Genomic DNA, 57,671 nt, shown 5'->3' with positions numbered 1-57,671 from the left:
GTACACGGCGGCGCCCTGGCCGTCGAACCGGCAGCGGAACTCCGGGCCTTCCGCGGCCCGCAACGTCACGCCGGTGCCGCCGGGACCCTGGGCCTGCCGGCGCACGCCGAGGCCCACATGACCGGGGGCGAGGGGCGCGTCCGGCTCCTGTTGGGTTCGGAGGGCCGGCAGCGGACGGTCTTCAGCGACACCGTGGCCGGCGGCGACGAGCTCCGGATTTTCATCGACGCCTCGATTGTGGAGGCCTACCACCACGGTTCCGTGCCCACCACCGTGCGCGCCTACCCGGCAGCCGGCGAGGTGTGGCAGCTTGAGCTGCCGCACGGGGCGTCGGCGGATGTCTGGGAACTCCGGCACGCCGGCCGGGCGTAGCACCCCTGCCGGCATGGCGGGCTGCCGGTGCGGGCCGCCGGTAGAGTGGCAAAATGACCAGCAACCCCGCCCCGCGCTCCCCGGATCTCCCCTTGAGTCCCACACGCACCGGTGCCGGGCAGCTCCCGGAGCTGGACGAGCTCCTGGCCGGCGCCCATGTGGTGAGCCTGCCGATGCGGGTGAAGTTCCGCGGCATCCTGCAGCGCGAGGCCCTGCTCCTGCGCGGGCCGCTGGGCTGGGGCGAATTCTGCCCCTTCCCCGAATACGGTGATGCGGAAGCGTCCCGCTGGCTCGCCTCCGCCATCGAGGCCGGCTGGCAGGGATTCCCGGAGCCGCTGCGGAGCAGCATCCCGGTCAACGCCACGGTCCCCGCGGTCACGGCCGACGCGGTGCCGGGCATCCTGGCCCGGTTCGGCCGGGTGGATGCCGTCAAGGTCAAGGTCGCCGAGCCCGGCCAGAGCCTGGCCGAAGACGTGGCCCGCGTCGCCGCGGTCCGGGAATCGTTGCCGGAGGCCGCCATCCGGGTGGACGCGAACGGCGGCTGGGACATCCCCGCGGCGGTTGAGGCGCTGACCCGGCTCTCCGCCGTCGGGCTGGAGTATGCGGAACAGCCGGTGCCCGACATCGCCGGCCTGGCTGAAGTTCGGCGCCGGCTGCGGACGGCCGGAATCCCGCTCCTCATCGCCGCGGACGAGAGCGTCCGGAAGGAAGAGGACCCGCTCAAGGTGGCACGGGCCGGCGCCGCGGACCTGATCGTGGTGAAGGTGGCGCCGCTCGGGGGAGTGCGCCGCGCCCTGGACATAGTGGCGCAGGCCGGGCTCCCCGCCGTCGTCAGTTCGGCGCTGGACACGTCGGTGGGAATCCGCGCGGGACTGGCGCTCGCGGCAGCCCTGCCGGAACTGCCGTACGCCTGCGGGCTCGGGACCGTGTCCTTGCTGGCCGCCGATGTCACCCGGGACCCGCTGGTGCCCGACGACGGCGCCATCCGGCTCCGTGACGTCGCCGCGGCGCCGGAGCTGCTGGCGGAGTACGCCGGAGCGCCGGAGCGCCGGGACTGGTGGCTGGAACGGCTGGGCCGGGTCCACGCCGTCCTGGCATCGAAACGCCCCTGAGGAGTGCCTTCAACGATCCGCCGGCCGGTGCGCCGGAACATCGCACGTTCACCGGGCCTTCATCTGGGAGACGTCTCTCGGTAGCTCGTGGCTGGCAGGGTGGCCGGGACCGCATCTCACTCCCATGGAAGGTCTCTCCGTGTCTGTCACGTCCGGGCGCAAGCCCACCCTGCTCCCCATGCTCGGCCTCACCAAAGGCAAACGCAGCGCCGTCACGTGCGCGCTGAAGTGCGATAACGCCTGCTCGGGCGAGGTCTGCAACACCAGCTCCAACGGCTACTTCCGTGACATCGCCTCTGCCACGATGTCCCGCCGCGCCGCCCTGGGCTTCGGCGCCGCCGGTGCGCTCGCCGTCGCCCTCGGCGGTTCCGTAGGAACAGCACAACCCGCTGCGGCCGACGGCGGACCGGGACTCGCGGCCGCCGCCAGGAACGGCTTCCGCCGGTCCAAGCTCGCCTTCACGGCCATCGCACCGGTGGACGCCGCCGTCGACGCCTTCACCGTGCCGCAGGGCTTCGGCTGGCAACCGGTCATCCGCTGGGGTGACCCGATCTTCCGCGACGCCCCGGACTTCGACCTCAACAACCAGACGGCCGCGGCGCAGGCACGGCAGTTCGGCTACAACAACGACTACACGGACATCCTCGAAGTTCCCGGCAGCAAAGGCCGCCGCGCCGTGCTCTTCGCCAACCATGAATACACCAACGAGGCAATCATGTTCCCGGCCGCGATGCCCGCCGCCGAGGTCCGCGCCGTCGCCGCCGCCGCGCACGGACTCTCCGTCGTGGAGCTGGAACGCGGGAACAAGAACAAGCCCTGGAGCTACGTCCAGGGAGCCAGGCTCAACCGCCGCTACCTCAACGACACCGCCTACGAACTGACGGGCCCCGTTGCCGGCTCCGCCCTGGTCCGGACCGCAGCCGACCCCACCGGGCGCAGCATCCGCGGAACGCTGGGGAACTGCTCCGGCGGCACCACCCCCTGGGGCACAGTCCTCTCCGGCGAGGAGAACTTCAACGGCTACTTCGTCACGCCCGGGACGTCCGCCGCGGAGAAGCGCTACGGACTCACCAACAAGCCCACCGCGCGGCAGTGGGAACTCGATGACCCGCGCTTCAACACCAACAACCCCGGGTACCAGAACGAGGCCAACCGGTTCGGCTGGATCGTGGAAGTGGACCCCTTCGATCCCACCTCCACGCCTCGCAAGCACTCCGCGCTCGGCCGCTTCAAGCACGAAGGTGCCAACGTGATCGTCGCAAAGTCCGGCCATGTGGTGGCCTACATGGGCGACGACGAGCGCTTCGACTACCTGTACAAGTTCGTCTCGGCCGGGCAGTACCGTGAGGGTGACCGGGCGAACAACATGACCCTGCTGTCCGAAGGTGACCTCTACGTCGCCAGGTTCACCGGCAGCTCATCGCCGGCCGAGATCGACGGGAAGGGGACCGTCCCCTCGGATGGGTCCTTCGACGGCACCGGCGAATGGCTGCCCCTCGTCGTCGGCGGGACATCGAAGGTGCCCGGCATGTCCGTCGAAGAGGTGCTCGTCTACACCCGGCTGGCTGCGGACAAGGTAGGACCCACCAAGATGGACCGCTGCGAGGATGTTGAGCCGAGCCTGCACACCGGCAAGGTCTACGTCGCCTGCACCAACAACTCGGACCGCGGCAACACCGGCAAGGAGGGCGCCACGGAGGTCAACCCGCGCAACGCCAACCGCGACGGCCACATCGTCGAAATCACCGAGGCCGGCGACCAGACCTCCACCCGGTTCAACTGGAACCTGCTGATGGTGTGCGGTGATCCCGCGCAGGGGGCCTTCACCTACTTCTCCGGCTTCCCCGCGGACCAGGTCTCACCCATCTCCTGCCCGGACAACCTGGCGTTCGACTCGGTCGGCAACCTCTGGATCTCCACCGACGGCGCCCCGTCGGGCATCGGCAAGGCCGACGGGCTGTTCAAGGTCACCCTGGACGGTGCCGAGCGCGGCCGGGTGGAGCAGTTCCTCGCCGTACCGCGCGACGCCGAAACCTGCGGACCCATCGTCCACGACGAGGAACGCACGGTGTTCGTCTCCGTGCAGCACCCTGGGGAGGACGGTTCCTTCGACGCGCAGCTGTCCTTCTTCCCGGACTACGTGGCGGCCGGCACGGCGCCGAAACGGGGCCAGGTGCGCGCCCCGCGGCCGTCCGTGGTGCAGGTGTTCCGCACCGGCGCCTAGCCGGACCCGGTCCGCCCGCCCCTCGTCCGGCGTCGGTCCGCCGGCCCTCCGCCCCTCCGCCCCCGCCTCCGCCTGGCCGCCGGAAGGCGGGGGGAAGTCGGAGGCGGGCTGAACTGATAATTTGAACAGTGTGAATAATCCGGCCGAAATGGTTGTCCCCAGAGTCCAGGCAGCGATTGCCAGCGCGTTCGGCGGAGAGTACCGCGGAACAGATCCGGTGATCCGGCCCTCCCAGTTTGCGGACATCCAGATCAACGCCGCGATGGCCCTGGCCAAGAAAGTCGGCATGCCGCCGCGGGACGCCGCCGCGAAGATCGTCGGGGCCCTGGACCTGGACGGCATCTGCACCACGGTCGAGATCTCCGGGCCGGGCTTCATCAACCTCACCTTTGACGGCACCTGGATCGAGGAGCTGCTCAACGACGAGGCATCCACGGCCACCGGCGCCTCCGCGGCGGCCCCTGCCGGCGAGCCCGCGGCCGGCGCCCCGCGCCCGGCGCAGCGCGTCGTCGTCGACTATTCCTCCCCGAACGTCGCGAAGGAAATGCACGTCGGGCACCTGCGCACCACCGTCGTCGGCGACAGCCTAGTCAAGGTGCTCGAGGCGCTGGGGGACACCGTCATCCGGCAGAACCACATCGGCGACTGGGGCACGCCGTTCGGCATGCTGATCGAGCACTGGCTCGAGATCGGCGAGGACTCCCCGGAGGCTGCGCTGCTGGTCGATGATCCCAGTGCCTTCTACCGGGCGGCCCGGACGAAATTCGACGACTCCGCCACGGACGAGGACGGCTTCGCCACCCGGGCCCGGCTCCGCGTGGTGGCGCTGCAGGGCGGGGACCAGGAGACGTTTGCCGTCTGGCAGCGGCTCGTGGCCCAGTCAAAGCGCTACTTCAACGCCATCTACTCCGTGCTCGGCATCAGCCTGACCGATGACCACATCGCCGGCGAAAGCTCCTACGACGCGCATCTGGCACAGCTGTGCCAGGAGCTGGAGGAGGCCGGCATCGCGCGGGTCAGCGACGGCGCCCTCTGCACGTTCCCCGCCGGCTTCACGGGCCGCGACGGACTGCCGCTGCCGCTCATCATCCGTAAGTCCGACGGCGGCTACGGCTACGGCACCACCGATCTGGCCACCATCCGGTACCGGGTCCGGGAGCTCGAGGCCGACCGTATCCTCTACGTCGTGGGCGCCCCGCAGAACGTCCACCTGCGCATGGTCATGGCCACGGCGCGGGACGCCGGCTGGCTGCCGGACACCGTCGAGGCGGTGCACGTGCAGATAGGCAACGTGCTGGGGGAGGACGGTAAGATCCTGAAGTCCCGCTCCGGTGCCCCGGTCAAGCTCATGGCCCTCCTGGAGGAGGCCGTGGACCGCGCCCGCGCCGTGATCGACGCCAGCCGGCCCGAGCTCACCGACGCCGAGCGTGCCCTGACCGCCCGTCAGGTGGGGATCGGCGCAGTCAAATACGCGGACCTGTCGGTGGGGCACGACACCGAATACGTCTTCGACTTCGATCGTATGCTGGCCCTGAGCGGAAACACCGGACCCTACGTGCAGTACGCGGCCGCACGGATCCGCTCGATCCTGCGCAAGGCCGGAGTGCTGGAACGCCACCTCGAAACCGGCGCTGCGGGTACCGGCTCTGCCGGAACGTTCACCTCCGGGGGTTTGCCGGCGACGGCGATCGCCGTCGTCGAACCCGCCGAACGTGCGCTCGCCCTGCACCTCCTGGAGTACGGCGCCACGCTGGACAGGGTGGGTGAACTGCTCGAACCGCACCGGCTCTGCACGTACCTGTTCGAGCTCGCCCAGCTTTTCACCGCCTTCTACGACCAGTGCCCCGTGCTGAAGGCCGAGGAATCGGTCCGGGAATCCCGGCTCGCCCTGTGCGCCCTGGTGTTGCGCCGGCTCTCCGGCGGCCTGGAACTGCTGGGCATCGAGACGCCGGAGAACATGTGAGTCCGGCCGACGGGCTGAGCGCCCTCGACTCCGCACGCATTGCCGTCACGGCGCTCCTGCTGGCCGGGGTCCGCTGCGTGGTGGTGGCGCCCGGCTCGCGGTCGGCGCCGATGGCCTACGCCCTCGCCGAGGCCGACGCCGCCGGACGGGTGGAGCTGCTGGTCCGGATCGATGAACGCGATGCCGGTTTCACGGCCCTCGGCCTGGCCCTGGCGACCGGCGCGCCGGCCGCAGTGCTCACCACCTCCGGAACCGCGGTGGGGAACCTCCTGCCGGCGGTCATGGAGGCAAACCACGCCGCCGTGCCCCTCGTCGTCATTTCGGCCGACCGGCCTGAGGAACTCCACGGGACCGGCGCCAACCAGACCACGGCGCAACTGGACCTGTTCGGTGACCACGTCCGCTTCGCCGTCGATGTCCCGGCCGGCACTGACCCGCACCGCGCCGTGGAAACGGCTTTGAGCGCGGCCACCGGCGCCTTCGAGGACACCCCGCCTGGGCCGGTCCAGCTCAACCTGGCGTTCCGGGACCCCCTGGTCCCGGCACCGGGGGACCGGCTCCCCGCCGAATCCGGCCGCCGGGTGTACCGGACCGCCCGCGGGCCCCTGGTCCTGGACTTCCCGCCGGCCGATTCCGGCCTGCCGGAGCGACGCACCGTGGTGCTGGCCGGGCACGACGCCGGCCCGGTCGCGGAGGCCTTTGCCCGCGCCCACGGCCTGCCGCTGCTGGCCGAGCCGTCCTCCAACGCGCGGTTCGGGCCGAACGCGGTGGGGCCCTACCGCCTGCTGCTGGAGCACTTCGGGCCGGAGTCCCCGCAGCCGATCGAACGCGTGGTCTTGTTCGGCCGGCCCACGCTGTCCCGCCCGGTGAGTGCCCTGCTGGCCCGCGCCGGCGTCCCCTCGGCCCTGTACTCGCCGGTTCCCGTGGCCTGGTACGAGCCCGGGCGGCGCACCGAACTGCCGCTGGACAACCTGGCGGACCTGGCCGATTTCGCCGGCCGCGGCCCGGCGCCCTGGCTCGACGCCTGGCTGCTGGCCGGCGCCGCAGCCCAGCACGTCGTCGATTCCCAACTGGCCGTTTCCGCCGCGGCCACCGGGCCGTCCGTGGGCGCCCTGGTCTGGAACCACTCGCGCGGCCAGCTGGTGCTCGGCTCCTCCAACGGCATCCGCGACGTCGACCTCGCCGGCGGGGCCGCCCCGGAGCCACAGGCCACCGTGTTCGCGAACCGCGGCCTGTCCGGCATTGACGGCACCCTCGCCACGGCCACCGGCGTCGCGATCGGCGGACGGCAGGAAACCACCGTGCTGCTGGGCGACGTCACCTTCCTGCACGACGCCGGCGGGCTCCTCCTCGGCGCCGGGGAAGCCGAGCCCACACTGCGGATCGTGGTGCTGAACGACGCCGGCGGTGCCATCTTCGGGCTCCTGGAACACGGGGCCGTCGAATCCTCGGGCCGCTACGGGAACGCAGTCGAACGGCTGTTCGGCACCCCGCACAGCGTGGACCTTGCCTCGCTCGCGGCGGCGTACGGCGTCCCGCACCGCCTGGTCAGCACGACGGCGGAGCTCGCCACGGCCCTGGCGGAGCCTTGGGAGGGCCGCAGCATCATCGAGGTGCGCACGGACCGGCACGGACTCCGTGAGCTGCACACCCGCATCAGAGCGGCCGTGGGTGCGGCCGTGTCAGGAGTGCTCGCCGCCGAGTAGGGCCCGTGCCAGGCGACCCGCGCATCGACGTTCTCCACATCGCCCGGCCGCGGGAGGGCGCCACGGTGCCCGGGCTGGCATCTTCCGCCGGCCCGGCTGAAGGTGGTCCGCCGCGACGGGCTGCTGGTCACCGGAAGAGTGCGGACGGTTCTTGATCTGGCCGCTTTCACGCCGTTTGCCGAGGCTGTGGTTCCCAATACGAAATCCGCGATCCGGCCGGGCTTGTCGGCTACGCGGAATGCTACTGGGACGGCGCACGGCTGGCCGGCGAGTTCGACGGCGTCGAGAAGTACCTGAAATCGGAATATCTGCAGGGCAGAACCTCGTCACAGGCCGTCGTGGACGAAAAGCTCAGGGAAGACCGGATCCGGGCGGCGGGGATCAAGGTGGTCCGCTGGGTCTGGGCCGACCTGATGGCTGCCGGGCAGCTGGACCGGAAGCTGGCAGCGGCCGGTGTGCCCCGGCGTCGTGACCGATCCGCGCGGTGGCCGTAATACCGGCGACGCGCAAAGTGCCCCTCGACGCAAAAATGCCCTGGCGCTACCGGAATTCCAGTAGCGCCACGGCATTTGCGCGTCGCCAGGCGTTTCGGGCGGCGCGGACAGCTATTCCGCGATATCGATGTGTGTCGGGTCGAGGACGCGCCGGAGGAATTCCTTGGTGCGCGCCTGGGTGGGGGCGCTGATGACCCGCTCGGCCACGCCTTCCTCCACCACGACGCCGCCGTCCATGAACACCACACGGTCGGCTACTTCGCGGGCGAAGCCCATCTCGTGGGTCACCACCAGCATGGTCATGCCTTCCCGGGCCAGGTTCCGCATGACGGAAAGCACGTCGCCCACGGTCTCCGGGTCCAGGGCCGAGGTCGGCTCGTCGAACAGCATGAGCTCGGGGTCCATGCTCAGGGCGCGGGCGATCGCCACACGCTGCTGCTGGCCACCGGAGAGCTGGTCCGGAAAACGGTCGGCCAGGTGCCCCAGCCCGACGCGCTCCAGGTTCTTCATGGCCACCGCTGCGGCATCGGACTGGCTGCGCTTGAGGACCTTGGTCTGCGCGATGGTGCAGTTCTGCAGGGCACTCAGGTGCGGGAACAGGTTGAACTGCTGGAACACCATCCCCACCTTGCGGCGCATCTTGTCGATGTCCACATCGAGGTCCGTGGCTTCGAAACCGCCCACGTGGATGGTTCCCTCGTTGGGCTGCTCCAGCAGGTTGACGCAGCGCAGCAGGGTGGACTTGCCCGAGCCCGACGGGCCGATCAGGCAGACAACCTCGCCGGGTTTCACATCGAGGCTGATGCCTTTGAGTACTTCGTTGGTGCCGTAGGACTTGCGGAGGTCCGTGATGGACACGCCTGCAGCCTTCACACCGCCACCAGTGGGCCGGGAGTTTTGTACGACGTCGTTCATGACTGTCCTGCCTATCGCTTCGTCCGCGCTGAGCGGCTTTCGAACTTCCGGGCCAAGAGGCTCAGCGGGATGGTGATCACCAGGTAGAAGGCACCGGCCACGAGGAGCGGCGTGAGGCCTGCACCCAGGCTGGAGATGCCGTCGCGGCCGAACTTAGTGAGCTCGTACTGCGAGGCGGTCAGGCCCAGCACGTAGATGAGTGAGGAGTCCTTGGTCAGCAGGATGACCTCGTTGGTCAGCGGCGGCAGCACGATCCGGAAGGCCTGCGGGATGACGATGGAGACCATGGCCCGCCACTGCGGCATGCCGAGCGACCGGGCGGCCTCCAGCTGTCCCTTGGGCACAGCCTGCAAGCCGGCGCGCAGCGTTTCCGCAATGTAGGCCGCAGCCACCATGCCCAGCGAGATCATCACCACGACGGTCACATTCCACTGCACACCAAACGCGAGCGGAACGCCGTAGCCGAAGGCGATGAACACGAGCAGCGCCGGGATGCCGCGGAAGAACTCGATGTACCCGGTGGCGATCCAGCGGTAGAGCGGGAAGGTGGAGAGCTTCATGAGGGCCAGAAGCAACCCGCCGGACAGGCCCACGATAAAGCCCAGGGCCGTGTAGATCAGGGTGTTCTTGAGGCCCACAAGGAAGATGTCCGGGAACATGGGGCCGATTTTGGCGAAGTTGAAGACGCTGGTGCCGATGGTCTTCCAGTCCGTGGCCAGGATCAGCGCGGCCAGCGCCACCACAAAGATTCCGGCCTGGACGTACAGGCTGACTCTGGCTCGTTGGCGTGCGGTCATTGCCATGGTGTTCTCACATTCGTTTTGCGCAGGTGAGGCCCCGTACGGACTGTTCTACAGCGGTACGGGGCCTCGACTGCGTAGGTCTCAGGCCAGGTGCTGGCTACTTGGTGGCTTCGCCGAACCAGGTGGTCTCGTACTTCTTCAGGGAGCCGTCGTCGGTCAGGCGCTTGAGCGTGGAGTTGACCTGGCCAGCCATGGCGGTGCTGCCCTTTTTGATGGAGATGCCCAGCTTCTCGCCCGTGGCGTAGTTCTCGACGCGCTTGTACTTGGGGTCGTCCTTGATGGCGTAGCCAAGGACGGACTGGTTGCCCAGTGCGGCGTCGATGGTGCCGGCCTGGAGGGCCTGGACCAGAAGCCCTGTGTCCTCGAACTGCTGCGCGTCGAGGCCCTTCTCGGTGGCGTACTTGGCGCCGGTGGTGGCCTGCTGCACGCCAACCTTCTTGCCCTTGGCGCCGTCGATGTTCTTGATGCCGGACGCTTCAGTGGCCACGAGGGTCAGGTCGTCGTCCAGGTACGGGGTGGAGAAGTCCATGACGGCCTTGCGGGTGTCCGTGATGGAGATGGAGGAGATGGAGACGTCACAGCCGGTGAGGGCCGTACCGGTCTCGATGGCCTCGAAGGAGCTGTCCACAACGCTGAGTTCGGCCTTCAGGTCCTTGGCCACCTCGGCTGCGATGTCCATGTCGAAGCCGACGATCTTGCCGTCCTTCTGGAATTCGAACGGCTCATAGGGCACGTCCGAGCAAACGGTCAGCTTGCCGGCGTTGATGAGCTGGACGCCAGCCGCGGAGGAGGCCGCGGGAGTGGAACTGCCGCCACAGGCCGTGAGGGTGAGGGTGCCGACGGCGAGGATTGCGGCTGCCTTGGCGGCCAACTTTGCCGAGGCGAGGGGCTTGAGCTGCATGGTTTCTTCCCTTTTGTTGCAGGTTATTGCAGGAGCGGGCGTGACTTATTCGGCTTATAGTGTATCGCCGAATACGAGATGTGCATCACAGAAAACTTAGTTTCACCATTGGATAACTATTGATGACATTAGTGCAAGCCGCATCGGCCGCACAGTGTCTCCTATCCCGGACTCTAGCTGCTGATGCCGAGCGATTCGAGCATCGGCCGGAACTTGGCCCAGGTCTCCGCGAGCTCGGCCTCGGGCGCCGAGCCCTCCACAACGCCGCAGCCGGCGTAGAGCCGGACGGTCTTGGGGGATTCGATCACCGCGCCGCGCAGGGCGATGCCCCATTCGCCGTTGCCGGCCGCGTCGAGCCAGCCGACCGGGCCGGCGTAGGGGCCGCGGTCCAGGTGCTCCAGCTGGCGGATCAGGGTACCGGCCACCGTGGTCGGTGTGCCGCACACGGCAGCCGTCGGATGCAGCGCGTTGATCAGGGCCAGGCACGTGGGGACGTGGCCCTCCACCTCGGTCAGCTCGGCCTTCACGTCCGAGGCCAGGTGCCACACGTTCGGCAGTTCGAGGATGAAGGGCTCGCTGTGCGCGTTCATCGCCTCGGAGAACGGTGCCAGCTGGGTGGTGAGGGACTGGATCGCGATGTCGTGTTCGTGGCGCTGCTTCTCGGAGCCGGCCAGGACCCGTTCGGCGAATTCCAGCGGCGAGCCGGCCATGCCGTCGGCATCGCGGCGGTCCAGGGTCCCGGCCAGGACGCGGGCCTGCGCCGTGCGGCCCTCCACCTGGATCAGCATCTCGGGCGTGGAACCGACCAGTCCGTCGACGCCGTAGGTCCAGCACTCGCGGTAGCGGACGGCCAGCTGCCGCAGGATCTCCGCGGCGTTCACGCCATCCGGGACCGTGGCCACGATGTCGCGGGCCAGCACGAGCTTTTCCAGCGCACCGGTGCGGATCTCCGCCACGCCCGCAGCCACGGCGGCCATCCAGTCCGCCTCGCTCAGGGACCCGGTGGCCAGGGTTGCCTCCCGGGCCGGGGCCCCGGAGCCGGAAGTGCCGGCGGGGAGCTCGACGTCGGACCCGGCGGCCGGGGCGCCGCCGGGCGCGTCCAGCCAGCGCACCAGTGCGGCGCGCGCGCCGGCTTCGGTGAGTTCGACGTCGTCGAACGTCAGGTGGGTGAGCCAGGCCTTGCCGTCCCGCAGGCCGACGACTATTTCGGGAACGATCAGCCGGGATTCGTGGGCCGACACCTTGGAGAAGGCGAAGGAGCCGAACGCGACAGGGCCGGTGCCGGGCCACTCCATGGCGTCCGCGATGTCCGCCTCGAGGACCAGGTGGCGCCACCAGATGTCCGCTTCCAGGAAGCGCTCGGGGCCGGTGGCGGTAAACCTGGCGATTTCGCCGAAGCCCACGAGACCGGCTTCGCGGCGGGTCCAGCAGAGGACATCGTCCCGGACCAGAAACGACGGCAGCCCCCCGGGGAATGATTCTGCATCGAGGGGCAGTGTCAGTGTTCTAATAATTCTGGTACGGAACGCGCTCGTCATGATGAGATAACAGTACTCCCGCCGCACCAGCGGCCCGGTTCAGCCGCTGTTCAGGACGTGGTTCGTGGGTGCGCCGAACATTTGAGACAATGACATGGTGAACCGAGCATCCTTGGATAAGCGTCCGGACGAAGTAGCCACGATGTTTGACGACGTCGCACCGAAATACGACGTCGTCAACGATGTCCTGTCCATGGGACAGACGCGCCGCTGGCGCAAGGTTGTGGTCGAAGCCATGGACGTGTTGCCTGGCCAGCGCGTGCTTGATCTCGCCGCCGGCACCGGAACCTCCAGCGAACCGTACGCCGACGCCGGCATCGACGTGATCGCCTGCGATTTCTCCCTCGGCATGCTCAAGGTCGGCAAGCGCCGCCGCCCCGACATCGATTTCGTCGCCGGCGACGCCACCCGCCTTCCCTTCGCGGACAACACCTTCGACGCCAGCACCATCTCCTTCGGGCTGCGCAACGTCAACGAGCCGAAGAAGGCCCTGGCCGAGATGCTGCGGGTCACCAAGCCCGGCGGCAAGCTGGTCATCGCCGAGTTCTCCCAGCCCGTGGTGCCGCTGTGGCGGACCATGTACACCGAATACCTCATGCGGGCGCTGCCCGCCATCGCCGTCAAGGTCTCCTCCAACCCGGACGCCTACGTCTACCTCGCCGAGTCCATCCGCGCCTGGCCGGACCAGGACCACCTGGCCGCCTGGCTGCAGGAAGCCGGCTGGGAGAGCGTCACGTACCGGAACCTCAGCGGCGGCATCGTGGCGGTGCACCGGGCGCAGAAGCCTGCCGGCCCCGCAACTGACCCCGCCGCGGGCGCGACTGCGCTGGCCGCCAACACGGGCCCCGTCGCCAAACTGCGCCGCAACATCAACCGGACCACGCGTTAGCTTGCTGCCGCTGTGAAAGTACTGATCGTCGGAGCCGGTCCGGCCGGGTCCACCGCCGCGTACTACCTGGCACAGGCAGGCGTGGACGTCACGGTGCTGGAAAAGACCAGCTTCCCCCGGGAAAAGGTCTGCGGCGACGGGCTGACCCCCCGGGCCGTCCGCGAGATCCAGAAGCTGGGCCTCCCACACCCCGAGCAGGACGGCTGGCGCCGCAACAAGGGCCTGCGACTGATCGCGGGCGGGCGCACCATCGAACTGCCCTGGCCCGAGGTCTCCGACTTCCCGCAGTACGGCCTGATCCGGACCAGGCTCGGCTTCGACGAGGAACTGGCCCGGCACGCGCAGTCCGCCGGCGCCGTCGTGCTCGAACGCCACAGCGTCACCGAGGCCCTCCGCTCCGAGGACGGCCGTGTGACCGGCGTCCGGGCCGCGCTGCTGGACGGCTCCGGCCGCAAGACGGGGGAAACCCGGGACTTCGCTGCCGACATCGTCCTCGCCGCGGACGGCAACTCCACCCGCACCGCCGTCTCGCTCGGCATCCACAAACGCGATGACCGGCCCTTGGGCGTCGCCGTGCGCACCTACTTCACCAGCCCGCGGCACAATGACGACTGGATGGAAGGCTGGCTGGAGCTTCCGGGCCGCAACGGCAAGCTGCTGCCCGGCTACGGCTGGGTGTTCGGCGTCGGCGACGGCACCTCCAACGTGGGCCTGGGCATCCTGAACTCCTCGAAGGAATTCGGCAAGATCGACTACAAGCAGGTCCTGCGCGAATGGACCGCAGGCATGCCCGCGGACTGGGGATTCACCCCCGAGAACCAGGTGGGCGAGATCCGCGGCGCCGCCCTGCCGATGGGCTTCAACCGCACCCCGCATTACTCGCCAGGGCTGCTGCTCCTGGGCGACGCCGGCGGGATGGTCTCCCCCTTCAACGGCGAGGGCATCTCCTACGCCATGGAGTCCGCCCGTTTCGCGGCCGAGTTCATCATCGACGGCGCCGCCCGGCAGCGCGCCGGCGCCTGGGGTCCAGGGTCGACGGCCGACGCCGATGCGCACCTCGCCCGGTACGCGGACTATGTCCGGGACCAGTGGGGCTCGCACTTCACGCTGGGCCGGGCCTTCGCAGCCCTGATCGGCAAGCCCACGGTCATGAAACTCGCCCTCCGGACGGGCATGCCCATCCCCCTGCTGATGCGGTTCGTGGTGCGGCTGCTGGCCAACCTGACGGATCCTGTGGCCAAAGGCTTCGAGGACCGGGTCATCCGGGTGCTGGAATCGTTGGTCCCGGCGACGTCCAACCAGTCTCCCTCCAGCGCGGACGGCCCTTCGCAGTCCAGCACCAACTCCGCGGATTCCGCAACAAAAGTTAGGGTTAACCCGTGACCAACTCTGCAGACCAAAGCTGGACGCACGCCGGACACGGCCTGCCGAGCTCTGAACCCGACCTCAACACCACCGCCATCGCCACCGGATTGCAGCTGCCGGCCGGTTTCGCGGCGATCGCGGGGGACCCGGAACTGGGTCCCGCGATCACCACGAACCTGGCGCGTGTGGAAAAGAAGCTCCGGGAAGCCATCGCCAACTCCGATCCGCTGGCGGACGCGACGTCGCGCCACCTCGTCGAGGCCGGCGGCAAGCGCATCCGGCCGCTGCTGACGCTGCTCTGCGCGCACCTGGGCGACGCCTCGCTGCCCGCCGTGGTGCAGGCCGCCGTCGTCGTCGAACTCACGCACCTGGCGACGCTCTACCACGACGACGTGATGGATTCGGCGCCGTTCCGCCGCGGCGCCCCCACCGCCCACGAGGTCTGGGGCAACTCCGTCGCCGTCCTCACCGGCGACCTGATCTTCGCCCGGGCCTCCATCCTGGTCTCCGAGCTCGGCTCCCGGGCACTCGGCATCCAGGCCCGCACCTTCGAACGGCTGTGCCTGGGCCAGCTGCACGAGACCGTGGGCCCGCGCCCCGACGAGGACCCGGTGCAGCACTACCTGTCCGTCATCGCGGACAAGACCGGCTCGCTCGTGGCGGCCTCGGGCCAGCTCGGCGCGATCTTTGCCGGCGCCGACGAGGCCTACGAAGCCCTGCTCGTTGAATACGGCGAAAAAGTCGGTGTGGCGTTCCAGCTCGCCGACGACGTCATCGATGTCACCGGCATCAAGGTCAAGTCAGGCAAGTCCCCGGGCACCGACCTCCGCGAAGGCGTCCCGACCCTGCCGGTGCTGCTGCTGCGCAAGGCCGCCGAGAACGGCGACCAGTCCGCCGTCGAACTGCTGACCCTGATCGACGGCGACCTCAGCTCGGACGAGGCGCTGGCCGCGGCCGTCGCGGGCCTCCGGGAGCACCCCGTCACCGCGGAATCCTGGGTGGTGGCCCGCACCTGGGCCGATGAGGCCATCGCCGCCCTGGCCCCGCTGCCCGAAGGTGTGGTGAAGGCCTCGCTGACCAGCTTCGCGCGGGCCGTGGTGGACCGCAGCAGCTAGGCCCCGGGCGGTCTGATCCTGCTGGGTCCGCCGGGCGTCGCGCCGGAACGCGGATGTCCCGCCACCCTGTGGGGAGCGGGACATCTCACTTTTCTGCATCGGGCATCCCTGCCCGCCAACGTCCTAGTGGACGGAGGCACCCTGTCCGAGTACCCAGGTGATCCGTCCGCCCTGGTAGTCCTGTGCCACGCCTCCGCCGAAGGAATACTCCCGGGAAGTCGGATATCCAAGCCGACCGTTTTCGTATCCGGTTCCTGCCCAGGCGGTCCTGATCGCCCCCATGGAGACCTGGGACCCGGACGCCGGGGACCAGACAATCGCGCCGCCCTGGTAGTACTGGAGGACTCCGCCGTCGCGCAGTCCGGTGGCCTCCCGGCTGGTTGGGTAGCCGAGCTGGCCCTTTTCGGCTTGGTTCTGGAGCCATGTGGCGCGGATGCCGCCCATGGAGACCTGGGACCCGGAGGCCGGGGACCAGACGATGGCGCCGCCTTGGTAGTACTGGAGGACTCCGCCGTCGCGCAGTCCGGTGACCTCCTGGCTGGTTGGGTAGCCGAGCTGGCCTTTCTCGGCTTGGTTCTGGAGCCATGTGGCGCGGATGCCGCCCATGGACACCTGGGACCCGGAGGCCGGGGACCAGACGATGGCACCGCCTTGGTAGTACTGGAGGACGCCGCCGTTTCGGAGCCCGGTGATTTCTTCGCTGGTCGGGTAGCCGAGCTGGCCGTATTCGGCTGCGTTCCGGCGCCAGGTGGTACGGATCCCGCCCATGGATACATGCGCTCCGGTGGCGAGTGACCAGACGATCGCGCCGCGTTCGTAACTGCGGGACGTTCCGAAGTTGCGCAGGCCAACAACCTCAGCGGCGGTGGGCTGACCCAGAAGCGCTGCCGTCCCTGGTGTGGCGTATTTCGTACTGATGGGAGTCTTATATTCTTTGGTCCACTCGGATGTCGCCCCGGGGGCCACGACCCAAACCCTCGACGGCCGGGCGCTGACCGTGACAGTCCCCCTGCCCGGGAAGGTGCCCGCCGGCAATACCCTTCCTCCGACGATATAGTCCACACCTTCCGTGGCCGGGATGGTGTAAGTGTCCTGGGCGGTGTTTTCCTCGTCCCTGAAGACTACGGGGGCCGGAGTCACGGGGACGGGGATGTCCGTGACAGGTTCTGACGGCGCGCTTTCACTTTTGTAGGGAACAAAATTTCGGGCGCTGGCATGCGCACGGACCATCAGCCGGCGGCCGACCTCATGAGCGTAGATGTAATAAGTGGGACCGGTACCGATCGTTTTTTCTGGCGAGTCCGCATACATCCATTCGTACCCGACGTCTATGCGACCTGCGGGCTCCATGGCCGGCATTGTCGCCGTTACTTTGTGCCCTTCGGAAACCGGGCCGTTGATGGTCGGTTTCGGGGTGTTGGAAAACTCACGCAATGGCTCCATCGTGAAATTAAAGCTTGCCCAATCGATGGTGAGTGGGGCGGGATCCTTCATGTCGGACGGGTATTTTTCCACTCTCCCGTCGCTCCAATAAACGACACGGCCACCGGATCGCGAAGTTAAATCGATATGGGACAGCGTGATGGGACCGGGTTGCAGTTCACCTAACCAGGCGTACGCAGTATCACCCCCTCCGGCGCCGCACTGGGGGAAACAGGCGTCCGCCGTGCCTCCAACGCTGTCTTCGAAAAAGAAGCTGCTCCTGGGCACAATGTTCTGCGCCCGGAAGACTATTTGGACGCTGTCGTCCGCATACATGACGGCAGGCGAGCGCATTACTGCACTCATGAGTATTGGTGGTTCGATGGGGTCTGCTGCCATGGACGGTGCAGCCGACAAGGCAATTATTGCTACTACGAATGTTAAGACGATTGCTAGTGAACGACGCAGTTCAGTAAAGCATTTCATTGAAAGTTTCCCCCCCTGATACGAATGGCTAAACCATACAGGAGTCTCCGCCATGCGCCGGAGTACCAGTCGGGGCGCCGCCTGATATAGCGACCATCCGGGAAAATGCCAAAGCAGTGGAAGGCGCAAGGCATTCCTTAGTATGGTTTGCCGCAATGTCATCGGGGGGCGGAACGGTGCATTCCGGACTGGCCTTGCGGAAGCCAACGTCCGGTCGCCCCGGGCCAGTAGTGCCAGTCGCGCAAGTACGCTTAAACGGAATGGCCCCGGTTCCTCACAACGTCCGAGTCATCCGTTGTGTCGAACCGGGGCCATTTCTCCGTTCGCATCAGGTCCACCGGAGGCATTTGGTGAACCCATGAATGAGCCTATGACAAAAATGTCACACTGTCTAGCGGCCCCGTAAATCAATGTGTCACAGAGTTGTTGGTGCGGTCCGGGGCGGAGTTTCCCCAGCTTTTAGCCGTCCCGCCGTCCTGGGCCCGGCGATTCGTCGGGACACGCCGTCGAGCGCCGCCAAAGCCGGGGAGATTTGGCGGCGTGACAGTCCACATAGGCCGTTGAACGGCTCCCCGGATGTCTTGCCGGACGCTGTGCTGGAGCCATGAACCTAACCAGTTACCTCCAATACGCCGGCTCGGTGGCGCGGACCGGCACGCTTCTGCGGGCGGGATTCCCTGAACGGAGTATCAGGAACGCCATGCTGGCCGGCGACATCGTGCGGCTGCGGCACGGTGTGGTCGCGTTGCCGGCCGCTTCGCCGGATCTCGCGGCGGCGGTGCTGGCCAACGGGCTGCTGACCTGCGTATCTGCCGCCGGCCACCACAGGCTCTGGCGGCTTCATGCACACGAAAAGTTGCACCTGCTGTGCCGCCACGGAAACGCGGCCTGCTTCGTGATCCACCGTGACAGTGTGGTCCCGCCCGAGAACCCGCGTCCCGTGGCCGGCCTGACAGACACGCTTCTTCATGCGCTGCGGTGCCTGCCGCCTGTGGAATCCGCCGTCGTGGTGGAAAGCGCCGTCCTGCAGGGCCGCACCGGCCTCGACTACCTCGGGCAGAGGCTTCCCGGCACCGGAACGGAGCCGCCCGCTCCGTGCTGCGGCTCGTTGACGGAACTGCCGGCTCGGCGATCGAGGTCGTTGCACGGCTTCTATTCCGCAAGGCCGGTATCTACGCCGAGACCCAGGCGGAACTTCCCGGCATCGGCATCGTGGATTTCCTGCTGGAAGGGTTCCTGATCGTGGAGCTGGACGGAGCCACCCACTTCGAGGCGCAGTAGGTCAGGAAGGACCGGCGGCGGAACAGCACCAGCACACTGACGGGCTACGCCGTGCTGCGGTACGGCTACCAGTACATTGTCCACAACCCGCAAAAGGTCATCAACGAGGTGTGGCAGGTGCTGCGCGGCAGGGTTATCCGCTGAATTTCCCTGGCTTTGGAGGCCGGTGCCTCGAGCTACCGGCAGTCTGGCCCGACACGCCGGCCGGGCACGCCAAAGATGGGGAGAATCCGCAAAGCGCGGAGGCTCAGTCCTCGTCTTCGTCGTTGAATGCCCACTCGAAAAGGTCAAAGACGAACTCGGAGAAAGTTCCTTCTTCGCTCTTCCACTGGCCGCGGGCGTTGTTGCGGCGGTACACGATCGGGTCCGGGATGCTGAGGTCGCCAATGCGGAAGCCCCAGGTGAACTGTTCTTCCTCGTCCTCGAGGAACATCAGGAAGCCCTCGTCATCGACTTCCAGCTCCTCGGGATCCCAGAAGTAGTGGTACGCCTCCATCAGGTCTTCGCAGCCACCGAGGGCCAGGTAGAACTCCCTCAGGACCATCGGCACCTGGAACTGGTGCTCGCCGAGGGCCGCTTCCAGGTCCACGGCCAGAAGGCCGTCTTCTTCCTGCCATTCGTCTTCGAGATACTTCGGAACAAGAGCGCGGAATTTCTCGAGGAACATGTCAGTCATGGTCTTATCCTAGCTAATCCCGGGTGCCACTTTCCGCCGTGTCCTGGCCGAGGCGGTGCCAGCCGCGGACCGCCAGCGGAACGTACCAATGGCGCCGCCAGGCCGTGACCCGGAAGGCGAAAACCGTGGCCGCCACGGCACTGGCCGTCACGGCATTGAAGGTCCCTGTGATGGACAGCAGCATCGTCAGCAACGCCCCGGCGAAAGCCGGCAGGGCGTACAGGTCCTTGGGGTCGAACAACTGGGGCACCTCATTGGCGGTGATGTCCCGCAGCAGGCCCCCGCCCACCGCCGTCGTGACCCCCAGCAGGACTGCCGCGACCGGGTTCATCCCCGCGGCCAGGGCCTTAAGAGTCCCGGTGATGCAGAACAGCGCCAGGCCGCCGGCGTCGAAGAGGATCAGCAGGGAGGTGAAGCGCTGGACGCTGGAGAACAGGAAGTACACCAGCACGGTGGCGAGCAGCGGCGGAGCCAGATACGCCGGGTTGGTGAAGGCCGCGGGCGGGCCGGCGTTGATGATGATATCGCGGATGACGCCGCCGCCGAGGCTGACCACCGAGGCCAGCAGCAGGGAGCCGATGATGTCGAACTGTTTCCGCGCAGCGAGCAGGGACCCGGAGACCGCAAAGAAGAAGACTCCTGCCAGGTCCAGCCAGACCAGGACGAGGCTAAAGGAAAAAGTCATGGAGCGTCCCGGGTCGATAGCAAGGGGGCGGATGGGGCGGCTCCAAGGTTACGCTAACGGCTATGAATAGCCCCATCCTGATCGCCTGCTCGCACGGAACCTCCAGCGCCGTCGGCGCCGCTGAGGTCAACGCACTCCGGGACGGGATCGCTGCCCTGCGGCCCGGGCTGGATGTCCGTGAGGCCTACGTCGACGTGCAGGATCCCGAACTGCCGGCGGTGGTGGGCGGGCTTCCGGCGGGGGAGGCCGCCGTCGTCGTTCCGCTGCTGCTGAGCGTCGGGTACCACGTCAAAGTGGACATCGCCCACGCGGTCAAGGGCCGGCCGGACACGTTTGCGGCCGCCCCGCTGGGACCCGATCCGCGGCTGGCGGCCCTGCTGGACCAGCGGCTCCGGGAAGCCGGCGCCATCGATAGCGACACCGTGATCCTCGCCGCCGCAGGCTCCTCCGACCCCACCGCCTCAGAGAACGTGGAGAAGGTCGCAGAACAGCTGCGGGCGCTGCGGCCCAACCGGATCATTGCAGCGTACGGTGCTTCGGCCAAGCCTTCGGTGCAGGACGCCGTGCACGCGGTGCGCGAGGAGGGCGCTCTGGTCGCCGCGGGACCGCAGGGCCGGGTGGTCATCGCCTCCTACTTCCTGGCCCCCGGCTTCTTCCACGACCAGCTGGCCCAGGCCGGCGCGGACCTCGTCACGGCGGCATTGCTGCCCGCGCCGGTGCTCGCCGAGATCGCGCTGGAACGCTTCGACGCGGCCCTCGCAGCGCGGGGATGAGCGGCTTCCGGACGCGGCGAATCATGCACACGGGCCGCACCACATCAAGGGCCTCCGGCGGTTCGTGACGATTTGTTTCCCTAGGTGACCTCCCGTTTCTGACCCTTTGTGACGGGATTACGGCCGGACCTACAGTCGATCCATGACTGATACAGCTCTAGCCGGAGCGTCCGCTGACCAGGCCGCCGCAGGCGGCGCCAAGCGCCACCGTCCCGCCGCCAAGCCGCACGGCCAATGGAAAGTGGACGGCACCGCGCCGCTGAACGCCAACGAAACCTGGAAACAGGAAGACAACGGCCTGAACGTCCGCGAGCGTATCGAATCCGTCTACGCCAAGCACGGCTTCGACTCGATCGACGGCACCGACCTGCACGGACGCTTCCGCTGGTGGGGCCTCTACACCCAGCGCAAGCCCGGGATCGACGGCGGCAAGACCGCCACGCTCGAGCCGCACGAGCTGGAGGACAAGTACTTCATGCTGCGCGTCAGGATCGACGGGGGCGCCCTCAGCACCGAACAGCTCCGCGTCATCGGCCAGATCTCCGTGGACTTCGCCCGCGACTCGGCCGACCTCACCGACCGCCAGAACATCCAGCTGCACTGGATCCGGGTGGAGGACGTTCCGGAGATCTGGCGCCGCCTCGAATCCGTGGACCTGTCCACGACGGAAGCCTGCGGCGATGTGCCCCGCGTGATCCTGGGCTCCCCGGTCGCCGGCATTGCCAAGGACGAGATCATCGACCCCACACCGCTGATCCATGAGCTCGCCGAACGCTTCATCGGCGACCCCGAGCTGGCCAACCTGCCGCGCAAATTCAAGACCGCCATCACCGGCCACCCGAGCCAGGACGTGGTCCACGAGATCAACGACGTCGCCCTCGTCGGGCTGGTCCACCCCCAGCTCGGCATCGGCTACGACCTCTGGGTGGGCGGCGCACTCTCCACCAACCCGATGCTCGGCAAACGCCTGGGCGCGTTCGTCCGCCCGGACCAGGCCGCCGACGTCTGGCTCGGCGTGACCAGCATCTTCCGCGACTACGGCTACCGCCGGATGCGCACCAAGGCCCGGCTGAAGTTCCTGCTGGCCGACTGGGGGCCGGTGAAGTTCCGCCAGGTCCTTGAGGACGAATACCTCGGCTACGAGCTCGCCGACGGCCCCGCCGCGCCCAAGCCCTCCTCCCCGGGCGACCACATCGGCGTGCACGAACAGAAGGACGGGAAGTTCTTCATCGGCGCCACGCCGCTGGCCGGCCGGCTCTCCGGCAGCCAGCTCGTGAAGCTCGCGTCCACGCTGGAAGCCCACGGCTCGCAGCGGCTGCGCACCACGCCGCACCAGAAAATCGTGGTCCTCGACGTGCCCCGGGAACAGGTGGAACCGCTCGTCGCCGAGCTCGACGCGCTGGGCCTCTCCGCCCGGCCGTCCGTATTCCGCCGCGGCACCATCGCCTGCACCGGGATCGAATACTGCAAGCTCGCCATCGTCGAAACCAAGGTCACCGCGGCAACCGCGGTCGCCGAACTGGAACGCCGCCTCGCCGACCTCACCGAGAGCAAGCAGTTGCCCGCGGCGCTGTCCCTGCACATCAACGGCTGCCCCAACTCGTGCGCCCGGATCCAGACGGCGGACATCGGCCTCAAAGGCATGATGCTGCCGACGCCCGACGGCGACCCCACCCCGGGTTTCCAGGTCCACCTCGGCGGCGGGCTCGCATCCGACAGCCGCGAGGAAGCCGGCCTTGGCCGCACCGTCCGCGGCCTCAAGGTCACGGCCGGGGAGCTGCCCGACTACGTCGAGCGTGTGGTCCGGAAGTTCGTTGCCGACCGCGCCGCGGACCAGACCTTCGCGGAATGGGCCTTCGCCGCCGACGAGGGTGACCTCCAGTGACCAACGGCCCCGTTGCGCACCGCACGCACGACGAGCTCAAGGCCATCGCCGAAGCCGGCGCCGCCGAGCTCGGCTGGGATGCCCCGGCCCGCGAAGTCATCGCCTGGGTGGCACGCAACTTCGAGCTCCCCGCGGTCGCCGTCGCCTGTTCCATGGCCGACGCCGTCCTCCCGGCCCTCGTCGCGGACCAGCTTCCCGGCGTCGACGTCCTGTTCCTGGAGACCGGCTACCACTTCCCGGAAACCCACGCCACGCGCGACGAGGTGGCCGCGAACCTCCGCGTCAACGTCGTCGACGTGCTGCCGGAGAACACGGTGGAACAGCAGGACCGGCTCCTAGGCAAGGACCTCTTCGCCCGCGACCCCGCCCAGTGCTGCGCGCTGCGCAAAGTGGCCCCGCTGCGCCGCACCCTCGCCGGCTATGAACTCTGGTTCACCGGCGTCCGCCGCGACGAGGCCCCGACCCGCACCAACACCCCGCTGGTCACCTGGGACGAAACCAACGGCCTGGTCAAGGTCAACCCGGTGGCGGCCTGGAGCTTCGACCAGCTGGTCCAGTACTCGATCGACTTCCTCCTCCCCGTCAATCCGCTGCTTTCACAGGGCTACCCGTCCATTGGCTGCCAGCCCTGCACCCGGAAGGTGGCGCCCGGCGATGATCCCCGCGCCGGACGCTGGGCAGGAACCGACAAGACAGAATGCGGACTACACGTATGAGCAACTTGAGCACGACGACGATGGTCACCACCGCCTCCACAGCAGATGCCGCCCCCGCCTCTGCGCCGCGCGGCATTCGTCCTTCGGACGATGCGCGCGGCTCCGACAGGCCCGATGCCACTCCCGGGGCGGCATCGGGGTCGACGGCGGAGGCCCGCCTGAGCTCCCCGGCCCGCCTCTCCAGCCTGGACACCCTCGAGTCCGAGGCCATTCACATCATCCGGGAGGTCGTCGCCGAGTTCGAGAAGCCTGCGCTGCTGTTCTCCGGCGGCAAGGATTCCGTGGTGATGCTGCACCTGGCCACCAAGGCGTTCTGGCCCGGCAAGGTGCCGTTCCCCGTGCTGCACGTGGACACCGGCCACAACTTCCCGGAGGTCATCGACTTCCGCGACCGCACGGTGGATCGGCTGGGCCTGAGGCTCGTCGTCGGCTCCGTCCAGGAGTTCATCGACAGCGGCGAGCTGGCCGAGCGTGCCGACGGCACCCGGAATCCGCTGCAGACCGTGCCGCTGCTGGACGCGATCCAGCGCAACAAGTTCGACGCCGTCTTCGGCGGCGGCCGCCGGGACGAGGACAAGGCCCGGGCCAAGGAACGCATCCTGAGCCTGCGCGACGAGTTCGGCCAGTGGGACCCCCGCAACCAGCGGCCCGAGCTTTGGAACCTCTACAACGGCCGGCACACTGTGGGCCAGCACGTCCGGGCCTTCCCGATCAGCAACTGGACCGAACTGGATGTGTGGCGCTACATCGAGCGCGAAAACATCGAGCTGCCCGGCCTGTACTACGCCCACGACCGCGAGGTCTATGCCCGCGACGGCATGTGGCGGGCAGTCGGCGAAGTCTCCCAGCCGCGCGAGCACGAACAGGTCATCACCAAGACCGTCCGCTACCGGACCGTCGGCGACATGTCCTGCACCGGCGCCGTCGAATCGGCCGCCGCCACCGTGCGCGACGTCGTCATTGAGGTTGCCGCCTCGACCATCACCGAACGTGGGGCCACCCGTGCGGATGACCGCATTTCGGAGGCCGCCATGGAAGACCGCAAGAAGGATGGCTATTTCTAATGAGCACCGAAATCGATACAGCCCGCGCGGCTGCCCTTCTTGACGAGGCCCCCCTCGCCCACCGCATTCTGTCTTCGACCCTGTTCCGCTTCGCCACCGCCGGATCGGTCGACGACGGCAAGTCCACCCTGGTGGGCAGGCTCCTGCATGACTCCAAGGCGATCCTCGCCGACCAGCTCGACGCCGTCGCCCGCACCTCCGTGGACCGCGGGTTCGGCGGCGAAAGGGGCGGGATTGACCTCGCCCTGCTGACCGACGGCCTGCGCGCCGAGCGGGAACAAGGCATCACCATCGACGTCGCGTACCGCTACTTCGCCACGGACCGGCGCAGCTTCATCCTCGCGGACTGCCCCGGGCACGTGCAGTACACCAAGAACACGGTGACGGGCGCGTCCACCGCGGATGCCGTCGTCGTGCTCATCGACGCACGCAAAGGCGTCCTGGAGCAGACCCGCCGGCACCTGTCCGTGCTGCAGCTGCTGCGCGTTGCGCACGTGATTGTGGCCGTGAACAAGATCGACCTCGTTGACTTCAGCGAGGACGTGTTCCGGCAGATCGAAGCGGACGTCCAGCAGGTGGGGCGCGAGCTCGGGCTCGGCCGGGACGAATCAAATACAGGCGGGCTCGCAGATCTTTTCGTGGTCCCCGTCTCCGCGCTCGACGGCGACAACGTCGTGGACCGCTCGGACCGCACGCCCTGGTACGACGGCCCGGCACTGCTCGAAGTCCTGGAGACGCTGCCGGCCGCGGACGAACTCGAAAGCCACCTGGAAAGCTTCCGTTTCCCCGTCCAGCTGGTGGTCCGGCCGCAGGGCGCGCTCGCCCCCGACGCCATCGCCGGCGGACTGGACGCCAGCGCGTACCGGGACTACCGCGCCTACGCCGGCCAGATCAGCGAAGGATCGGTGAAGCTGGGAGACAAGGTCAGCGTCCTGACCCCGGGCCAGGCCCCGCGCACCACCACAGTGACCGGCATCGACTTTGCCGGAGACGAGCTCACCGAAGCCGTGGCCCCGCAGTCCGTCGCGTTGCGCCTCGCGGACGAGTTCGACGTCGCCCGCGGCGACACCATCGCTGCGGCGGGGCCCGCCGGTGGCAAAGTACCGGAAGCCTCGGCCGACCTCTACGCCGCCCTCTGCTGGCTCTCGCCGAAACCGCTCCGCGAGGGCACCAAAGTGCTGGTCAAGCATGGCACCCGCACGGTCCAGGCCCTGGTCCGGAACGTGACGGGCAAGCTGGACCTCGCCAGCTTCCAGCTCGAGCCCACCTCCACGCTGGAGCTGAACGACATCGGCCACGCCCAGCTGCGGCTCGCTGCGCCGCTTCCGCTGGAGAACTACCTGCACCACCGCCGCACCGGCGCGTTCCTCGTGATCGACCCGCAGGACGGCAATACCCTCGCTGCGGGCCTGGTCAAGGACCACCCGGGCGATCACGAGGACGAGCGCTACTCGATCTGAGGCCTGCCCGAACCGACTGAAAGTACCCTGGCTACCTGCGGGTCGCCGGACACGTGCGGGGTCGCCGTAAACTTACGGCGACCCCGCACGTGTCCGGCGAATTCGCTGCCATTGGCCCTTGCGACCCGGCCGGCGGACCATGATCATCCCCACCCTTGGTGCCGTCATCCCGGCCGCCGTGGGCGTCGACATCGGCTGCGGTATGATTGCCGTCCGCACGCAGGATGACCTCAAGGATCTGCCTAAGGAACGGAAGCGCCTGCGGGAGGGTATTGAACAGGCCATTCCGCTGTCCGCCGGCAAGTGCAACCGAAGGATCACCCCCACCGCCGAACCGCGGCTGGCCGGGCTGCGGCGAATGGCAGCGACGGCGGGCTTCGACCCCGCCCAGTACTCCGCGAACTGGAAGCTGCAGCCGGGATCGCTGGGCTCGGGCAACCATTTCATCGAAGTGTGCGCGGATGAGACGGACACCGTGCGGCTGTTCCTGCATTCAGGCTCCCGCGGCGTGGGCAACAAAATCGCGCAACGGCACATTGACGAGGCCCGGACGTCGGTCCGGATGAGGCACGTCGTCCTGCCGCACCCGGCCCTGGCCTACCTCGAGGAGGGCACCCCCGAATTCGACCGTTACATCAGGGAACTCCGCTGGGCCCAGCACTACGCACTGCTGAACCGTGAGGAGATGATGGACCGCGTGGTCCGGCAGTTTGAATCCTGGACAGGCGGTCGCGTCCGGGAAGCCGAACGGATCAACTGCCACCACAACTTCACCGCGCAGGAGAAGCACTACGGCAAGTCCGTCTGGGTCTCGCGCAAGGGGGCGATCAAGGCTGCAGCCGGGGACGCCGGGCTGATCCCCGGCTCCATGTGCACGGCGTCCGACGTTGTTGTCGGGCTGGGAACCCCCTGTCCCTGAACTCGTCGCCGCACGGCGCCGGGAGGGAATACTCGAGGACCGCCGCGAGGAAAGCCTTTTCGCTCGCCGAGCTGAAGGCCGCCATGCGGGGCATCGATTTCCGCCCCGGTGAGGCATTCATCGAAGAGATCCCGGCGGCGTACAGACCCATCGACCAGGTGATGCGCGACTCCGCCGACCTCGTCAGCATCCGGCACAAGCTGCGGCAGCTCGTCAACGTCAAGGGCGATTGATGAGCCCAAGCTCCCGGATGGCGGTCCCCACTGTCCCGGCCCGAATGTGACGTTCCGTGAACCCCTGTGACCCCGGGTTTCCGGACCGTTGAACCTCGTTCATGGCACTCCCTATGGTGAATCCATGACAACCACTGAACGCCTCTCCGGCCGCTTCCGGCGGACCGCCCTGGGGCGATGTCGCCGGCGCTGACCACCCGCCCGGCCAACCCGTCTTCCCCAGAACAGGACTTCACGCATGTCATCTACGCCCCGAAACACCGATAGCCAGAACCCCGAAAACCCGACCACCGGCACCACCCGGATCGTCGCCGGCGAGTCGGGCAAACCCAAACGCAAACGCACCCTGGAGATCAGCCTGGCCGCCGGGCTGGTCCTCCTGATCGGCGCCGGCGCCGCGGTGGCGTCGACGGTGGCCCGCAACAACGAAGGCGCGCCCGTTGCGGCCGTCGCCGACGCCCATCCGGCCGCCGAACTCAAACTCGGCTATTTCGGCAACGTCACGCACGCCCCGGCCCTCGTCGGAGTCAACCAGGGCCTGATCGCCAAGAACCTCGGAAGCACCAAACTCAGCACCCAGGTCTTCAACGCCGGCCCGGCCGCGATCGAAGCCCTCAACGCCGGGGCCATCGACGCCACCTACATCGGGCCCAACCCGGCGATCAACTCCTACGTCAAGAGCAAGGGCGAATCGATCAACATCATCGCCGGTGCCGCTTCGGGCGGCGCCCAGCTGGTGGTCAAGCCGGAGATTTCCTCGGCCGCGGGCCTCTTGGGCAAGAAGCTCGCGAGTCCGCAGCTCGGCGGCACCCAGGACGTGGCGCTGCGGGCCTGGCTCGGCAAGCAGGGATACAAGACCTCCACGGACGGCAGCGGCGACGTCGCCATCAACCCCACCGAGAACGCCCAGACCCTGAAACTGTTCCAGGACGGCAAGCTCGACGGCGCGTGGCTGCCGGAACCGTGGGCCTCGCGTCTGGTGCTCCAGGCCGGCGCGAAGGTCCTGGTGGATGAGAAGGACCTGTGGGACAAGGGTGAATTCATTACCACCGTCCTGATCGTCAACAAGAAGTTCGCCGCGGAACACCCGGCCACCGTGAAGGCCCTGCTGAAGGGCCACACCGAATCCGTGGACTGGCTCAATGCCGCCCCGGCGGCGGAGAAGGCCTCGGTCCTCAACGCCGCGCTCAAGGAATCCGCCGGGTCCGCGCTGCCGGCCGACGTGATCGAGCGGTCCCTGAAGAACATTGTCTTCACCGTGGACCCGCTCGCCGGGACGTACAAGAAACTGCTCCAGGACGGCGTCGACGCCGGAACCACCACCCAGGCCGACATCAACGGCATCTTCGACCTCACGGCCCTGAACAGTGTCCTCGGCGAGAGCAGCACGGGAACGAAGATCTCCGCGCAGGGACTCGGCAACGACTGATCCGCTCTCCCCGCACCCCCGCCACAAAAGTAAGGACGTGACCATGCCAGTCGTACTGGAAAGCCTGGGCAAGCGCTTCGGCGACGGCGCCCCGGTGCTGGACGACGTCAATGCCACCATCGGGCAGGGCGAGTTCGTCGCCCTGCTCGGTGCGTCCGGCTGCGGCAAGTCCACCCTGCTGAACATCATGGCGGGACTGGAGGCGCCGACGTCGGGAGCCCTGGAAGTGCCCAGCGACGGTGCCGCGTTCATGTTCCAGGACGCGGCGCTCTTCCCCTGGCTGACGGCGCGGGAAAACATCGAGCTGGCCCTGAAGCTCCGCGGCGTCGGGAAAGCCGAACGCCGGGTGAAGTCGGACGAGCTCCTCGACCTCGTGCACCTGGGCGGGGCGGGGGACAAGCGCCCGCACGAGCTGTCCGGCGGGATGCGCCAGCGCGTGGCCCTGGCCCGCTCGCTGGCCCAGGACCGGCAGCTGCTCCTGATGGACGAGCCTTTCGCGGCCCTGGACGCGATCACCCGGGACCTGCTCCATGACGAGCTGGAACGGATCTGGAAGGAAACCGGGCGCACCATCGTCTTCGTCACGCACAATGTCCGCGAGGCCGTCCGGCTGGGCCAACGCGTGCTGCTGCTCTCCTCACGGCCCGGCCGCGTGGTGCGGGAATGGCACGTCAGCGAAGAACACCGCACCGACGCCGGACTGGCCGGCCAGCTCACCGGCGAAATCACCGCCCGGCTACGCGAGGAGATCCGCCGCCATGCCAAGTAAGTTCCTGTCCCACTACGCGCAGGCCGCCGAGCCGGCCGAAACGTCCCTCATCCCGGGCTCAGACCCGGGAACCCGCAAGGTCCACGCCGCCCTCACACGCTCCTCCACCGGCCCGGCCGACCTGCGCGAACTTGAATCCGGGCTGGATTCCCTGCAGTCCGACGCCGGGCACAAGGCCCGCATCGACTGGAGCCGGATCCTGCTGCCGGTCGCCGCGCTCGTGGTCCTGCTGGTCGTCTGGCAGCTCTATGTGTCGCTCGGCATCAAGCGCCGAGACCTGGTCCCCGGCCCGCTCGACGTACTGGGCCAGATCGGCAATCTCTGGGCCGAGGGCAAGCTGCAGGAGGCCGTCTGGACCTCGCTGCAGCGCGGGCTCATCGGTTTCCTGATCAGCGTGGCCATCGCCACCCCGGTCGGGCTCCTGCTGGCCCAGGTGGCCCCGCTGCGCCGCGCTTTCGGACCGCTGATCTCGGGGCTCCAGGTGCTGCCTTCGGTGGCCTGGGTGCCCGCGGCGATCATCTGGTTCGGCCTGACCGACGCCACAGTGTATTTCGTGGTCTTCATGGGGGCCATCCCGTCGATCATCAACGGGCTGATCTCCGGGGTGGACCAGATCCCGCCGCAGTACCGCAGCGTCGGCACGGTCCTGGGCGCCTCCCGCCTGCAGCTGGCCCTGCAGATCATCCTCCCCGCCGCCTTGCCGGGCTACCTGAGCGGACTCAAACAGGGTTGGGCCTTCTCCTGGCGTTCCCTGATGGCCGCGGAAATCATCGCGGTGGGCGGAAGCATCGGCTTCGGGCTGGGTTCCATGCTTAACCAGGGCCGCGACCTCTCGGACATGACGGTGGTGATGGCGGCAATCCTGCTGATCCTCGCCGTCGGCATCCTGATCGAACTGCTTGTTTTCGCACCGATTGAAAAGCGCCTGCTGCGCCGCCGCGGCCTCCTCGCGGGGAGCACCCGCTAGGCGTCCCCGGCGCAACGCAACAGCAGAGCCCGACGGCGACCACCGCCGGCGGGCTCTGCTGTGTCCTCGCCCCCTCCCCGGTACTCCTTGTCCGGGCCCCCGGTACCGGCCTAGACTCACGCCTACCGGCCGGTGTGCGGCCGATCCCGTCCCAATCCTGAGGAGACAGCCGTGGCGCCAAAGTACGCAGTGCTGGCACTAGTCGAAGCCAAGCCGGGGAAGGAACAGGAGGTCTGGGACTTCCTCAACGGGGGCCGCGAGATCGTGCTCAACGAACCGGGTACCCGGACCTGGTACGCGTTCCGGGTCAACGAGAACACCTTCGGCATTTTCGACACGTTCGACACCGAGGAGGACCGGCAGGCGCACCTCAACGGGGCCATCCCGGCAGCCCTTGGCGAACACGGCCCCGCTCTGCTGGCCAAAGACCCCGACATCAAACTGGTCGAACTCATTGCGGTGAAGTAGGCGCAGGCGAGCGGTCCTGCGGCACCCGGGGGCCGCCTCCAAGGCACCCGGGGGCCGCCCAATTATGTGACGTGGCGTTACCTTGCGTGAACGGGTGTTTCCGCACCGTTGTTCCGCCATAAGACGCCGCCCTATCGTCGATGCATGCCAATTCAGGACATTTACCCCACGGCGCTGCGCCTCCTCGGCCGCCCCGTGCTCGTCGTGGGCGGCGGCCCGGTGGCCGCCCGCCGCGCCAAGGGACTGCTTGACGCCGGCGCCCGCGTTACCGCCGTCGCGCCCCTGGCCTGCCCGGCCCTGGCCGGACTTGCCGACGCCGGCCTCCTCACCTGGGAGCCCCGCCTTTACCTCCCGTCCGACATCGACGGCGCCTGGTTCGTCCAGACCGCCACAGGCGATCCCGCCGTCGACGCCCAGGTTTCGGCCGACGCCGAGGCGCGGCGCATTTGGTGCGTCAACGCCTCCGACCACGAAGCCTCCGCCGCCTGGACCCCCGCCGTCGCCGTAGTGGATGACGTGAAGATCGCTGTCAACGCCGGAGGAGACCCGCGCCGCGCCATGGCCCTGCGCGACGCCGTCGCCACCGCCCTGGAAACGGGTGACCTGCCGCTGCGCCGGCACCGTGTTTCCGGCACCGGGGCAACCACCGGATCGGTAGCCCTCGTGGGCGGCGGTCCCGGCGACACCGGGCTCATCACCGTCCGCGGCCGCCGGCTCCTGGGCCAGGCCGACGTCGTGGTGGCGGACCGCCTCGGACCGCGTGAACTCCTGGCCGAACTGGCCCCCGACGTCCGCGTCATCGAGGTCGGCAAAACCCCCGGCCACCATCCCGTCCCGCAGGGCGGGATCAACCGGATCCTGGTCGACGAAGCCCTGCAGGGTCACCGCGTGGTCCGGCTCAAGGGCGGGGACCCGTACGTCCTGGGCCGGGGCGGGGAGGAAGCCGAGTTCTGCCGGCAGCACGGCGTCGAGGTCGAAGTGGTCCCCGGCGTCACCTCGGCCATCTCCGTCCCGGCAGCCGCCGGCATCCCGGTCACGCACCGCGGCCTCGCCAAAGGCTTCAGCGTGGTCACCGGCCACGAGGAACTCTCCGAAGTCCCGGCCCGCGCCGACCACACCGTGATCCTGCTCATGGGCGTGGGCCAGCTGCGCGATTCCGCAGCCTCCCTGGCCCGCGCCGGTTTGCCTCAGGGGACGCCTGTTGGCATCGTAGAGAACGGATACCTGCCGAACCAGCGGGTGACCATCGGAACCCTCGGGACCATCGCGGACCAGGCGGAGGCCGCAGGCGTCGCGAACCCCGCCGTGATCGTGATCGGCGACGTGGTCCGCGTCAGCCCGTTCGCGCCGCCGCACTTCAAGACCGCCGACTACAGCACCACCACCCCGAACGCTCCGCGCGTACTGACCAAGTAGCCCCGAAGACCCGCGTACCAACCCCTAACACCCGTCGATTGCTCCATAACTGCCGTTATCAAGCCTCAAAAGGGCGGTATTGGAGCAACGGATGCCGAAGAACAAAGGAACACAGCCGTGTCAACGAACACCCCTGTAGGAACCGCTGCCCGCCCGCTGCGCATCGCCGTCGTCGGCTCCGGCCCCGCCGGTGTCTACGCCGCGGACATCCTCACCAAAAGCGAGGCCGTCAAGAGCGGGGAGCTCACCGTGAGCATCGACCTCTTCGACCGCTACCCGGCGCCCTACGGCCTGATCCGCTACGGCGTCGCCCCGGACCACCCGCGGATCAAGGGCATCGTGAACGCCCTGCACAAGGTCCTGGACCGCGGCGACATCCGCTTCTTCGGCAACGTCGACTACGGGACGGACCTCTCGATTGAGGACCTCCGCACCCACTACGACGCCGTCATCTTCGCCACCGGCGCCATCAAGGACGCGGACCTGAACATCCCGGGCATCGAACTCGAGGGCTCCTACGGCGGCGCCGACTTCGTCTCCTGGTACGACGGGCACCCGGACGTCTCCCGCGACTGGCCGCTGGAGGCCAAGGAAATCGCCGTGATCGGCAACGGCAACGTGGCCCTGGACGTGGCCCGGATGCTGTCCAAGCACGCCGACGACCTCCTGGTCTCGGAGATCCCGGACAACGTCTACGCCGGCCTGAAGTCCTCGCCGGTCACGGACGTGCACGTCTTCGGCCGGCGCGGGCCGGCCCAGGTCAAGTTCACGCCGCTGGAACTGCGCGAACTCTCCCACTCCAAAGACGTGGACATCATCCTCTACGCCGAGGACTTCGAGTTCGACGCCGAATCGGACCGGCAGGTCCAGAGCAACAACCAGACCAAGACCATGGTGGGCACCCTCACCAACTGGATCGCCGAACAGCCCGAGAACCTCTCCGAGCTCACGGCGTCCCGTCGGCTGCACCTGCACTTCCTGCACAGCCCGGTCGAGATCTACGGAGAAAAAACAGACAACGCCGACGCCCCCGGCCGCGTCGCCGGCATGAAGTTCGAGCGCACCGAACTGGACGGCACGGGCAACGCCCGCGGCACCGGCGAGTACATCAATTACCCGGTCCAGGCCGTGTACCGTGCCATCGGGTACTTTGGTTCTGCCCTCCCCGAGGTTGAGTTCGACCACAGCAAGGGAGTTGTCCCGAACGACGGCGGCCGCGTCCTGGATGCCGCCGGCACCCATCTGCCCGGGATCTACGCGACCGGGTGGATCAAGCGCGGCCCGGTGGGCCTGATCGGCCACACCAAGGGCGACGCCCTCGAAACTGTGACCTACCTGCTCGAGGACCGCGAAAACCTCCCGCTGGCCGCGGCGCCCGCACCGGAAGCAATCGTGGAACTCCTGGCCGGCCGCGGCATACAGTACACCAGCTGGGAAGGCTGGCTGGCCCTGGACGAGCACGAACGCGCCCTCGGCGAAAAGGCGACGGCCGCCGGCGAGTCGCACGGCGTCGCCGTCCAGCGCGAGCGCATCAAGGTGGTGCCCCGCGAGGACATGGTGGAGATCTCCCGCGGCGCCGCCGTCGAGGTCTAAGCGCCGCGCTTGCCCATTCCACACCGGTAGTCAGTAGGCTTACCGTCATGAGGCTCCGTCACAGCAATGCGTCCGGCCGCGGGTACCGCCGGGTCCCAGCCGGCACCGGGTTCAGTTACAAGGACCTCGACGGGTCCACCCTCCCTCCCGGGCCGGTGCGGGAGCGGCTGGAGGGCGTCGGGGTCCCGCCGGCCTGGACGGAGGTCTGGATTGCCCCGTACGACAACGGGCACATCCAGGCCACAGGACTCGACGCCGTGGGCCGGCGGCAGTACATCTACCATCCGGGCTGGCGCGAGCGGAAGGACCGGCGGAAGTTCGACCGTTCGCTCCAGCTGGCCGAGACCCTGCCGGCAGCCCGCCGTCTGGTGACCATGGACCTGCGCTCCGACGGGCTGACCCGGGAACGGGTTCTGGCGGCCGCGTTCCGGATGCTCGACAGCGGATCGCTGCGGGTCGGCTCGGAGCGGTACACCAACGAAAACGGCAGCCACGGCCTCGCCACCCTGCTCTGCGCCCACGTCACGGTGCGCAAGGACGAACTCCGGCTCAGTTTCCCCGCCAAGAGCGGCAAGACGTGGGAATCTCGGATCGACGACGCCGACCTCGCCGCCGTCGTGCGGCAGCTCAAGCGCCGCGGCGGCAACGCCCGGTTGCTGGCCTACAAGGACGGCCGCAGCTGGCATCCGGTGTCGAGCGCGGACATCAATGAGTACGTCAAGGAGCGAACGGGGGAGGATTTCACCGCCAAGGACTTCCGCACCCTGCGAGGGACGGCGGCGGCGGCCATCAGCCTGGCGCAGAGCGGCCCGCAGGCGAAAGTCTCGGCCCGGATGAGTGCGGTGAGCCGGTCCATGCAGGATGCGGCCGCGGTCCTGGGGAACACGCCCTCGATCGCCCGGAAAAGCTATGTGGATCCGCGGCTGCTGGACCACTTCGCGGCCGGGGAGACGATCGACCCGAGGCGGCTGGATTCCGCAGAGTCCGAGATCCGCGCCCTGCTGTACCAGGAAGGCGATGTGGTTCCGCTGCGGAAGGCCGCCGGCCAATAGCGCCGGCCTCGTCCGGCCGGAAGCTGCTACATCCGCCCGAAACGCGCCCGGAGCAGGGCGAACGCGCCGTAGGCAATGAACCCCGCCCCGATCGCGACGAGCAGCACCGGGCCGAACGGGTGCCCGAGCAGCGCCTTGAGGCTCCCGTCCAGTCCCGTTGAGGAATCGGGGTTGTTGGTCGCCGCGGCGATGACGAACAGCAGCCCGGTCAGGATCAGCGCCACCCCCTTGGCCACGTGCCCGGACACGCCCAGCCCGCTGATCAGCTTCCCCCTGCGGGTCCCCTCGAAGCGGTGCAGCTCCTCCTTGAATTTCTTGCCGAGGCCTTTGGCGATGAAGTACACGCCGATCCCCATGATGGTCAGTCCGAGGCCGACCAGGGCCGGAGCGCCAAGCGGGCTCTGGACCAGGGCCGTGCTGAAGTCCCGGGTCGAGTCGCCGGAATCCCCGCGGGTGCCGAGCGCGAAGCCGGCGAAGCTCAACCCGACGCTGCCGTAAGCGATGGCGAGGAAGCCGGAGGAAATTAGCTTGCCCAGCCGTTCGCCGCGGGGGAGATGGCGTGCCCGCAGGGTCGCTTCGCTCAACTGCCAGAGCGAAAGCCCGGCGCAGGCCGTGCAACCGGCCCACATCACGGCAGGGCCCCAGGGGTTCGCCGCGAGCTGTTCGATGGCGCCCGTGGGGTCGGCCTGCCCCGGGGCGCCGAGGACCAGGGCGAGGGCGATGGCCCCGATCACGATATGCAGCAGTGCCATGACGGCGAAACCCGAACGTGCGACGACGTCGAGCACCGGGCTGTTCGACGCCGTCTCGGCGGCGTCGGCGGCATCTCCGAGCGCAGTGTCGCGGTCTGACATCGGTTGCGCCGCCGCCCGCCCGCTCAGCCGGTCATGGGGCCTTCGGCATGGATGTCTTCCGCGCCGGCACCCACTAACGTCACTGTGCACCGGACAATGAGCCCGCCGGGGACTGAGTCCACCTGGACGAGGGTACCGCCTTGTTCGATCACCGCGTACGTTTCCGTCCCGGCTTCGACCTCGAAACCGCGCGAGGCGGCATCGTGCTTCGCGTTGGCCAGTGCGGCCTCCCGGAGCGCGTCCAGGTACCCCGGCTCGTCCACCCGGGTCCTGTCGCCGAAGGACCAACCAAAGAGTTGACCAGTTTCTTCCATGGCGCTGATTTTACGCGCGGGACCCGGTTTCCGGCGGGTGAACCGGCCCGGACGCCGGACTACCACCTTTTTGGTAAGTGTGCTTACCATGGCCGAATCATGCCCGGGTTTTTGGACATGCTCCCGGCGGCGCACCGCCACACGCTGGTGCGGCGTTTTCCGGATCCGACCACCGACGATAGGAAGCTCAACATGGCAGGTAATCTAGTTGCCCGATCCATCCACGACCTGACGGCAGGCGCCTGGTTCGGCGGCTCGCTGATGGGCGCCATTGGACTTAACGGTGCGACGGCGGAAGCCAGAGACCCCGCGGAACGGACCCGGCTGTCCAGCCTCGGCTGGAAGAAGTGGGCCCCGTTCCAGGCGGCCGCTTTCGGTGCGCACTTCCTCACCGGCCTTGCCGTCATATGGGAGAACAAGGGCCGGATGGCCAAGCAGGACGGAGTCACCCGGCTGACTGCCTACAAGTCGGTCGTCACCCTCGCAGGGGCGGCGGTGACGCTCTACGCGGGCCTGCAGGGAGCCAAGGTGGACAAGCTGGCCAGTGAGGGAGCTGAAGGGGCAACGGAGCCCAAGCCTGGCGCGTCCGAGGAACTCCGTTCCGCGCAGCAGCAGTTGAAGATCCTGCAGTGGGCCATCCCGGTGTTCGCCGGCTGGGTGATCGTGCTCGGTGCCAAGCACGGTGAAATGCAGCGCCCCAAGAACGTTTTCAAGGGCCTCGCACGGTAATTGGCGGGTGACGCCGGGGTCCGGCGACACAAAGGCCTCCGGGAGGAACAGCAGTTCCTGCCCCGGGGGCCTTTGTGTCGCCGGGCTCCTGCTGCTGGGCGCAGGAGGCGGCCGCTAGAAGTCGGCGTTGCCGGCGCCGCTCACGGTGGCCGACCGCCGGCCGGGCTGGCTGAGGGCACACCGCTGAGACAGAGCATCTTCGAGCGACCTTGGAGAAACCCTAGGCGGTTACTCCTGAAGCCATTCCGCACAGGAGTTCAGGTTCCGGGTGACGCTCTCGACGGCGGCAGCCTCGTCGCGGCCGGCAATGGCGTCCACCAGCTCGCCGTGGCCCTCGTGCGGCAGGCCGTTGAACCCTCCCCGGCGCTGCTGCCGAAGGAGGTCGTTGTGGAAGATGACGCCGAAGCTGACGTACAGCTCGTGCAGAAGGGGGTTGGCGGACGCCTCGGCCACCAGCACGTGGAAGTCCCAATCGGCGCGGGCCCAGGCGGCATAGTCTCCGGCCAGCCAGGCGACGCGGCGTGCCGTGAGCAGCTCGCGCATGCCGGCGATGTCGCCGGCCGTCGCGTGGCGGGCGGCGAGCCGGGCGGCCTGGGTGTCCAGGCCCACCCGGACCTCGAGGATGTGCTCCTGGGAATGGTCCTGGTACATACGCTGGGTGGCCCCCGCGATCTCGCTGGTGGCCCGGACGTAGGTGCCGTCCCCGCGGCGGACCTCGAGCATTCCGCTGTGGGCCAGGGCCTTGATGGCCTCGCGCAGGGTGCCGCGGGAGACGCCGAAGGCCGCCATCAGTTCCGGTTCGGCTGGGATGCGCTGCTGCAGCGGCCACTCGCCCGAGTGGATCAGGGCCCGCAGCTTCGCGGTGACTTCGGCCACCAGCGGGGGCCGGTGCGAGGCGGTGAGGGTCATCGCGGGGTCCTTTCGGCGGACTGCGGAATTTTGGGCCGGGCCGTGAGGAGCTGGCCGACGCCGATCTGGCCGAGGGCCACAGCCAGCAGCAGGATCAACGGCAGCGTCCAGGAGCCAGTGGCGCTGTGCAGCAGGCCCATGCCGAAGGGACCAAGAGTGGCCAGCAGGTAGCCTGCCGACTGGGCCACCGTGGACAGGGCGGTGGTCTCCGCCGTGGTGCGGCCGCTGCGGCTGATCATCACCATGACCAGCGGGAAGATGCCGAGCCCGAAGCCCAGAAGTACCGCCGTCAGAGGCGCCCAGTCAACGGGCAGCACCAGCATCGCCAGGACGCCGAGCGCCATGGTCACGGTGGCCAGAAGGAACGCGCCGCGCAGCCTGCTTGGGCGGGATCCGATGGCCACCAGCACCATGCCGGCGGGGACGGAGACGAGCTGCATCAGCCCGAACATGAGCCCGCTCGCGGAAGCGGTCATCCCCATTGTCACCAGCATGTAGGGGAACCAGCTGAGCACCGCGTAGGCCAGGAGCGCCTGGACCGTGAAGCCGAGGGTGATCAGCGCCCCAGTGCGGGTGCGCAGCAGCGGCCAGGGGGACACCCGGGCGGCCTTGACGGCGGACGCATTCCGGTGGGCATGCACCGCAATCGGAACGAAGCCGAGGCAGGCGCACAGGGCCATCAAACCGATGGATCCGACGCCCGCGGAGGGCGACCCGAGCGCTTGCGCCACGGGGACGATCAGGACGGCGGTGACGGTGGCGCCCGTGGTCATGGTGACCGTGTAGAGGGCCGTCATGAGGGACGTGCGGTCCGCGAAATGCACCCGGATAAAGGAGGGCATCGCCACGTTGCAGACGGCCAGCCCGGACATGCCCACCACGGTGCCGGCCAGCAGCATTCCGGTGGACGGGATGCCCCGCAGCACCAGTCCGGCGGCCAGCATCACGAGGGAAAGCAGGATGGCCTTTTCGAGTCCGAGTTGCCGGGTCAGCCAGGAGGTGGCGGCGCCGGCCACCGCGAAACACAGTGTAGGGATCGACGGGATGACAGCAGCGATCAGCGGTCCGTAGCCAAGGACAGCCTGCAGGTCGTGGAGCAGTGCGGCGGCCCCGGTGATGCCGGCCCGCAGGTTGAGCCCGATCAGCACGATCGCGACGACGCCGGCCACCACCACGCCGCGCTGCTGCGCGCCGCCGGTGCCGGGCAATGGTGCTGTCTCGGGAAGGGCGGACGCCGCCGTGCTGCTAGCCATGCTCATATTCAAAGGTTAGACGTTTGACGTTTGAAATCCGGACTTAAGTGGCAAAAATCTCGGCGAGAGACAGCCGTTGCGGCGGGAGGCCCGCGTGGGCGGCCACGGCGGCGGCGTAGCCGGCTGCGGCCGGCACCGCGCAACTGAGCATTCCGTGGACCGGGGCATGATGCGGGCACTCGGTCCGGTACACCCCGGGGCTGCCCGACGGGAGCAGCCGCAGGCTGGCCGGCTCCAGCGACAGCCCCAGGCCGGCGGCCTTCAGGACGGCCTCCTTGGCCACCCACAACCGCATCCGGGCGGCGTCGTCGTCTTTCTTGTCGTCCTCGGCGGAGCCCTCGCCGGAACCGTCATGGCCGGCGAGTTCGCCGGGGGCCACGGCGAAATCGTCAAAGCCGTCGAACACGCTGGCCGGGATCTTCTCGAGGTCCGCGCCGAGGCTGGCGCCGGCCGGACCGGCGGCTGCCATCACGGCGCCGTGGCTGCGGGACAGGCTCAGGCCGGTGCCCTCGATTTCGGGCTTTCCATGGTCGGTGCCGCCGCAACCGCTGCACCGGCGGCGGACCTCGAGGCCGGCGGCGGCGCCGGGCCCGAGCCCCAGCTGCCGGGCGGCCAGGAGCCGGAACAGGGCGTGCGAGGCGGAGTAGTCCAGCCGGTCCGCCGGGCGCCGGAAGCGGCCGGCGGAGGCTGCCTCCGCCGGAGACAGGAACGCGTCGAGGCCGCCATGCCCCAGGCAGGCGGCCTCGATCCCGGATGACGCCACAGCCACGTAGACGGTGCGTGCGGGCAGTGTCATCCGGTGCTCATCTCTTGCTGATCCTGCGGTACTGGGCGATGGCCAGCGGTGCGAAGACGGCGATGATGCCGACGCTGCACAGGACCGAGTACAGCACGGCGTTCTCTGCGGGCCAGCCGGCCGGGGTGCCGAAGCCGGCCGGGGCGCTGTTGCCGAAGAGCTCCCGCGCCGCGGTGGCGACGGCGGTGACGGGATTCCATTCTGCGATCACCCGGAGCGGGCCGGGGAGGGACGTGACGGAGACGAAGGCGCCGGAGACGAAGGTGACCGGAAAGAGCCACACGAGTCCCAGGCTTTGCGCCACTTCCACGCTCCGGGCCGTCAGGGCGATGACGGCCCCGATCCAGGAGACGGCGAAGGCAAACAGGAGCAGCAGCGACAGGGCGGCCAGCGCGGAGCCAGGGCCGGTGGTGATACGCCAGCCGATGGCGAGCCCGCAGGCCAGGGTCACGACGACGGACAGGACGCTGGTGAACAGGTCCGAGGAGGTGCGGCCCAGGATGACGGCCACGCGGGACATCGGCAGGGAGCGGAACCGGTCGATCAGCCCGAGCTGCAGGTCCTTGGCCAGGTACACGGCCGTGAAGGAGGCGTTGAACGTCAGGGTCTGGGCGAGAATGCCGCCGATCAGGAAGCTGCGGTACTGGTCCCCGCCGAGGGTCCCGCCGAAGACGAAGCCCAGCAAGAGGACGAACATGACGGGCTGCACGATTCCAGTGACCAGCGCGCCGGGCGTCCGCAGGACGTTGATGAGGTTGCGTCGGGCAATGACGGAGCTGTCCCGGGCTGCTGCCGTGATGGCGCTCATACGAAGGCCTCGGCCTTCTCCGGCATGCCGGGTTCTGCAACCGGGGCCACGGGGGCGGCCGGGCGGCCGGTCAGCTGCAGGAACACATCGTCCAGGGTGGGGCGCCGCAAGGACGCTTCTTCCACGGGCAGGGACTGCGCGTCCAAGTCGGACAGCACTTTCACCAGGAGCCGGTGGCCGCCGGGAGCGGCCATGGAAATGCTGAGGTTCTGCGGATCCTGTTCCGGGCGCGCGTCCGGTCCGGCGGCCCGCGCCAGCACGGCGGTGGCGGCGGGCAGGTCCGCGGCATGGCGCATCACGACGTCGATCCGTTCCGATCCGGCGCTTTGCTTCAGCTCGTTCGCCGTCCCCTCCGCGATGACCCGGCCGTGGTTGATGACGGCGATGTGGTCCGCGAGGCGGTCGGCCTCTTCAAGGTACTGGGTGGTCAGCAGCACGGTGGTGCCGTCGGCAACCAGCCGTGAGACCACATCCCACGTGTCGAGCCGTCCGCGCGGGTCCAGCCCGGTGGTGGGCTCATCGAGGACCACCACTTTGGGGCGTGCCACTATGGCGCCGGCCAGGTCCAGCCGGCGGCGCATGCCGCCGGAGAAAGTTCCCGAACGTTTCCCGGCGACGTCGGTCAGCCGGAAGCTCTCGAGCAGTTCGTTCGCCCGGGCGGCCGCCGTGCTCCGGTTCATCCCATACAGCCGGCCCACCATGTGCAGGTTCTCGAAGGCCGTGAGTTTTTCGTCCACGGCTGCGTACTGTCCGGACAGGCCAAGGTTCCGCCGGACCAGGTCGGGGTGGCTCAGCACCGAATGGCCGGCGACGCGGGCGTCGCCGCTGTCCGGAGCCAGCAGGGTGGTGAGCACCTTGACGGTGGTCGTCTTGCCGGAACCGTTCGGACCGAGCAGGCCCAGGACGGTTCCTTCCCCGGCGCCGAGGGTGAGGCCGTCCAACGCCTTGAAGCTGCCGAAGCTCTTGCTGACGTTCTCGACCCGGATCACTGCGATGCGGCGAGTTCGGCGACCCTGCGCGGGGCCATATCGGTCCACGTCCGGGACACGTAGTCCAGGCAGGCTTCCCGGCTGTCGGGTCCGAACATCGTGACCCAGCCCTGCGGAACTGCCGCAAAGGCGGGCCACAGGGAATGCTGCTGGTACTCATTGACGAGTACGGAGAACGTTGCGGACTTGTCATCGAATGGATTCGTCACGTTGACCTTTCCTGTCGGTTCTGGCGTACGGAAATCCCCTCACGTGCAACAGGGGCATCACTGGTTATTCGTCTCCGCCGCCCAGCCGGATGGCCAGCGCGGGCATAATTGCCTTGAGAGCCCGGTCACTTAAGAGCTGGGAATGGCGCTCATCCACCGCGATGTCGGTGATTTTCCCGGTGATGAACGGCTGCCAGGCGGCACCCTCCGGTGTGCCGTCGGGCACCTCGCGCGTGGCCCGGAAGAACAGCAGGTCGCCGCGGAACCGCTGCGGCGGCTCGTCGCGGATCAGGCGGGCCAGCTCAGGGAAGTTCTCCACCATGGCGTTGACGGAGTCCAGCGGTACGCTGCCCAGCGGGTTGTGGTGTTCCCGCAGGATTTCCAGCGCGCGCGGACCGTCCAGCTCCGCCAGGTCTTCCTCGGCCAGCGCGTAGCCCTGGGCCTGGAGATAGCTGGCCCACAGGGCGGGGCCGGTCCCGACGTCGGTGTTGTGGTCCTGGTTGCCGGGGAAGGCGTCGAGGATAGCCAGGAACGCCACCTCCTCGCCGAGTTCCTGCAGCCGGGTGGCCAGCCGGTGGACCAGATAGCCGCCGAAGGACCAGCCCATCAGGTGGTAGGGCCCTGCCGGCTGCAGGGAGCGGATCTGCGCGATGTAGTCGTCGGCCAGTCCGGTCAGGTCAGGGGCGTCGACCAGGTGGGTGCGGCCGGGCTCCATCCCGGGCATCTGGAGTCCGATCAGCGGGCGCTCCGGGTCCAGCCGGCCCAGCATGGAGGCGTAACCCCAGCTGATCCCGGAAGCCGGATGCACCGCGAACAGGGGAGCCTTGGCCCCTGCCGTGCGCAGCGGAAGGAGTTGCCCCAGGCTGTCCGCCGCGCTTTCCTCCGCCCCCTTGGCCGCCTCGCTGAGCAGCCCTTCCACGGTGGGTGCCCGGAACAGCGACTGGACCTGCAGAGCGGTGCCCAGAGCCGCGTTGATCTTGGCGATCAGCGGCCGCGCCAGGAAGGAATGCCCGCCCAGTTCGAAGAAGGACTCGTCGATCCCGGCGCTTTCCAGCGAAAGCACCTCCGCGAAGATCTCCGCGACGGTCTTTTCCTTCGGCGTCCGGGGCGCCAGCCCCGCGCTCCGTGCGGCGCTGCCGGGATCCGGCAACGCGGCGGTGTCCACCTTGCCGTGCGGCGTCAGCGGAACCTCCGGGATAACGACGACGGCGGCCGGCACCATGTAGTCCGGCAGCAGCCCCCGCACGTGGCGCCGGACGGCGTCGGGCAGCGCGCTGCCGTCCGGTGCGGTGTCGGCCGGGACGACGTACGCGAGCAGCCGGAGGCCGCCGGCGTCGTCCCCGACGGCACGCACCACAGCCTCCCGGACCCCGGGAGTGCTGCGCACGGCCTTCTCCACCTCGCCGGGCTCGACCCGGAAGCCGCGGATCTTGAGCTGGTCATCGTTGCGGCCGGCAAACTCGAGCCGGCCGTCGGTGTGCCGGCGGACCACGTCGCCGGTGCGGTACATCCGCTCGCCGGCCCCGGCGAAGGGATCGGCCACAAAACGTTCGGCAGTCAGCTCGGGCCGTCCGCGGTAGCCGCGGGCAAGCTGACGGCCGCCGACGTAGAGCTCGCCCGTGGCACCGGGCAAAGCGTGCTGCAGCCGGCTGTCAAGCACGTACAGCCGCGTGCCTGCGGTGGCCGTGCCCAGCACGGGGCCGTCGGAGTCGGACACCCGGGCCACGACAGCGTCCACGGTTGCCTCCGTGGGGCCGTACAGGTTCCAGGCCTGGACGCCCGGGCGCGCGGAAACGGTGGCCCACAGTCCGGCGTCGAACGCTTCGCCGCCCAGGGCGAGGCTGAAGCTGCCCGCGTCGCCGGCATGCCGGTCCAGGAGCCCGGTGAACACCGGCTCGCCGAGCAGCTGCCTCAGGTAGCCGGGCGTCGTCTCCCAGACGTTGATGCCGTGCCGGTCGAAGTAGGCGGCCAGCTGCCCGGCGTCGCGGCGGATGCTGTCGTCGACCAGGTGCAGCTCGTGGCCTTCCACGAGCCAGAGGATCGGATCCCAGGAGGCGTCGAAGCCGACGCCCGTAGTGTGGGCCACCGTCCGGCGGGCGGGCAGGCCGGACATCAGCGTCTCCCGGTGCGAGTCCAGCAGCGCCGCGAGGGCTCCGTGGCTGACGTCGACGCCCTTCGGCCGTCCGGTGGACCCGGAGGTGAACATGACGTAGGCCAGGTCGAGGGGGTCCGTGTCCCTGATGAGGCCGCGGAAGTCGCCGGCGGTGCCGGCCCCTGCCAGTTCCTCCAGCAGCAGCACCCGCGGCCGGACGGCCAAGGTGGCCAGCACCGCCTGGGCCCGTGTTGCCTCGGCGCGGCTGGTGAGGATCACCGGCGGCGCGGCGTCCTCGATGATGGCCGCGGCGCGTTCGTCCGGGTACTCGGTATCGATGGGGTTGTAGACGGCCCCGGCGGCCAGGACACCGAACATGGTTTCCACCGTGCCCGGGGAGCGGGGGAGCAACACGGAAACCACGTCGCCGCGGCGAACGCCCGCCGCGGCCAGGGCCGTGGCGATCCGTGCCGCCGAGGCCGCCAGTGCGGAGAAGCTCAGGGTGCGCCCGTCCGCGACGAGGGCGGCCGCATCCGGCGTCGCCTCCGCTGTCGCGGCGAAGGCCGCCAGGATGCCCTCAGGCTCAGTGGCAGCGTCCGGGCGGGAACCGGCTGTGGCCGCCATGAGCTCCCGGGCTTCCGGCTCCCCGATCAGGGGAAGCAGCGCGATGGGGGAGTCCGGGGCAGCCGCAGCCAGCTCGAGGAACCGGCTGAAACTATCGGCCAGGCGCCGGGCTGTCTCCCCGCCGAACATGGCCGAGTTGTAATCGATGGTGGCGAGGAGGCCGTTGTCGGCGTCCGGACGGAAGGTGAACGAGAGGTCGAACTTCGCTTCCCCCGAGGCCGTTTCCGGCTCGGGCGTCACCCGGACCCCCGGCAGTTGCGGGACTGCCGGGGCCTCGTTGTCCACCGTGAGCATCGTCTGGAACAGGGGGTGCCGGCCAAGCTCGCGTTCGGGGTTCAGGGCTTCGACGAGCCGTTCGAACGGCACGTCGTCATGGTCGAAGGCATCGAGGATGCTTTCCCGGGAGCGGGCCACCATGGTCCGCAGGCTCGGGTCAGCGTCCGCGTTCACCCGCAGCGGGAGGGTGTTGACGAAGAAGCCGACCAGCTGCGAGAGGGCCCGGTCCGTCCGCCCGGCCGTCGGGGAACCGATCACCAGGTCGTCGCCGGCGCCGGTGCGGTGCAGGAACGCCGCGAGGCCGGCATGGAGCGTCATGAACAGGCTCGCGTTCGACGACGAGGCGAGGCTGCCCAGGGCCTTGACGCTCGCCGGATCCAGCCGGAACGTGAGCTGGCGCCCGGGCTGGCGTGCCTCGCGTGGCCGGCGTTGATCCGCCGGCAACATCAGTTCGGCCGGGATCCCGGCCAGCGTGTGCCGCCAGTGGTCCAGCTTGGCTGCGAGGACGGGCCCCTCAAGCTGTTGCCGCTGCCAGTTGCTGAAATCGGCGTATTGCAGGGGCAGGTGCTCCGGCTCCGCGGGAGTGCCGCCGCCGAGCGCGGTTTCATAGGCCCGGGAGAGGTCCCGCGCCAGCGGCGCGAGCGAGGCCCCGTCGCTGGCGATGTGGTGCATGACGAGGTGAAGGACCCACTCCGGGGTGCCGGCGGGGCCGACGCGGATCAGCCGGGCCCGCAACGGCAGCTCCGAGCGGACGTCGAAGCCGCGTTCGGCGTCCTGCCGCAGCAGCCCGGGGACCTCCCTCTCGGAGGCGGCGGCGCTGATGTCCAGCCGCGTCCCGGCGTGCTGGGTGTCCGGGGCGCAGTCGCCGGGAGCCAGGATCAGCTGCCGGGGCACACCCTCGGTCTCCGGGTACACCGTCCGGAGGACCTCGTGCCGGCGGAACAGCGAGCCGACGGCGGCGTCGAGCGCCTGTTCGTCCAGCCGCCCGGTGAGGCGCACGGCAAGCGAGATGTTGTAATCTGCGGAACCGGGGTCCAGCTGGTTGAGGAACCACATGCGGGATTGCGCGTAGGACAGGACCAGCGGCTCCGGCCGGGTGGCAGACGCGCTGCCCAGCCAGTCGGCGAGGGAGGTGGCGGCCGGTTCGTTGTCCGCGCGGCGGACCACGCCGGAGGCCGGCGCGGAGTCCGCGGCCCGGGTGTGCCGGTGGACCGCGGCGAGCAGCCCGGCCGGGGTGGGCTCATTGAAGAGTGTCCGCAGCGGCAGTTCGGTGCCGAAGGACTCCCGGATGCCGCCCATCATCGAGACTGCCAGCAGGGAGTGCCCGCCGAGCAGGAAGAAGTCATCGCCCATGGTGACGGCGTCCACGCCTAGGACCTCGGCGAAGATTCCGCACATGGTGCGCTGTTCCGCGGTCCGCGGGGCGTCGCCCTGCCCTGCGCCGGTGCCGGCGGACGGTGCGGGGAGTGCCCTCCGGTCCAGTTTTCCGTGCGCCGTTAGCGGGATGGCGGGAAGCTTCATGAAGAGGGCCGGGACCATGTAGTCCGGCAGCCTCGCGGCGGCCAGGCTGCGCAGTTCTTCCGGTTCCGCGCCGCCCACGTAGTAGGCCACCACACGGTGGGCCGGTTCGCCGTCGGCCACCGCGACGGCCCGGCCGATCCCGGGGTGCGAGGCCAGCACGGCCTCGATTTCGCCGAGTTCGATCCGGAAGCCGCGGACTTTGACCTGCTCGTCCGTGCGGGAAAGATATTCCAGCGATCCGTCCGCGGTGCGGCGGACGAGGTCACCGGTGCGGTACATCCGGCTGCCGTCCGCCGCGAAGGGGTTGGCGACGAAGCGCGAAGCCGTCTCGGCGGGGCGGCGGTCGTAGCCGCGCGCCATGCCGGGGCCGGCGAGGTAGAGCTCGCCCGGCACCCCGGTTGGCACGAGCGCGAGGTACTGGTCCAGGACGAAGGCATCTGTGTTGGCGATGCCGCGGCCGATCGTTGGGGATCCGCCCGTGATCCGGGCGGTCACCGAGTCCACGGTGAACTCGGTGGGACCGTAGAAGTTGTAGGCCGAGACCTCCGGCAGGGAAGCCAGCCGGTTCCACAGCTCCGCGGACACCGCTTCGCCGCCGAGGGCAAGCAGCAGCGGCTGTGCCTGGCCGGCACCGGCGTTGCCGGCCCGGCGGGCGTCGTCAGGTGCGTCCAGCAAGCCGTACTCCAGCAGCTGGCCGGCGTACGACGGCGTCGTCTCCAGCACGCCGATGCCGTGGCGCCGGCAGTAGCCGGCCAGCGATTCGGCGTCGCCGCGCACCTCGTCGGCCACCAGGTGGAGCTCCGCCCCGGCGATCATCCAGAGCATCGGGTCCCAGGCCGCGTCGAATCCGAGGCCCGCGATGTGCGCCACGGACACCGTCTCCACACCCGCCGCCTCGAAGCGCGGGCTGTACAGGGTGCGGTGGTGGTGGTTGTACAGGTTGGCCAGGGCCTCGTGCGTGACGGCGACGCCCTTGGGCCGCCCGGTGGACCCGGAGGTGTAGAGCACATAGCCAAGATCACCGGCGGCCGGGCGCCGCTGCGCCAACGCGGCGTCGGAAATTCCCGTGCCCGCCGCTAGCAGCGTGCCGACGTCGAGGGTCCGGGGACCTCCGGTGGAGCCGGGCGCGGCGGAGATGACGACGGCGGGGGCGCCGTCGTCGAGGATGACGCGGATTCGTTCCTCCGGGTAGGAGAGATCGACGGGGACGTAGACCGCACCGGCGGCCAGCACGGCGAGGGCGGCGGCGACGACGTCGGAGCTGCGGGGGAGCGCCACGGCAACCCGGTCCCCGGGTTCCACGCCGGACGCCAGGAGCCCCTTGGCGAGGGCCTGGACCCGGGTGCTGAGTTGTTCGAAGTTCTGGCCGTGTTCCGGGCCGGCCGGGCCGACCAGGGCGGAGGCCTTCGGCGTACGGGCCGCCGTGGCCAGGAAGGCATCGACGACGGTCGCCGGGTCCGTATCCTCCGGACCCGTTCCGGACCGGAGGCTCTGCTCCAGGGCAAGCGCGTGCTGTTCCCGGGACTGGATCCGCAGCCGGTCCAGCGTGATGCCCGGGTCCGCCGCGAACTGCTCCACGACGGCCAGGTAGCCGGCCACGAGCTGGGCAGCGGTGGCCCGGGAAAACAGGGCCGGGTTGTAGGCGAGGGAGCCGCGGATGGCGGATCCCCCGCCTGCAGCCTGGCTGTCGGCGTCCTCTTCGGCAAGGTCCAGCAGCAGGTCGAACTTGGCGCCGCCGGGTTCCTGGCTGAGGTCGGCCGTGGCCGTCAGCCCGTCCATGGACAGTCCGGCGGAGCCGGTGTTCTGCAGCGTCAGCATCACCTGGAAGAGCGGGTGCCGGTGCTCGGATCTGGCCGGGTTGAGTTGCTCGACGACGCGTTCGAACGGGGCGTCCTGGTTAGCGTAGGCGTGCAGGTTGGTGTACCTGACGCTTTCGACGAGTTCCGCCGCGGTCGGGTTGCCGGAGGTGTTGGTCCGGAGCACCAGGGTGTTGACGAAGAAGCCGACGAGCTCGTTGAGCTGGGTATCGGTCCGCCCGGCCACCGGTGTGCCCAGCGGAATGTCTTCCCCGGCTCCGGTTTTGGTCAGGAGGGCCGCCAGCGCGGCCTGCAGCACCATAAAGAGGCTGGCGTTGTGTTCCCGGGCCAGCGCGTTGAGCCTGGCTACGGCTTTCGGGCTGATGTCCAGCGGCACGGACGACGCCGGCTCGGCAGCGCTCTTCGCGCCGCGCACGAAGTCGAACGGCAACCGGAGTTCCTCGGGGGCGCCGCGCAGTTCGCGGTTCCAGAATTCAAGCTGGCGGGAGATGGCGCTCGCGGGATCGTCCTCGCTGCCGAGCTCCCCGCGCTGCCAGAGGGTGTAGTCGGCGTACTGGACCGGCAGCGGGGCCGGCGGGGTGCCGTCGCCTGCCAGCTGGCGGTTGTAGGCCGCCGAGAGGTCCCGCGCGAGGGGCGCCAGGGACCAGCCGTCGGCGGCGATGTGGTGGAGCGTTATTGCCAGCACGTGCCGGTCCGGTGCCTGCTGGAACAGGACGGCACGCAGCGGCAGCTCACCCGTCACGTCGAAACCGCGGCGGGTTTCCGCAGCCAGGGCCCCGGCAAGCGCGGCCGCGGGGCACTGGACTGCCAGCAGCTCCACGGGGCGCTCGCCGTCGGCGAGGATGTGCTGCACAGGCTCGCCGTCGACCAGCGGGAACAGGGTCCGCAGGCTTTCGTGCCGGCCGGCCACCTGGTTGATGGCCCGGTGCAGCGCGGCGACGTCCAGCGGGCCCTTAAGCTCCAGGACCACGGGAATGTTGTAGGCGCCGGATCCGGGGTCGAAGCGGTTCAGGAACCACAGCCTGCGCTGGGCGAAGGACAGCGGAATGGCGGCGGGGCGTTCCGCGGGCTGCAGGGGATGCGCGGTGCCGGCACCCAGCTCCAGCGTCTCTGCGAGGGCGGCCACGGTGGGCTGTTCGAACACCGTGCGCAGGGCCGGGGCAACACCGGTCCGGTCCCGCAGGAGCGCTACAAGCCTCGTGGCCAGGAGGGAGTGGCCGCCGAGTTCGAAGAAGTCATCGTCCAGGCCGACGGCGTCGAGCCCCAGGACCTCCTTGAAGGCCTCCGCCACGATCCGTTCGCGCTCGTTGCGGGGCTCGGTGGCCGCCGCTTCCTGGCTCGGGGCCGGCAGCGCCCGCGTGTCCAGCTTGCCGTTGGCGGTCAACGGAATCGACGGAATCTGCTGGATGGCGGCCGGCACCATGTAGTCCGGCAGCTGCCGGCGGGCCAGCTGGCGGAGCTCCGCCGTGTCGACGTCGCTGCCGGAGGTGACGTAGCCGAGCAGCTGGTCATAGCCTGCCCGGTTTTTCGTCACGGCAACGGCGGCATGTTCCACACCGGACAGGGCGCGGAGGACCTCTTCGATTTCGGCGAGTTCGATCCGGAAGCCGCGGATTTTGACCTGCGCATCCATCCGGCCGCGGAACTCAAGGGTGCCGTCCGGAAGCCGCCGGACGACGTCGCCCGTGCGGTACATCCGGGAGCCGTCCGGTACGAAGGGGTCGGCGACGAACCGCTCGGCGCTGAGCCCGGGCTGGTAGAGGTAGCCGCGCGCCAGGTTGACGCCGGCGACGTACAGCTCGCCGATGGCGTTGACGGGCACCGGGTTCAGCCCGGAGTCCAGGATGTAGTGGCGGCTGTTGGCCACGGAGCCGCCCAGGCTGGGTTCGGTGCCGGGGTGCATCACCGCCGTCAGCGAGTCGACGGTGGTTTCCGTGGGCCCGTAGAAGTTGTAGGCCACAAGGCACTCCCGGCCGGCCAGGGCGTTCCACAGGGCCGGATCCACGGCCTCGCCGCCCAGGGCGACCACCGACGGGTGCGGGTCCTGGTCGAACAGTCCGCCGGCCAGCAGGACCTTGGCGAAGGACGGGGTGGTCTCGATCGAGTCGATGCCGGTCCCGGCCAGGTAGCTGCTGAGCGCTTCCGGATCGCGGCGGGTCTGGTTGTCCACGAGGTGGAGTTCGTGGCCGGCGATGAGCCAGAGGATCGGGTCCCAGGAGGCGTCGAAGGAAAGCCCGGCGGTGTGCGAGACCTTGAGCTTGCGCCCGAGCCGCTCTTCGGCCGGCCGGAAGATGCTGTCCCGGTGGGAGGTGTACAGGTTCAGCAGGGCAAGGTGCTCGACGCCGACGCCCTTGGGGCGGCCGGTGGAGCCGGACGTGAAGATCACGTACGCGAGGTCCTGCTGCCCGGCGGAGGGCTCCAGCGCCGCGCCTTCCTTGCCGTCCAGGCAGGAGAGCACCAGGGGGGAGTCGAGCACGGTGACCGGGACGTCGCTGGCCAGCTCGTCGTGGCCGCCGGTGCCGGCGCCGGTGAATGCCGACGAGGTCAGCAGGCGGACGGGGGCGGCGTCCTCGAGCATGCCCTCCACCCGCCCGGCAGGGTAGTCGGGGTCCAGGGGAAGGTACGCGGCCCCGGCCTTCAGGATCGCCAGGATCGAGACCGGCAGCAGGACGCTGCGTTCCAGGCGCACGGCGACGGTGCGGCCGGGCCCCGCGCCGTGGCTTCTGAGGAACCTGGCCAGCTGGTTGGAGCGCCGTTCCAGCTCGCCGAACGTGAGCTCGCCGTCGGGCGCCACGACGGCGGTCCGGGACCCGGAGGCCCGGGCGCTGAGCTGGAATTCCTCCACGATGGTGTGCGCTGGCAGCTCCGTATCGGCAGCCTCACCGGCGGCCAGCAGGGAGCGTTCCTCGGCTTCCGTGGTCACCGCCAGCGCGGCCAGCTGGGCGTCGGGTTGTGTCGCCACGGCTTCGAGCAGGCGGACGAAGCGGTCCAGGTGGTCCTCCAGCTGCCGGGCGTGGTAGAGGCCGGCATTGGCTTCGAACTGGACGGTGGCGTGGCCGCTGGCCGCCTCGGCGTCTGACCCGCCGGTGCCGGTGCCGGCGCTGCCCAGGCCGTGGATGATGATGGAGAGGTCATCGACCGGGCCCGTGGAGAGGATGTTCATGGTGCCGCGGGCGGGGCCGAAACTGATGTCGTCCAGGACCGGCAGGATGTTCAGCGAGGGGCCCAGATAGCCGGTCTGGGTGGACAGGTCTTCGTAGCGGAAACGCTGGTGGATCAGTGCCCCGCGCAGGGTGGTGCCCACGGTGCTGACGGTTTCCCGGACGGTGGCGCCGGGGGCCAGGACCGTCCGGATCGGCAGGATGTTGGACAGCATGGACGGGGTGGACTTCGCCAGCTGGCCGCGGCGTGCGGTCACGGGCAAGGCCACGGACACCTCACGTTCACCGGTGATCCGGTGCAGATAGAGTGCGGCGGCGGTGAGGACCAGGGCCGGTCCCGAGCCAACGGCGGACTCCAGCGCCGCTGCGGTGGCGGCAGGCAGCCGCCGGGCGGCGCGGACCAGCGAACCGGCCGATCCATCCGGCCGGCCTGCGAGGCCCGTGGCCGGGGCAGCGTCCTGAAGTTCCTGCTCCCAGTAGGAGCGGTCCGTTCCGGCGCTGCTGGATTCCGGATACTCCCGCTCCGCCGTCAGCAGCTCGGACAGGGATCCGAAGGCCGCGGGGCCGGGATCTCCCCCCGCGGTGACGTCCGCGGTGCTGCCGGTCCCGACCAGCAGCGTGGCGTAGAGCTCGGCCACACGCTTGAGCACCAGCACGGCCGAGTAGCCGTCCAGCATGAGGTGGTGCACACGCTGGTAGAAGAAGTGGCGGTCCCCGGACAGCCTGATGAGTTCCATGTGCAGCAGTTCATCGCTGCCCGCTTTCCGCGGCAGGCCCATGTCCGCGTCCATCAGCTCCCGGGCCGCGGCCTCCCTGGTCCCGGTGGCGCCATTTTCGGCAACGCTGCTCAGGTCGGTGAGCACCAAAAGGGCGGGTCTTGCCTGCGGGACCTGGAACGGACCGGAGTGGTCTTCTCCGAACGCCATATTGAGGGCGTCCGTCCCGGCGACGGCCTGCTCCACGGCCGCCGCGAGCACGCCCGCATCCATCGGCCCGGCAATCTCGACGAACTGGCCGATCTGGTACCGGGGGTTCTCGGGCGCCAGCTTCTGTGCATACCAGATACCGCGCTGGGCGGTAGTCAGCTCGAGCCTCCCGGCGGAGTCGTCAGGACGGGCATTCAGGGATTTCGGGGACATGGTCCTTCTCGGTGTCTCAGGGACCCGGCGGATGCATCAGGGCATGCCAAACGGACCCGCGCGTCAGCTCAGGCAGGGGTGATCCGTGGGCAGGCCAGCCGGTGCGGCGGGCCCGTCCACGGATCGGCGGGGAGTCTCAGGGGAGGGTTACTGGAACTGGCCGAACTGGAACGGGCCGGTCTGGCCCGTATCCACAAGCGGCCCGTCCACAAGCGGCCCGTCCACGAGCGGCCCCTGGATGAGAGCGCCGTCGATGAGTGTTCCGTCGATGACCGGGGCGACGGTCAGCTGGTTGTTGGACGCCGAAGGCGCATCCACGCTGGTTTCCTGCGGAAGGCCCGCGGCCTGGGCCGGCAGTGAGGTGACGGTGAAGGCAGAGATTGCCAGTGCTGATCCTGCAGCGATCCGGGTGGCGGTCTTGAGGGTCTTCTTCACGTTCATCTCCAGTTAGGTAGCCGTACAGTTTCCACGCACCAAAAAAGGTGTCATAGGGCTATTCGGACCTGCGTGGAGAACGGATGGGGCCGACCCGGCGTTACTCCGGGCGGACTCAGCGCGGGTGGCGGGCGCTCAGCCGCTGGACGGCCAGCGCCAGCCACAACTGGACGCGGTCCGGTGTCTGGGCGGGGTCATAGCCGGTGAGTTCGGTGATCTGGGCTAGCCGGTAGCGGACAGTGTTCCGGTGCAGCGTGAGGTGTTCGGCGACGGCGGCGACCGAACCGTTGTTGTTGAGGTAGCTTTCCAGCGTGGCCATGAGCTCCGCCCCGTGTGTCGCGTCGAAGCTGCGGAGCGGGTTCAGTGACTCGTTCGCCATGTCCGCCAGCGGGACATCCTCGCTGGCCAGCAGCAGCGAGGTCAGGCTGAGTCGTTCGGGTTCGTTGACCGGCAGCCCGTGGCTGGCCGCGTCGCGGGCCTCGAAGTAGCTCCAGCGCAGACCGTTGGGTTTTGTGTACGCCCCGCCCAGGCCGATGGTGGCGTGGAGCCCGGCCTCGGCCAAGTGGTCGCTGAGGCTCCGGGCCAGTGCGCTGGCGCCGCTGCCGTCGTCGGGGATCACCACGATCAGGTCCTTCCCGACGACGGCGCTGACCGCCTTGTCCAGCGGCCGCGGGAGGGAGGAGCTGCCCAGCTGCTTGTGGTGGGCCGCGGACTCGGCGAGCAGCACCACGTTCTTGCGGGTGCTGATGATGCCGATCCCGGCGAGCCGGCGGGTGGCCTCGCTCGGGTCAAGGGTCCCGTGGATGACGTCCTCGAGGACCTGCCCGGCCAGGGCGCGTTGCGACTGGCGCTGCTTGACCATGTTGTTGAGTTCGACGCTGATCAGGTTCTGGGCGTAGCCCACAATGCCGGAGTCCTCGAAGGGCTGTTTGATCCAGAGGGTGCAGGCATCCCGGCGGCCGGTGGGGATGGGGTACGAGGCCCAGCCGTCCGCACTGGGGGCGGGATGGCCCGGCACGCTGTTGTAGAGCTGCGCGGTGAACTGGGTCAGCACGATGTCGGTGCGCAGCATGGAGCCGAGGTGCTTGAGGAGTTCGGCGAGGCCGCCGCCGGTGAGCAGTGCCCGGGCGAGGATCTGGTGGCCGGCAATGAGCCGCTCCAGCTTGGAGTAGTGGTCCGCGGACTGCGCGTCGGCCACGAGCTTGCCGATGGCGATGAAGGGAGTCTCGTACGGCACTGCGACAACCGGCAGGCCCCAGCGGTTGGCCTCGGCGATCAGGGCCGGCGGCACGGCGTCGTGCGTCAGGCCGATTCCGAAGCCGATCCCCACGGCACCCGCCCGCTGGACCTGCCGGACGAACCGGCGCTGGTCCGGGGCGCTCCGGAGCCGCATGCCGGTGGTGAGGACGAGTTCGCCGCCGTTGAGGAACCGCTGCGGGTCCTCCTGCTCCGTGACCGCCACCCAGAGGATGTCCTGGTGCGAGGTGGTTTCGGCGAGGCCCGCCTTGGAGAGCTTGAGGGACGGTACCCCCAGCAGGGCGGCGAGTGAAATGGCCATGGATTCAGGATAGCCGGGGGCTGGGCAAGCGCACTAAAGCACTGCGGCAACGGTGTGCAGGTGGCTATTCCCTGGCCGGAAGGGCTGGCATAGGCTCGGAGCAGTCTCATTGGGTCCTTTTCAGCGCGAAAGAGGTTGTACACCGTGGTTCAAACCTTGCAGAACTTCATCAACGGCGAGTTCGTGACTCCCGCAGGCACCGGGATGCTGGAGATCGTCAATCCCGCCAACGGTGAAGTGGTGGCGAAGTCACCCATCTCGGTACAGGCCGACGTCGACGCCGCCATGACGGCCGCAAAGGACGCCTTCAAAAGCTGGAAGCACACGACGCCGGGACAGCGCCAGCTCATGCTGCTCAAGCTCGCCGACGCCGTCGAAGCCAACAGCGACGAACTCGTCGAGGCGCAGCACCGCAACACCGGCCAGGTCCGCTCGCTGATCGCCTCCGAGGAGGTTGCCGCCGGCGCGGACCAGTTGCGCTTCTTTGCCGGCGCCGCCCGCATCATCGAAGGCAAGTCCGCCGGGGAGTACTTCGAGGGCCACACCTCCTACGTCCGGCGTGAGCCGATCGGCGTCGTGGCCCAGGTGGCGCCGTGGAACTACCCGTTCCTGATGGCCATCTGGAAGATCGGTCCCGCCCTGGCGGCCGGCAACACCGTGGTGCTCAAGCCCTCGGACACCACCCCCGAGTCCACCCTGGTCCTGGCCCGCCTCGCCGGGGAGATCTTCCCCGCAGGTGTGCTGAACGTGGTGCTCGGCACCGGCGCGACCGGCGCCATGATGGTGGAGCACAAGGTCCCCGGCCTGGTCTCCATCACCGGCTCGGTCCGGGCCGGCATCGCCGTCGCATCGGGAGCCGCGAAGGGCCTCAAACGCGCCCACCTGGAGCTTGGCGGAAAGGCGCCCGCCATCGTCTTCAAGGACGCCGACATCAAGAAGAGCGCCGCGGCCATCGCCGAATTCGCCTTCTTCAACGCCGGCCAGGACTGCACCGCTATCACGCGAGTGCTGGTCCAGGACGACGTACATGACGACGTCGTGGCAGCCATGGTGGAGCACACCAAGACCCTGCACACCGGCTCGCAGAACGACGAGGACAACTACTTCGGCCCGCTCAACAACGTCAACCACTTCAACGCCGTGGCGTCCGTGATCGAGCACCTGCCGGCAAACTGCAAGATCGAGACCGGCGGCCACCGCGCCGGCGAGAAGGGCTTCTTCTTCGAGCCCACCATCGTCACCGGGGCCAAGCAGACCGACGACATCGTCCAGAAGGAAACCTTCGGACCCGTCATCACGGTGCAGAAGTTCAGCACCGAGGAAGAGGCCATCGAGCTGGCCAACGACGTCGAGTACGCCCTGGCGTCCAGCGTCTGGACCACCGACCACGGCACGGCCATGCGGGTCAGCCGGGACCTGGACTTCGGCGCGGTCTGGATCAACACGCACATCCTGCTCACCGCCGAAATGCCGCACGGAGGCTTCAAGCAGTCCGGCTACGGCAAGGACCTCTCCATGTACGGGGTCGAGGACTACACCCGCATCAAGCACGTGATGAGCGCGCTGGACGCATGACGCTCCGCTTTAACGCCGCATAACGCAGTCGCATAACTTGTACGCATAGAAAGGCTTCCCCATGACCACCACCGCACATGACATCACCTACCGTCTTGAGCAGAAACGCCGCGTCCAGGCCGATTTCCCGGGCCCCAAGTCCCTCGCCCTGACCGAACGCCGCAAGGCCGTCGTCGCCGCCGGCGTCGCGTCAAGCGTCCCGGTCTTCGTCGCCGACGCCGACGGCGGCATCATCCACGACGTCGACGGCAACTCCTTCATCGACCTCGGCTCCGGCATTGCCGTGACGAGCGTCGGCGCCTCGGACCCGGCCGTCGTCGGCGCCGTCAAGGAGGCCGTGGAGCACTTCACCCACACCTGCTTCATGGTCACGCCCTACGAGGGCTACGTGGCCGTCGCCGAGCAGCTGAACCGCCTCACCCCCGGCGACCACGAGAAGCGCACCGTGCTCTTCAACTCCGGTGCCGAGGCGGTCGAAAACGCCGTCAAGGTGGCCCGTCTGGCCACCGGCCGGGACGCCGTCGTCGCGTTCGACCACGCTTACCACGGCCGCACCAACCTGACCATGGCGCTGACCGCCAAGGCCATGCCGTACAAGACCAACTTCGGACCGTTCGCGCCCGAGGTCTACCGCATGCCGATGAGCTACCCGTTCCGCGAGGAAAACCCGGAGATCACCGGTGCCGAGGCCGCCAAGCGCGCCATCACCATGATCGAGAAGCAGATCGGCGGCGAGCAGGTTGCCGCGATCATCATCGAACCCATCCAGGGTGAGGGCGGCTTCATCGTCCCCGCGGAGGGTTTCCTTCCCGCGCTGGCTGCCTGGGCCAAGGACAAGGGCATCGTCTTCATCGCCGATGAGGTCCAGTCCGGCTTCTGCCGCACCGGCGAATGGTTCGCCGTGAACCACGAAGGCGTAATCCCGGACATCATCACGATGGCCAAGGGCATCGCCGGCGGCATGCCGCTCTCCGCGATCACCGGCCGCGCCGACCTCCTCGACGCCGTCCACCCGGGCGGCCTCGGCGGCACCTACGGCGGCAACCCGGTGGCGTGCGCCGCTGCGCTGGCCTCGATCGGCTCGATGGAGCAGTACGACCTCAACGGCCGCGCCAAGCACATCGAGGAGATCGCGCTCGGCAAGCTCCGCGAACTCGCGGCGGAGCAGTCAGTGATCGGCGACGTCCGCGGCCGCGGTGCCATGCTCGCGATCGAGCTGGTCCAGGCCGGTTCCAAGGAGCCCAACCCGGAGCTGACCAAGACCGTCGCCGCGGCCTGCCTCAAGGAGGGTGTCATCATCCTCACCTGCGGCACGTACGGCAACGTCATCCGGCTGCTCCCGCCGCTCGTGATCAGCGACGAGCTGCTGCTGGACGGTCTCCAGGTCCTGGCTGCCGCCATCAAGGCCAACGCCTAACCGGCACCACCCACGCACAGAAGAGCCGCGGACCAACCGGTCCGCGGCTCTTCTGCTGTTACTTCCACTGCTGTTACTTCCACTGCGTGGAGTCCAGCTGTATCGCCACAACGTACAGGTGTTGCCCTCGGTCGATTTTCTCGACCTCGTACACGCGCACCTTGGTTTCGGGCACGTCCGGCATCGAACGGCCCACACCGATTCCGTAGCTGAGCACGCCTTCGAAGTCGCCGGCCGGGGCGTAGCCGGCCAGTGCCTGGTAGCCGATGGCCGGGGGCGGAGCTGCCGTGACGGTGCTGGATGTGCCATCGGCCGTATGCGCCTGGGCACCGCGGAACACCACCTGGAGAACGGCCCCGGCGCCCGGCAGCGGCACCGGCAGTCCGCTGCCGTCGGCGAGCAGTTCCGGAACAAACTCCAGTTCGTAACTGGGGAAGCCGCCTTGGAACCGGAAACTGAGCTGGTCGTAGGGCGGGTTCTCCGCCGGATGCTGGCCCGCCCCGA

45 protein-coding genes and 2 pseudogenes (2 of these 47 cut by a window edge) are annotated in these 57,671 nt (G+C 68.9%); 28 read left to right on the top strand and 19 right to left on the bottom strand.

Annotated features, from left to right (window positions below):
• From ABIB51_RS04225 to ABIB51_RS04200, 6 genes are all read left to right on the top strand, one after another.
• On the top strand, nucleotides 1-372 hold the 3' portion of the coding sequence (locus ABIB51_RS04225) for a glycoside hydrolase family 32 protein (RefSeq protein WP_354185788.1). Its footprint begins 969 nt before the window's first position; only the last 372 of its 1,341 coding nucleotides appear in the window; its start codon lies beyond the left edge, outside the window; the stop codon is at nucleotides 370-372.
• 53 nt (nucleotides 373-425) lie between these two features.
• On the top strand, nucleotides 426-1,484 hold the full coding sequence (locus ABIB51_RS04220; RefSeq protein WP_354185786.1) for an o-succinylbenzoate synthase: 1,059 nt from the start codon (nucleotides 426-428) through the stop codon (nucleotides 1,482-1,484).
• Between the two features lie 139 nt (nucleotides 1,485-1,623).
• Complete coding sequence (locus ABIB51_RS04215) at nucleotides 1,624-3,708, top strand: PhoX family protein (protein WP_354185783.1); 2,085 nt, start codon at nucleotides 1,624-1,626, stop codon at nucleotides 3,706-3,708.
• Between the two features lie 148 nt (nucleotides 3,709-3,856).
• On the top strand, nucleotides 3,857-5,671 hold the full coding sequence (argS, locus tag ABIB51_RS04210; protein ID WP_354185781.1) for an arginine--tRNA ligase: 1,815 nt from the start codon (nucleotides 3,857-3,859) through the stop codon (nucleotides 5,669-5,671).
• Complete coding sequence (gene menD / locus ABIB51_RS04205; RefSeq protein ID WP_354185779.1) at nucleotides 5,668-7,377, top strand: 2-succinyl-5-enolpyruvyl-6-hydroxy-3-cyclohexene-1-carboxylic-acid synthase; 1,710 nt, start codon at nucleotides 5,668-5,670, stop codon at nucleotides 7,375-7,377. Before argS ends, menD begins: the two co-directional genes overlap by 4 nt.
• A 338-nt stretch (nucleotides 7,378-7,715) precedes the next feature.
• The gene (locus tag ABIB51_RS04200; RefSeq protein ID WP_354185777.1) at nucleotides 7,716-7,871 is read left to right on the top strand and encodes a hypothetical protein; all 156 of its coding nucleotides are present in this window, start codon (nucleotides 7,716-7,718) and stop codon (nucleotides 7,869-7,871) included.
• A gap of 111 nt (nucleotides 7,872-7,982) precedes the next feature.
• Here the strand turns inward: ABIB51_RS04200 and ABIB51_RS04195 are convergent, their stop codons facing one another.
• The 4 genes from ABIB51_RS04195 to ABIB51_RS04180 all read right to left on the bottom strand — a co-directional run bounded on the left by ABIB51_RS04195 (nucleotide 7,983) and on the right by ABIB51_RS04180 (nucleotide 12,028).
• The gene (locus ABIB51_RS04195; protein ID WP_354185775.1) at nucleotides 7,983-8,786 is read right to left on the bottom strand and encodes an amino acid ABC transporter ATP-binding protein; all 804 of its coding nucleotides are present in this window, start codon (nucleotides 8,784-8,786) and stop codon (nucleotides 7,983-7,985) included.
• An 11-nt stretch (nucleotides 8,787-8,797) separates the two neighbouring features.
• On the bottom strand, nucleotides 8,798-9,589 hold the full coding sequence (locus ABIB51_RS04190; protein ID WP_354185773.1) for an amino acid ABC transporter permease: 792 nt from the start codon (nucleotides 9,587-9,589) through the stop codon (nucleotides 8,798-8,800).
• Nucleotides 9,590-9,686: 97 nt separating this feature from the next.
• Complete coding sequence (locus ABIB51_RS04185) at nucleotides 9,687-10,490, bottom strand: ABC transporter substrate-binding protein (RefSeq protein ID WP_354185771.1); 804 nt, start codon at nucleotides 10,488-10,490, stop codon at nucleotides 9,687-9,689.
• 173 nt (nucleotides 10,491-10,663) lie between these two features.
• A complete protein-coding gene (locus tag ABIB51_RS04180) occupies nucleotides 10,664-12,028 on the bottom strand; it encodes an isochorismate synthase (RefSeq protein ID WP_354185769.1) in 1,365 nt (454 codons plus the stop codon).
• Nucleotides 12,029-12,125: 97 nt separating this feature from the next.
• Here ABIB51_RS04180 and ABIB51_RS04175 point away from each other — a divergent pair, with 97 nt between their 5' ends.
• From ABIB51_RS04175 to ABIB51_RS04165, 3 genes are read left to right on the top strand one after another with little or no spacing between them, the layout of a single operon-like run.
• Entirely contained in the window at nucleotides 12,126-12,917 is a 792-nt protein-coding gene (locus ABIB51_RS04175) for a demethylmenaquinone methyltransferase (protein ID WP_354186184.1), read from the top strand.
• A 12-nt stretch (nucleotides 12,918-12,929) separates the two neighbouring features.
• Nucleotides 12,930-14,300: a geranylgeranyl reductase family protein gene (locus ABIB51_RS04170; protein WP_354185767.1), complete on the top strand. Its 1,371-nt coding sequence runs from the start codon at nucleotides 12,930-12,932 to the stop codon at nucleotides 14,298-14,300.
• The gene (locus ABIB51_RS04165) at nucleotides 14,297-15,397 is read left to right on the top strand and encodes a polyprenyl synthetase family protein (RefSeq protein WP_354185765.1); all 1,101 of its coding nucleotides are present in this window, start codon (nucleotides 14,297-14,299) and stop codon (nucleotides 15,395-15,397) included. Before ABIB51_RS04170 ends, ABIB51_RS04165 begins: the two co-directional genes overlap by 4 nt.
• A gap of 123 nt (nucleotides 15,398-15,520) precedes the next feature.
• On the opposite strand, the gene ABIB51_RS04160 is transcribed toward ABIB51_RS04165, so the two are convergent.
• Entirely contained in the window at nucleotides 15,521-16,840 is a 1,320-nt protein-coding gene (locus tag ABIB51_RS04160) for a hypothetical protein (protein WP_354185763.1), read from the bottom strand.
• Between the two features lie 223 nt (nucleotides 16,841-17,063).
• On the opposite strand from ABIB51_RS04160, the gene ABIB51_RS04155 reads away from it, so the two are divergent.
• From ABIB51_RS04155 to ABIB51_RS04145, 3 genes and pseudogenes are all read left to right on the top strand, one after another.
• The gene (locus ABIB51_RS04155; protein ID WP_354185761.1) at nucleotides 17,064-17,324 is read left to right on the top strand and encodes a hypothetical protein; all 261 of its coding nucleotides are present in this window, start codon (nucleotides 17,064-17,066) and stop codon (nucleotides 17,322-17,324) included.
• A 1,076-nt stretch (nucleotides 17,325-18,400) separates the two neighbouring features.
• Nucleotides 18,401-18,586, top strand: coding sequence for a putative endonuclease domain-containing protein (locus ABIB51_RS04150; RefSeq protein WP_354185759.1), 186 nt, complete (start codon nucleotides 18,401-18,403; stop codon nucleotides 18,584-18,586).
• 15 nt (nucleotides 18,587-18,601) lie between these two features.
• A pseudogene (locus ABIB51_RS04145) lies at nucleotides 18,602-18,730 on the top strand (hypothetical protein); the annotation flags it as partial.
• Nucleotides 18,731-18,833: 103 nt separating this feature from the next.
• Here ABIB51_RS04145 and ABIB51_RS04140 read toward each other — a convergent pair.
• The gene (locus ABIB51_RS04140) at nucleotides 18,834-19,262 is read right to left on the bottom strand and encodes a hypothetical protein (RefSeq protein ID WP_354185757.1); all 429 of its coding nucleotides are present in this window, start codon (nucleotides 19,260-19,262) and stop codon (nucleotides 18,834-18,836) included.
• Nucleotides 19,263-19,275: 13 nt separating this feature from the next.
• Entirely contained in the window at nucleotides 19,276-19,947 is a 672-nt protein-coding gene (locus ABIB51_RS04135; RefSeq protein WP_354185755.1) for a trimeric intracellular cation channel family protein, read from the bottom strand.
• Between the two features lie 62 nt (nucleotides 19,948-20,009).
• On the opposite strand from ABIB51_RS04135, the gene ABIB51_RS04130 reads away from it, so the two are divergent.
• The 13 genes and pseudogenes from ABIB51_RS04130 to ABIB51_RS04070 all read left to right on the top strand — a co-directional run bounded on the left by ABIB51_RS04130 (nucleotide 20,010) and on the right by ABIB51_RS04070 (nucleotide 34,691).
• Complete coding sequence (locus tag ABIB51_RS04130) at nucleotides 20,010-20,720, top strand: sirohydrochlorin chelatase (protein ID WP_354185753.1); 711 nt, start codon at nucleotides 20,010-20,012, stop codon at nucleotides 20,718-20,720.
• 142 nt (nucleotides 20,721-20,862) lie between these two features.
• Nucleotides 20,863-22,605, top strand: coding sequence for a nitrite/sulfite reductase (locus ABIB51_RS04125; protein ID WP_354185751.1), 1,743 nt, complete (start codon nucleotides 20,863-20,865; stop codon nucleotides 22,603-22,605).
• Nucleotides 22,602-23,321 carry a phosphoadenylyl-sulfate reductase gene (locus ABIB51_RS04120; RefSeq protein ID WP_354185749.1) on the top strand — a complete coding sequence of 240 codons (720 nt, stop codon included), beginning with the start codon at nucleotides 22,602-22,604 and terminating at the stop codon, nucleotides 23,319-23,321. Before ABIB51_RS04125 ends, ABIB51_RS04120 begins: the two co-directional genes overlap by 4 nt.
• Entirely contained in the window at nucleotides 23,318-24,385 is a 1,068-nt protein-coding gene (gene cysD / locus ABIB51_RS04115; protein ID WP_354185747.1) for a sulfate adenylyltransferase subunit CysD, read from the top strand. Before ABIB51_RS04120 ends, cysD begins: the two co-directional genes overlap by 4 nt.
• On the top strand, nucleotides 24,385-25,845 hold the full coding sequence (locus ABIB51_RS04110) for a sulfate adenylyltransferase subunit 1 (protein ID WP_354185745.1): 1,461 nt from the start codon (nucleotides 24,385-24,387) through the stop codon (nucleotides 25,843-25,845). Before cysD ends, ABIB51_RS04110 begins: the two co-directional genes overlap by 1 nt.
• A gap of 142 nt (nucleotides 25,846-25,987) precedes the next feature.
• Nucleotides 25,988-26,997, top strand: a pseudogene (locus ABIB51_RS04105) (RtcB family protein); the annotation flags it as partial.
• Nucleotides 26,998-27,235: 238 nt separating this feature from the next.
• Nucleotides 27,236-28,426, top strand: coding sequence for an ABC transporter substrate-binding protein (locus tag ABIB51_RS04100; protein ID WP_354185743.1), 1,191 nt, complete (start codon nucleotides 27,236-27,238; stop codon nucleotides 28,424-28,426).
• A gap of 43 nt (nucleotides 28,427-28,469) precedes the next feature.
• Nucleotides 28,470-29,195, top strand: a complete 726-nt coding sequence (locus tag ABIB51_RS04095; protein ID WP_354185741.1) for an ABC transporter ATP-binding protein — start codon at nucleotides 28,470-28,472, stop codon at nucleotides 29,193-29,195.
• Nucleotides 29,185-30,162, top strand: a complete 978-nt coding sequence (locus tag ABIB51_RS04090; protein WP_354185739.1) for an ABC transporter permease — start codon at nucleotides 29,185-29,187, stop codon at nucleotides 30,160-30,162. The genes ABIB51_RS04095 and ABIB51_RS04090 overlap by 11 nt, the downstream gene beginning before the upstream one ends.
• A 171-nt stretch (nucleotides 30,163-30,333) precedes the next feature.
• On the top strand, nucleotides 30,334-30,630 hold the full coding sequence (locus tag ABIB51_RS04085) for a putative quinol monooxygenase (RefSeq protein WP_354185737.1): 297 nt from the start codon (nucleotides 30,334-30,336) through the stop codon (nucleotides 30,628-30,630).
• 144 nt (nucleotides 30,631-30,774) lie between these two features.
• Nucleotides 30,775-32,046: a uroporphyrinogen-III C-methyltransferase gene (gene cobA / locus ABIB51_RS04080; RefSeq protein ID WP_354185735.1), complete on the top strand. Its 1,272-nt coding sequence runs from the start codon at nucleotides 30,775-30,777 to the stop codon at nucleotides 32,044-32,046.
• A 117-nt stretch (nucleotides 32,047-32,163) separates the two neighbouring features.
• A complete protein-coding gene (locus ABIB51_RS04075; protein WP_354185733.1) occupies nucleotides 32,164-33,639 on the top strand; it encodes an FAD-dependent oxidoreductase in 1,476 nt (491 codons plus the stop codon).
• Between the two features lie 47 nt (nucleotides 33,640-33,686).
• Nucleotides 33,687-34,691 carry a DNA topoisomerase IB gene (locus ABIB51_RS04070; RefSeq protein WP_354185731.1) on the top strand — a complete coding sequence of 335 codons (1,005 nt, stop codon included), beginning with the start codon at nucleotides 33,687-33,689 and terminating at the stop codon, nucleotides 34,689-34,691.
• A 26-nt stretch (nucleotides 34,692-34,717) separates the two neighbouring features.
• Here the strand turns inward: ABIB51_RS04070 and ABIB51_RS04065 are convergent, their stop codons facing one another.
• On the bottom strand, nucleotides 34,718-35,545 hold the full coding sequence (locus tag ABIB51_RS04065) for a DUF1206 domain-containing protein (RefSeq protein ID WP_354185730.1): 828 nt from the start codon (nucleotides 35,543-35,545) through the stop codon (nucleotides 34,718-34,720).
• Nucleotides 35,546-35,568: 23 nt separating this feature from the next.
• On the bottom strand, nucleotides 35,569-35,859 hold the full coding sequence (locus ABIB51_RS04060; protein WP_354185728.1) for a hypothetical protein: 291 nt from the start codon (nucleotides 35,857-35,859) through the stop codon (nucleotides 35,569-35,571).
• Between the two features lie 192 nt (nucleotides 35,860-36,051).
• Here ABIB51_RS04060 and ABIB51_RS04055 point away from each other — a divergent pair, with 192 nt between their 5' ends.
• Nucleotides 36,052-36,588, top strand: coding sequence for a hypothetical protein (locus ABIB51_RS04055; protein ID WP_354185726.1), 537 nt, complete (start codon nucleotides 36,052-36,054; stop codon nucleotides 36,586-36,588).
• A gap of 228 nt (nucleotides 36,589-36,816) precedes the next feature.
• Here the strand turns inward: ABIB51_RS04055 and ABIB51_RS04050 are convergent, their stop codons facing one another.
• The 9 genes from ABIB51_RS04050 to ABIB51_RS04010 form a co-directional block, all read right to left on the bottom strand.
• The gene (locus ABIB51_RS04050; RefSeq protein WP_354185724.1) at nucleotides 36,817-37,497 is read right to left on the bottom strand and encodes a FadR/GntR family transcriptional regulator; all 681 of its coding nucleotides are present in this window, start codon (nucleotides 37,495-37,497) and stop codon (nucleotides 36,817-36,819) included.
• A complete protein-coding gene (locus tag ABIB51_RS04045; RefSeq protein WP_354185722.1) occupies nucleotides 37,494-38,750 on the bottom strand; it encodes an MFS transporter in 1,257 nt (418 codons plus the stop codon). Before ABIB51_RS04045 ends, ABIB51_RS04050 begins: the two co-directional genes overlap by 4 nt.
• Nucleotides 38,751-38,793: 43 nt before the next feature.
• Complete coding sequence (locus tag ABIB51_RS04040; protein ID WP_354185720.1) at nucleotides 38,794-39,546, bottom strand: 4'-phosphopantetheinyl transferase family protein; 753 nt, start codon at nucleotides 39,544-39,546, stop codon at nucleotides 38,794-38,796.
• A 7-nt stretch (nucleotides 39,547-39,553) separates the two neighbouring features.
• Entirely contained in the window at nucleotides 39,554-40,354 is an 801-nt protein-coding gene (locus tag ABIB51_RS04035; RefSeq protein WP_354185718.1) for an ABC transporter permease, read from the bottom strand.
• The gene (locus tag ABIB51_RS04030; protein WP_354185716.1) at nucleotides 40,351-41,343 is read right to left on the bottom strand and encodes an ATP-binding cassette domain-containing protein; all 993 of its coding nucleotides are present in this window, start codon (nucleotides 41,341-41,343) and stop codon (nucleotides 40,351-40,353) included. The genes ABIB51_RS04035 and ABIB51_RS04030 overlap by 4 nt, the downstream gene beginning before the upstream one ends.
• Nucleotides 41,340-41,552: an MbtH family protein gene (locus tag ABIB51_RS04025; protein ID WP_354185714.1), complete on the bottom strand. Its 213-nt coding sequence runs from the start codon at nucleotides 41,550-41,552 to the stop codon at nucleotides 41,340-41,342. The genes ABIB51_RS04030 and ABIB51_RS04025 overlap by 4 nt, the downstream gene beginning before the upstream one ends.
• A gap of 64 nt (nucleotides 41,553-41,616) precedes the next feature.
• A complete protein-coding gene (locus ABIB51_RS04020) occupies nucleotides 41,617-52,182 on the bottom strand; it encodes a non-ribosomal peptide synthetase (RefSeq protein WP_354185712.1) in 10,566 nt (3,521 codons plus the stop codon).
• Nucleotides 52,183-52,329: 147 nt separating this feature from the next.
• Nucleotides 52,330-52,617 carry a hypothetical protein gene (locus tag ABIB51_RS04015; RefSeq protein ID WP_354185710.1) on the bottom strand — a complete coding sequence of 96 codons (288 nt, stop codon included), beginning with the start codon at nucleotides 52,615-52,617 and terminating at the stop codon, nucleotides 52,330-52,332.
• 115 nt (nucleotides 52,618-52,732) lie between these two features.
• On the bottom strand, nucleotides 52,733-54,175 hold the full coding sequence (locus ABIB51_RS04010; RefSeq protein WP_354185707.1) for a PucR family transcriptional regulator: 1,443 nt from the start codon (nucleotides 54,173-54,175) through the stop codon (nucleotides 52,733-52,735).
• 144 nt (nucleotides 54,176-54,319) lie between these two features.
• Between ABIB51_RS04010 and ABIB51_RS04005 the strand changes: the two genes are divergently transcribed.
• Together ABIB51_RS04005 and gabT are read left to right on the top strand one after the other, a co-directional pair.
• The gene (locus tag ABIB51_RS04005) at nucleotides 54,320-55,750 is read left to right on the top strand and encodes a gamma-aminobutyraldehyde dehydrogenase (RefSeq protein ID WP_354185705.1); all 1,431 of its coding nucleotides are present in this window, start codon (nucleotides 54,320-54,322) and stop codon (nucleotides 55,748-55,750) included.
• A gap of 61 nt (nucleotides 55,751-55,811) precedes the next feature.
• The gene (gabT, locus tag ABIB51_RS04000) at nucleotides 55,812-57,167 is read left to right on the top strand and encodes a 4-aminobutyrate--2-oxoglutarate transaminase (protein WP_354185703.1); all 1,356 of its coding nucleotides are present in this window, start codon (nucleotides 55,812-55,814) and stop codon (nucleotides 57,165-57,167) included.
• A gap of 73 nt (nucleotides 57,168-57,240) precedes the next feature.
• Here gabT and ABIB51_RS03995 read toward each other — a convergent pair whose 3' ends face one another.
• Nucleotides 57,241-57,671, bottom strand: the 3' portion of a protein-coding gene (locus ABIB51_RS03995; RefSeq protein WP_354185701.1) for an AMIN-like domain-containing (lipo)protein. The gene runs 175 nt beyond the window's last position; the window shows 431 of its 606 coding nt (coding positions 176-606); the start codon falls outside the window, past its right edge; its stop codon occupies nucleotides 57,241-57,243.

It is taken from the genome of Arthrobacter sp. UYCu712 (assembly GCF_040547005.1).
Taxonomy (GTDB): domain Bacteria; phylum Actinomycetota; class Actinomycetes; order Actinomycetales; family Micrococcaceae; genus Arthrobacter.
Note: the sequence above shows the minus strand (reverse complement) of the source record. Positions and strands in the feature narration are given on the sequence as shown.

Excerpts from the sequence above, each read along its gene's own strand:
- ABIB51_RS04020 (WP_354185712.1), bottom strand. The coding sequence starts at position 52,182 with ATGTCCCCGAAATCCCTGAATGCCCGTCCTGACGACTCCGCCGGGAGG.
- argS (WP_354185781.1), top strand. The coding sequence starts at position 3,857 with ATGGTTGTCCCCAGAGTCCAGGCAGCGATTGCCAGCGCGTTCGGCGGA.
- ABIB51_RS04045 (WP_354185722.1), bottom strand. The coding sequence starts at position 38,750 with ATGGCTAGCAGCACGGCGGCGTCCGCCCTTCCCGAGACAGCACCATTG.
- ABIB51_RS04195 (WP_354185775.1), bottom strand. The coding sequence starts at position 8,786 with ATGAACGACGTCGTACAAAACTCCCGGCCCACTGGTGGCGGTGTGAAG.
- gabT (WP_354185703.1), top strand. The coding sequence starts at position 55,812 with ATGACCACCACCGCACATGACATCACCTACCGTCTTGAGCAGAAACGC.
- ABIB51_RS04050 (WP_354185724.1), bottom strand. The coding sequence starts at position 37,497 with ATGACCCTCACCGCCTCGCACCGGCCCCCGCTGGTGGCCGAAGTCACC.
- cobA (WP_354185735.1), top strand. The coding sequence starts at position 30,775 with ATGCCAATTCAGGACATTTACCCCACGGCGCTGCGCCTCCTCGGCCGC.
- ABIB51_RS04090 (WP_354185739.1), top strand. The coding sequence starts at position 29,185 with ATGCCAAGTAAGTTCCTGTCCCACTACGCGCAGGCCGCCGAGCCGGCC.
- ABIB51_RS04110 (WP_354185745.1), top strand. The coding sequence starts at position 24,385 with ATGAGCACCGAAATCGATACAGCCCGCGCGGCTGCCCTTCTTGACGAG.
- ABIB51_RS04220 (WP_354185786.1), top strand. The coding sequence starts at position 426 with ATGACCAGCAACCCCGCCCCGCGCTCCCCGGATCTCCCCTTGAGTCCC.
- ABIB51_RS04060 (WP_354185728.1), bottom strand. The coding sequence starts at position 35,859 with ATGGAAGAAACTGGTCAACTCTTTGGTTGGTCCTTCGGCGACAGGACC.
- ABIB51_RS04140 (WP_354185757.1), bottom strand. The coding sequence starts at position 19,262 with ATGACTGACATGTTCCTCGAGAAATTCCGCGCTCTTGTTCCGAAGTAT.
- ABIB51_RS04125 (WP_354185751.1), top strand. The coding sequence starts at position 20,863 with ATGACTGATACAGCTCTAGCCGGAGCGTCCGCTGACCAGGCCGCCGCA.
- ABIB51_RS04070 (WP_354185731.1), top strand. The coding sequence starts at position 33,687 with ATGAGGCTCCGTCACAGCAATGCGTCCGGCCGCGGGTACCGCCGGGTC.
- ABIB51_RS04160 (WP_354185763.1), bottom strand. The coding sequence starts at position 16,840 with ATGGAGCCATTGCGTGAGTTTTCCAACACCCCGAAACCGACCATCAAC.
- ABIB51_RS04065 (WP_354185730.1), bottom strand. The coding sequence starts at position 35,545 with ATGTCAGACCGCGACACTGCGCTCGGAGATGCCGCCGACGCCGCCGAG.
- ABIB51_RS04130 (WP_354185753.1), top strand. The coding sequence starts at position 20,010 with ATGAATAGCCCCATCCTGATCGCCTGCTCGCACGGAACCTCCAGCGCC.
- ABIB51_RS04035 (WP_354185718.1), bottom strand. The coding sequence starts at position 40,354 with ATGAGCGCCATCACGGCAGCAGCCCGGGACAGCTCCGTCATTGCCCGA.
- ABIB51_RS04190 (WP_354185773.1), bottom strand. The coding sequence starts at position 9,589 with ATGGCAATGACCGCACGCCAACGAGCCAGAGTCAGCCTGTACGTCCAG.
- ABIB51_RS04095 (WP_354185741.1), top strand. The coding sequence starts at position 28,470 with ATGCCAGTCGTACTGGAAAGCCTGGGCAAGCGCTTCGGCGACGGCGCC.
- ABIB51_RS04135 (WP_354185755.1), bottom strand. The coding sequence starts at position 19,947 with ATGACTTTTTCCTTTAGCCTCGTCCTGGTCTGGCTGGACCTGGCAGGA.
- cysD (WP_354185747.1), top strand. The coding sequence starts at position 23,318 with ATGAGCAACTTGAGCACGACGACGATGGTCACCACCGCCTCCACAGCA.
- ABIB51_RS04100 (WP_354185743.1), top strand. The coding sequence starts at position 27,236 with ATGTCATCTACGCCCCGAAACACCGATAGCCAGAACCCCGAAAACCCG.
- ABIB51_RS04010 (WP_354185707.1), bottom strand. The coding sequence starts at position 54,175 with ATGGCCATTTCACTCGCCGCCCTGCTGGGGGTACCGTCCCTCAAGCTC.
- ABIB51_RS04040 (WP_354185720.1), bottom strand. The coding sequence starts at position 39,546 with ATGACACTGCCCGCACGCACCGTCTACGTGGCTGTGGCGTCATCCGGG.
- ABIB51_RS04185 (WP_354185771.1), bottom strand. The coding sequence starts at position 10,490 with ATGCAGCTCAAGCCCCTCGCCTCGGCAAAGTTGGCCGCCAAGGCAGCC.
- ABIB51_RS04055 (WP_354185726.1), top strand. The coding sequence starts at position 36,052 with ATGGCAGGTAATCTAGTTGCCCGATCCATCCACGACCTGACGGCAGGC.
- ABIB51_RS04180 (WP_354185769.1), bottom strand. The coding sequence starts at position 12,028 with ATGACGAGCGCGTTCCGTACCAGAATTATTAGAACACTGACACTGCCC.